The organism is Stenotrophomonas sp., assembly GCF_059505245.1.
In genome coordinates this window covers 28,652-82,839 of the sequence record NZ_JCACKF010000014.1, presented here as the reverse complement: position 1 = coordinate 82,839, position 54,188 = coordinate 28,652, and the positions used below count along the sequence as shown (strand labels likewise).

The 54,188-nt window shown below is 66.8% G+C and carries 58 protein-coding genes and 1 other RNA gene (1 of these 59 cut by a window edge); 19 read left to right on the top strand and 40 right to left on the bottom strand.

The genetic code is table 11. The features are described from left to right. Positions 1-767, bottom strand: the 5' portion of a protein-coding gene (locus tag AC5JLE_RS05615) for a LysR family transcriptional regulator (RefSeq protein ID WP_032959114.1). 151 nt of this gene lie to the left of the window's left edge; the window shows 767 of its 918 coding nt (coding positions 1-767); the start codon lies at positions 765-767; the stop codon falls past the left edge of the window. A gap of 97 nt (positions 768-864) precedes the next feature. On the opposite strand from AC5JLE_RS05615, the gene AC5JLE_RS05610 reads away from it, so the two are divergent. After that, positions 865-2,172, top strand: a complete 1,308-nt coding sequence (locus tag AC5JLE_RS05610; protein WP_496065098.1) for an SGNH/GDSL hydrolase family protein — start codon at positions 865-867, stop codon at positions 2,170-2,172. 63 nt (positions 2,173-2,235) lie between these two features. Here the strand turns inward: AC5JLE_RS05610 and fur are convergent, their stop codons facing one another. Then, positions 2,236-2,652 (bottom strand): ferric iron uptake transcriptional regulator, encoded by a 417-nt coding sequence (gene fur, locus AC5JLE_RS05605; RefSeq protein ID WP_014646807.1) that lies wholly within the window; start codon positions 2,650-2,652, stop codon positions 2,236-2,238. A gap of 103 nt (positions 2,653-2,755) precedes the next feature. On the opposite strand from fur, the gene AC5JLE_RS05600 reads away from it, so the two are divergent. Then, on the top strand, positions 2,756-3,148 hold the full coding sequence (locus AC5JLE_RS05600) for an outer membrane protein assembly factor BamE (protein WP_014036847.1): 393 nt from the start codon (positions 2,756-2,758) through the stop codon (positions 3,146-3,148). Between the two features lie 33 nt (positions 3,149-3,181). On the opposite strand, the gene AC5JLE_RS05595 is transcribed toward AC5JLE_RS05600, so the two are convergent. After that, a complete protein-coding gene (locus AC5JLE_RS05595; RefSeq protein ID WP_014646806.1) occupies positions 3,182-3,439 on the bottom strand; it encodes an RnfH family protein in 258 nt (85 codons plus the stop codon). 3 nt (positions 3,440-3,442) lie between these two features. Beyond that, positions 3,443-3,868 (bottom strand): type II toxin-antitoxin system RatA family toxin, encoded by a 426-nt coding sequence (locus AC5JLE_RS05590; RefSeq protein ID WP_032959119.1) that lies wholly within the window; start codon positions 3,866-3,868, stop codon positions 3,443-3,445. Positions 3,869-3,925: 57 nt separating this feature from the next. Between AC5JLE_RS05590 and smpB the strand changes: the two genes are divergently transcribed. Then, entirely contained in the window at positions 3,926-4,429 is a 504-nt protein-coding gene (gene smpB, locus AC5JLE_RS05585; protein ID WP_005409231.1) for an SsrA-binding protein SmpB, read from the top strand. Then, entirely contained in the window at positions 4,426-4,857 is a 432-nt protein-coding gene (locus tag AC5JLE_RS05580; RefSeq protein ID WP_014646804.1) for a GNAT family N-acetyltransferase, read from the top strand. Before smpB ends, AC5JLE_RS05580 begins: the two co-directional genes overlap by 4 nt. A 26-nt stretch (positions 4,858-4,883) precedes the next feature. Here AC5JLE_RS05580 and AC5JLE_RS05575 read toward each other — a convergent pair whose 3' ends face one another. After that, positions 4,884-5,456 (bottom strand): hypothetical protein, encoded by a 573-nt coding sequence (locus AC5JLE_RS05575; RefSeq protein ID WP_329857595.1) that lies wholly within the window; start codon positions 5,454-5,456, stop codon positions 4,884-4,886. Between the two features lie 220 nt (positions 5,457-5,676). Between AC5JLE_RS05575 and ssrA the strand changes: the two genes are divergently transcribed. Both ssrA and AC5JLE_RS05565 read left to right on the top strand, forming a co-directional pair. Next, positions 5,677-6,030, top strand: a transfer-messenger RNA (tmRNA) gene (gene ssrA / locus AC5JLE_RS05570). Between the two features lie 162 nt (positions 6,031-6,192). Further along, a complete protein-coding gene (locus AC5JLE_RS05565) occupies positions 6,193-6,678 on the top strand; it encodes a hypothetical protein (protein WP_100449813.1) in 486 nt (161 codons plus the stop codon). 14 nt (positions 6,679-6,692) lie between these two features. On the opposite strand, the gene AC5JLE_RS05560 is transcribed toward AC5JLE_RS05565, so the two are convergent. Continuing rightward, entirely contained in the window at positions 6,693-7,154 is a 462-nt protein-coding gene (locus AC5JLE_RS05560; protein ID WP_049420521.1) for a methyltransferase family protein, read from the bottom strand. A gap of 145 nt (positions 7,155-7,299) precedes the next feature. Between AC5JLE_RS05560 and AC5JLE_RS05555 the strand changes: the two genes are divergently transcribed. After that, complete coding sequence (locus AC5JLE_RS05555; RefSeq protein WP_496065097.1) at positions 7,300-9,321, top strand: esterase/lipase family protein; 2,022 nt, start codon at positions 7,300-7,302, stop codon at positions 9,319-9,321. A gap of 18 nt (positions 9,322-9,339) precedes the next feature. On the opposite strand, the gene AC5JLE_RS05550 is transcribed toward AC5JLE_RS05555, so the two are convergent. After that, positions 9,340-10,563, bottom strand: a complete 1,224-nt coding sequence (locus AC5JLE_RS05550; RefSeq protein ID WP_238381426.1) for a cytochrome P450 — start codon at positions 10,561-10,563, stop codon at positions 9,340-9,342. 379 nt (positions 10,564-10,942) lie between these two features. Between AC5JLE_RS05550 and hchA the strand changes: the two genes are divergently transcribed. Beyond that, positions 10,943-11,815 (top strand): glyoxalase III HchA, encoded by an 873-nt coding sequence (gene hchA / locus AC5JLE_RS05545; protein WP_049404683.1) that lies wholly within the window; start codon positions 10,943-10,945, stop codon positions 11,813-11,815. 4 nt (positions 11,816-11,819) lie between these two features. Beyond that, on the top strand, positions 11,820-12,524 hold the full coding sequence (locus AC5JLE_RS05540) for a PA1136 family autoinducer-binding transcriptional regulator (protein ID WP_032959129.1): 705 nt from the start codon (positions 11,820-11,822) through the stop codon (positions 12,522-12,524). A 20-nt stretch (positions 12,525-12,544) separates the two neighbouring features. Here the strand turns inward: AC5JLE_RS05540 and AC5JLE_RS05535 are convergent, their stop codons facing one another. Beyond that, on the bottom strand, positions 12,545-13,771 hold the full coding sequence (locus AC5JLE_RS05535; RefSeq protein WP_049404686.1) for a cytochrome P450: 1,227 nt from the start codon (positions 13,769-13,771) through the stop codon (positions 12,545-12,547). 400 nt (positions 13,772-14,171) lie between these two features. On the opposite strand from AC5JLE_RS05535, the gene AC5JLE_RS05530 reads away from it, so the two are divergent. Continuing rightward, positions 14,172-15,029, top strand: a complete 858-nt coding sequence (locus tag AC5JLE_RS05530) for an endonuclease/exonuclease/phosphatase family protein (RefSeq protein WP_032959133.1) — start codon at positions 14,172-14,174, stop codon at positions 15,027-15,029. A gap of 19 nt (positions 15,030-15,048) precedes the next feature. Here AC5JLE_RS05530 and AC5JLE_RS05525 read toward each other — a convergent pair whose 3' ends face one another. Next, complete coding sequence (locus AC5JLE_RS05525) at positions 15,049-15,312, bottom strand: hypothetical protein (RefSeq protein ID WP_032959134.1); 264 nt, start codon at positions 15,310-15,312, stop codon at positions 15,049-15,051. Between the two features lie 140 nt (positions 15,313-15,452). Between AC5JLE_RS05525 and AC5JLE_RS05520 the strand changes: the two genes are divergently transcribed. Then, positions 15,453-15,830: a VOC family protein gene (locus tag AC5JLE_RS05520; protein ID WP_496065096.1), complete on the top strand. Its 378-nt coding sequence runs from the start codon at positions 15,453-15,455 to the stop codon at positions 15,828-15,830. A 40-nt stretch (positions 15,831-15,870) separates the two neighbouring features. On the opposite strand, the gene AC5JLE_RS05515 is transcribed toward AC5JLE_RS05520, so the two are convergent. The 6 genes from AC5JLE_RS05515 to AC5JLE_RS05490 all read right to left on the bottom strand — a co-directional run bounded on the left by AC5JLE_RS05515 (position 15,871) and on the right by AC5JLE_RS05490 (position 23,683). Continuing rightward, on the bottom strand, positions 15,871-17,292 hold the full coding sequence (locus tag AC5JLE_RS05515; RefSeq protein ID WP_496065095.1) for an efflux transporter outer membrane subunit: 1,422 nt from the start codon (positions 17,290-17,292) through the stop codon (positions 15,871-15,873). Beyond that, positions 17,286-18,023, bottom strand: coding sequence for an SDR family oxidoreductase (locus tag AC5JLE_RS05510; protein WP_014646789.1), 738 nt, complete (start codon positions 18,021-18,023; stop codon positions 17,286-17,288). Before AC5JLE_RS05510 ends, AC5JLE_RS05515 begins: the two co-directional genes overlap by 7 nt. Positions 18,024-18,087: 64 nt before the next feature. Beyond that, the gene (locus tag AC5JLE_RS05505; RefSeq protein ID WP_053495139.1) at positions 18,088-21,258 is read right to left on the bottom strand and encodes an efflux RND transporter permease subunit; all 3,171 of its coding nucleotides are present in this window, start codon (positions 21,256-21,258) and stop codon (positions 18,088-18,090) included. A 112-nt stretch (positions 21,259-21,370) separates the two neighbouring features. Beyond that, positions 21,371-22,597 carry an efflux RND transporter periplasmic adaptor subunit gene (locus AC5JLE_RS05500; RefSeq protein ID WP_069117195.1) on the bottom strand — a complete coding sequence of 409 codons (1,227 nt, stop codon included), beginning with the start codon at positions 22,595-22,597 and terminating at the stop codon, positions 21,371-21,373. A gap of 91 nt (positions 22,598-22,688) precedes the next feature. Continuing rightward, on the bottom strand, positions 22,689-23,459 hold the full coding sequence (locus AC5JLE_RS05495) for an SDR family NAD(P)-dependent oxidoreductase (RefSeq protein WP_014646786.1): 771 nt from the start codon (positions 23,457-23,459) through the stop codon (positions 22,689-22,691). Further along, positions 23,456-23,683 (bottom strand): hypothetical protein, encoded by a 228-nt coding sequence (locus AC5JLE_RS05490; RefSeq protein ID WP_134808747.1) that lies wholly within the window; start codon positions 23,681-23,683, stop codon positions 23,456-23,458. The genes AC5JLE_RS05495 and AC5JLE_RS05490 overlap by 4 nt, the downstream gene beginning before the upstream one ends. 147 nt (positions 23,684-23,830) lie before the next feature. On the opposite strand from AC5JLE_RS05490, the gene AC5JLE_RS05485 reads away from it, so the two are divergent. Next, complete coding sequence (locus AC5JLE_RS05485; RefSeq protein ID WP_032959145.1) at positions 23,831-24,862, top strand: LysR family transcriptional regulator; 1,032 nt, start codon at positions 23,831-23,833, stop codon at positions 24,860-24,862. Positions 24,863-25,260: 398 nt separating this feature from the next. Here the strand turns inward: AC5JLE_RS05485 and AC5JLE_RS05480 are convergent, their stop codons facing one another. The 6 genes from AC5JLE_RS05480 to AC5JLE_RS05455 all read right to left on the bottom strand — a co-directional run bounded on the left by AC5JLE_RS05480 (position 25,261) and on the right by AC5JLE_RS05455 (position 33,215). Further along, positions 25,261-25,956, bottom strand: a complete 696-nt coding sequence (locus AC5JLE_RS05480; RefSeq protein WP_014646784.1) for a YiaD family glycine zipper/OmpA-like lipoprotein — start codon at positions 25,954-25,956, stop codon at positions 25,261-25,263. Positions 25,957-26,096: 140 nt separating this feature from the next. Further along, positions 26,097-27,512: a cryptochrome/photolyase family protein gene (locus tag AC5JLE_RS05475; RefSeq protein ID WP_329857589.1), complete on the bottom strand. Its 1,416-nt coding sequence runs from the start codon at positions 27,510-27,512 to the stop codon at positions 26,097-26,099. Positions 27,513-27,597: 85 nt separating this feature from the next. Beyond that, positions 27,598-28,212, bottom strand: a complete 615-nt coding sequence (locus AC5JLE_RS05470; RefSeq protein WP_100449808.1) for an inorganic diphosphatase — start codon at positions 28,210-28,212, stop codon at positions 27,598-27,600. A 10-nt stretch (positions 28,213-28,222) separates the two neighbouring features. Continuing rightward, positions 28,223-29,572 carry a purple acid phosphatase family protein gene (locus AC5JLE_RS05465; RefSeq protein ID WP_496065110.1) on the bottom strand — a complete coding sequence of 450 codons (1,350 nt, stop codon included), beginning with the start codon at positions 29,570-29,572 and terminating at the stop codon, positions 28,223-28,225. A 14-nt stretch (positions 29,573-29,586) separates the two neighbouring features. Further along, positions 29,587-30,702, bottom strand: a complete 1,116-nt coding sequence (locus AC5JLE_RS05460) for an NHL repeat-containing protein (protein ID WP_262217239.1) — start codon at positions 30,700-30,702, stop codon at positions 29,587-29,589. Next, entirely contained in the window at positions 30,702-33,215 is a 2,514-nt protein-coding gene (locus AC5JLE_RS05455) for a TonB-dependent receptor (protein ID WP_496065109.1), read from the bottom strand. The genes AC5JLE_RS05460 and AC5JLE_RS05455 overlap by 1 nt, the downstream gene beginning before the upstream one ends. A gap of 218 nt (positions 33,216-33,433) precedes the next feature. Between AC5JLE_RS05455 and upp the strand changes: the two genes are divergently transcribed. Then, on the top strand, positions 33,434-34,066 hold the full coding sequence (upp, locus tag AC5JLE_RS05450; protein WP_005409099.1) for a uracil phosphoribosyltransferase: 633 nt from the start codon (positions 33,434-33,436) through the stop codon (positions 34,064-34,066). Positions 34,067-34,180: 114 nt separating this feature from the next. Here upp and AC5JLE_RS05445 read toward each other — a convergent pair whose 3' ends face one another. Together AC5JLE_RS05445 and AC5JLE_RS05440 are read right to left on the bottom strand one after the other, a co-directional pair. Continuing rightward, positions 34,181-34,660, bottom strand: coding sequence for an SRPBCC family protein (locus AC5JLE_RS05445; protein WP_134966989.1), 480 nt, complete (start codon positions 34,658-34,660; stop codon positions 34,181-34,183). After that, entirely contained in the window at positions 34,641-35,066 is a 426-nt protein-coding gene (locus AC5JLE_RS05440; protein ID WP_234413141.1) for an ArsR/SmtB family transcription factor, read from the bottom strand. Before AC5JLE_RS05440 ends, AC5JLE_RS05445 begins: the two co-directional genes overlap by 20 nt. Before the next feature lie 57 nt (positions 35,067-35,123). Between AC5JLE_RS05440 and AC5JLE_RS05435 the strand changes: the two genes are divergently transcribed. Next, positions 35,124-35,417 (top strand): PsiF family protein, encoded by a 294-nt coding sequence (locus AC5JLE_RS05435; RefSeq protein ID WP_046430010.1) that lies wholly within the window; start codon positions 35,124-35,126, stop codon positions 35,415-35,417. An 85-nt stretch (positions 35,418-35,502) separates the two neighbouring features. Here the strand turns inward: AC5JLE_RS05435 and AC5JLE_RS05430 are convergent, their stop codons facing one another. The 6 genes from AC5JLE_RS05430 to rsmD form a co-directional block, all read right to left on the bottom strand. Next, on the bottom strand, positions 35,503-36,390 hold the full coding sequence (locus AC5JLE_RS05430; RefSeq protein ID WP_019338337.1) for an MBL fold metallo-hydrolase: 888 nt from the start codon (positions 36,388-36,390) through the stop codon (positions 35,503-35,505). Positions 36,391-36,510: 120 nt separating this feature from the next. After that, positions 36,511-38,241, bottom strand: a complete 1,731-nt coding sequence (ggt, locus tag AC5JLE_RS05425; RefSeq protein ID WP_496065094.1) for a gamma-glutamyltransferase — start codon at positions 38,239-38,241, stop codon at positions 36,511-36,513. Beyond that, a complete protein-coding gene (locus AC5JLE_RS05420; RefSeq protein WP_004153175.1) occupies positions 38,238-38,519 on the bottom strand; it encodes a YfhL family 4Fe-4S dicluster ferredoxin in 282 nt (93 codons plus the stop codon). The genes ggt and AC5JLE_RS05420 overlap by 4 nt, the downstream gene beginning before the upstream one ends. A gap of 132 nt (positions 38,520-38,651) precedes the next feature. Beyond that, positions 38,652-39,143, bottom strand: coding sequence for a hypothetical protein (locus AC5JLE_RS05415; protein WP_032959157.1), 492 nt, complete (start codon positions 39,141-39,143; stop codon positions 38,652-38,654). A 60-nt stretch (positions 39,144-39,203) separates the two neighbouring features. Further along, on the bottom strand, positions 39,204-39,713 hold the full coding sequence (gene coaD / locus AC5JLE_RS05410; RefSeq protein ID WP_014036814.1) for a pantetheine-phosphate adenylyltransferase: 510 nt from the start codon (positions 39,711-39,713) through the stop codon (positions 39,204-39,206). A 26-nt stretch (positions 39,714-39,739) separates the two neighbouring features. Beyond that, positions 39,740-40,318, bottom strand: coding sequence for a 16S rRNA (guanine(966)-N(2))-methyltransferase RsmD (gene rsmD, locus AC5JLE_RS05405; protein ID WP_014646773.1), 579 nt, complete (start codon positions 40,316-40,318; stop codon positions 39,740-39,742). Positions 40,319-40,844: 526 nt separating this feature from the next. Between rsmD and htpG the strand changes: the two genes are divergently transcribed. Next, on the top strand, positions 40,845-42,734 hold the full coding sequence (gene htpG / locus AC5JLE_RS05400; protein ID WP_496065093.1) for a molecular chaperone HtpG: 1,890 nt from the start codon (positions 40,845-40,847) through the stop codon (positions 42,732-42,734). Between the two features lie 177 nt (positions 42,735-42,911). Here the strand turns inward: htpG and AC5JLE_RS05395 are convergent, their stop codons facing one another. After that, positions 42,912-43,211: a hypothetical protein gene (locus tag AC5JLE_RS05395; protein ID WP_075075795.1), complete on the bottom strand. Its 300-nt coding sequence runs from the start codon at positions 43,209-43,211 to the stop codon at positions 42,912-42,914. A 129-nt stretch (positions 43,212-43,340) separates the two neighbouring features. Between AC5JLE_RS05395 and ftsY the strand changes: the two genes are divergently transcribed. The 3 genes from ftsY to AC5JLE_RS05380 all read left to right on the top strand — a co-directional run bounded on the left by ftsY (position 43,341) and on the right by AC5JLE_RS05380 (position 46,139). Then, positions 43,341-44,657, top strand: a complete 1,317-nt coding sequence (gene ftsY, locus AC5JLE_RS05390) for a signal recognition particle-docking protein FtsY (RefSeq protein WP_262217243.1) — start codon at positions 43,341-43,343, stop codon at positions 44,655-44,657. Between the two features lie 82 nt (positions 44,658-44,739). After that, positions 44,740-45,864, top strand: coding sequence for an A/G-specific adenine glycosylase (mutY, locus tag AC5JLE_RS05385; RefSeq protein ID WP_197562156.1), 1,125 nt, complete (start codon positions 44,740-44,742; stop codon positions 45,862-45,864). Positions 45,865-45,869: 5 nt separating this feature from the next. Beyond that, positions 45,870-46,139: an oxidative damage protection protein gene (locus AC5JLE_RS05380; RefSeq protein WP_049442323.1), complete on the top strand. Its 270-nt coding sequence runs from the start codon at positions 45,870-45,872 to the stop codon at positions 46,137-46,139. A gap of 74 nt (positions 46,140-46,213) precedes the next feature. On the opposite strand, the gene AC5JLE_RS05375 is transcribed toward AC5JLE_RS05380, so the two are convergent. From AC5JLE_RS05375 to AC5JLE_RS05330, 10 genes are all read right to left on the bottom strand, one after another. Then, positions 46,214-46,663, bottom strand: a complete 450-nt coding sequence (locus tag AC5JLE_RS05375) for a DUF6491 family protein (RefSeq protein ID WP_032958624.1) — start codon at positions 46,661-46,663, stop codon at positions 46,214-46,216. Between the two features lie 107 nt (positions 46,664-46,770). Beyond that, complete coding sequence (gene lolD, locus AC5JLE_RS05370; protein WP_049407617.1) at positions 46,771-47,484, bottom strand: lipoprotein-releasing ABC transporter ATP-binding protein LolD; 714 nt, start codon at positions 47,482-47,484, stop codon at positions 46,771-46,773. Next, positions 47,477-48,718, bottom strand: coding sequence for a lipoprotein-releasing ABC transporter permease subunit (locus AC5JLE_RS05365; RefSeq protein ID WP_032958619.1), 1,242 nt, complete (start codon positions 48,716-48,718; stop codon positions 47,477-47,479). Before AC5JLE_RS05365 ends, lolD begins: the two co-directional genes overlap by 8 nt. A gap of 23 nt (positions 48,719-48,741) precedes the next feature. Continuing rightward, the gene (locus AC5JLE_RS05360; RefSeq protein WP_041863309.1) at positions 48,742-49,191 is read right to left on the bottom strand and encodes a hypothetical protein; all 450 of its coding nucleotides are present in this window, start codon (positions 49,189-49,191) and stop codon (positions 48,742-48,744) included. Next, positions 49,142-49,390: an FAD assembly factor SdhE gene (locus AC5JLE_RS05355; protein ID WP_005409080.1), complete on the bottom strand. Its 249-nt coding sequence runs from the start codon at positions 49,388-49,390 to the stop codon at positions 49,142-49,144. The genes AC5JLE_RS05360 and AC5JLE_RS05355 overlap by 50 nt, the downstream gene beginning before the upstream one ends. A 98-nt stretch (positions 49,391-49,488) precedes the next feature. Further along, positions 49,489-50,274: a succinate dehydrogenase iron-sulfur subunit gene (locus AC5JLE_RS05350; protein ID WP_005409079.1), complete on the bottom strand. Its 786-nt coding sequence runs from the start codon at positions 50,272-50,274 to the stop codon at positions 49,489-49,491. A gap of 66 nt (positions 50,275-50,340) precedes the next feature. Beyond that, on the bottom strand, positions 50,341-52,131 hold the full coding sequence (gene sdhA, locus AC5JLE_RS05345) for a succinate dehydrogenase flavoprotein subunit (RefSeq protein WP_014646765.1): 1,791 nt from the start codon (positions 52,129-52,131) through the stop codon (positions 50,341-50,343). A gap of 31 nt (positions 52,132-52,162) precedes the next feature. After that, positions 52,163-52,549, bottom strand: a complete 387-nt coding sequence (sdhD, locus tag AC5JLE_RS05340; protein ID WP_005409077.1) for a succinate dehydrogenase, hydrophobic membrane anchor protein — start codon at positions 52,547-52,549, stop codon at positions 52,163-52,165. After that, positions 52,546-52,938: a succinate dehydrogenase, cytochrome b556 subunit gene (gene sdhC, locus AC5JLE_RS05335; RefSeq protein ID WP_024958620.1), complete on the bottom strand. Its 393-nt coding sequence runs from the start codon at positions 52,936-52,938 to the stop codon at positions 52,546-52,548. Before sdhC ends, sdhD begins: the two co-directional genes overlap by 4 nt. A gap of 56 nt (positions 52,939-52,994) precedes the next feature. Beyond that, positions 52,995-53,165: a DUF1674 domain-containing protein gene (locus tag AC5JLE_RS05330; protein WP_241884381.1), complete on the bottom strand. Its 171-nt coding sequence runs from the start codon at positions 53,163-53,165 to the stop codon at positions 52,995-52,997. 39 nt (positions 53,166-53,204) lie between these two features. On the opposite strand from AC5JLE_RS05330, the gene ygfZ reads away from it, so the two are divergent. Beyond that, positions 53,205-54,080: a CAF17-like 4Fe-4S cluster assembly/insertion protein YgfZ gene (gene ygfZ, locus AC5JLE_RS05325; RefSeq protein ID WP_046429944.1), complete on the top strand. Its 876-nt coding sequence runs from the start codon at positions 53,205-53,207 to the stop codon at positions 54,078-54,080. The last annotated feature ends 108 nt before the right edge of the window (positions 54,081-54,188 follow it).

Genomic DNA, 54,188 nt, shown 5'->3' with positions numbered 1-54,188 from the left:
CGCCCGGCGGCAATGTCCTGCTGCACCTGGAATGCTGCCAGCCGCGCCATGCCCAGCCCACCCAGCACCAGCTGGCGCAGTGCATCGCCGTTGCTGGCGCGCGCGTTGCCACTGGGCAGCAGCATGCGTTCGCGCCCGTCCTGCAACAATGGCCAGCCCTGCATCGCGCGCGCATGGCCGATATCCAGCCGGTTGTGCGACTGCAGCTCCTCGGCAGTGCGTGGCAGCCCGTGCCGCTGCGCATAGGCCGGTGCAGCCACGATCATCATCCGCGTCGCACCCAGCCGCCGCGCCACCAGGCTGGAGCTCTTCAGTGGACCGGCCCGCACCGCCACGTCGGTGCGCTGCTCAAGCAGGTCGATCACCTCATCATTGAGGGTCAGGTCCACGCCTACCTGCGGGTTGCGTTCTAGGAATGCCGGCAGCAGCGGCAGCAGGAAATGCTGGCCGAACGGCACGTTGGAGTTTACCCGCAGCCGTCCGCGCGGCTCGGCATGGGCACTGGCACAGCGCTCGGCCTCCTCCAGGTCGGCCAGCACGCGCAGGCCGCGCTCGTAGAACGCGCAGCCTTCCGGGGTCAGCTGCAGCTGGCGGGTGGAGCGTTGCAGCAGGCGCGTACCCAGCCGCTGCTCCAGCCGGGCCACCAGCTTGCTCACTGCTGACGGCGTCATGTCCAGGGTGCGTGCGGCGGCGGAGAAGCCACCGGTCTCGATCACCCGCACGAACACTTCCAGTTCGCCGGATCGGTTGATGTCGGGTCGCGCCATGGCGATGAATCCAGTTCACAGATGATTGTCCATGCGCAGTCTAGTTCACAGATGACCCCGGAATCACCATGGCGTTCCCTCCCACCTGGATTGCCCGATGAACCGCTTGAGCCAGCTCACCGCCACCGCCCTGCTCGCCCTGTCCGGCGTCGCCAGTGCCGCATCCGCCCCGCACTGGGTCGCCAGCTGGCAGGCCAGCCCGCAACCGGTCTGGGACGCGGATTTCCTGTTCCCGACCCTGGTTCCGGCCACGCTGCAGGACCAGACCTTCCGCCAGACCGCGCGCATCAGCCTGGGCGGGCCCCGGCTGCGGGTGCGGCTGAGCAATGCCTACGGCACCCAGCCGCTGCGGATCGGGGCGGCCAGCGTGGCCGCGGGCGCGGGCGCCACCCCGCAACCGCTCAGCTTCGACGGCCAGCCTGGGGTGTTGATCGGTGCCGGTCAGGAACGGCTGAGCGATCCGCTGGCGGTGGCCACGGAAGACCACCAGGCGCTGCAGGTCAGCGTCTTCGTGCCGGGGCCGACGCCGGTGCAGGCGTTCCATTGGGACGGCCGCCAGACCAGCTGGATCGCCGGCGGCAATCAGGCCCGGGCGCGCGACCTGCAGGGTGCCAGTTCCACTACCGCACGCCTGTTCCTCACCGGGATCGAGGTCGAGGCCGCCGCCAGTGCGCGCAGCGTGGTGGTGATTGGCGACTCGATCACCGACGGCGCCACCGCCAGCCTCGACCAGGACCAGCGCTGGACCGACCATCTGGCCGCGCGTCTGGCACCGCGCGGCGTCGCGGTGGTCAACGCGGGCATTTCCGGCAATCGGCTGCTGAGCGACGGCATGGGCGAGTCGGTTCTGGCCCGCCTGCGGCGTGACGCACTGGATCAGCCCGGCGTCGCCAGCGTCATCGTGCTGATCGGCATCAACGACATCAGCTGGCCCGGTACTGCCTTCGCCCGCGCGCAGCCCCGGCCCAGCCTGCCCGAGCTGCAGGCCGGCTATCGTGCCCTGGCCGAACAGGCCCACCGGCGGGGTCTACGCATATTCGGCGCCACCCTGATGCCGTTCGCGGGCGCCCTGCCCGGCACGCCGCTGGACGACTACTACCACCCGGACAAGGAGGCCCTGCGCCAACAGCTCAATGCATGGCTGCGCAGCAACAGCCCGTTCGACGCGGTGATCGACCTGGACGCGGCGCTGCGCGACCCGGCCGATCCGTCACGGATGGCCGCCGCCTACGACTCCGGCGACCACCTCCACCCGGGGGATGCCGGCAACCGGGCGATGGCCGAGGCGGTGGACCTGGAGATCCTGCTCGGTTGCAAGGGGTCAGAGCCCTTTGCTGGCGCAAAGGGATCCGACCCCGCAGAGCGCCCGGGGCCGGCCCCCTTTCCTGGAGGGAAAGGGCCCTGACCCCGGCAACGAAAAACCCCGGGCAAGCCCGGGGTTACGTCGCTAGCGGCTGGCCGGAACGGCCTACTTGCGCTTCTTGCGCACGTAGAGCACCAGCGAGTGTTCTTCCAGCTCATAGCCGTGATCGGCCGCGATCTTGCGCTGCAGCTCCTCGATCTCATGGCTTTCGAATTCGATGATCTTGCCGCTGTCCACGTCGACCATATGGTCGTGGTGGCCACCACGGTCCAGCTCGTAAACGGCTTGGCCACCTTCGAAATTGTGCTTGAGCACGAGGCCGGCGGCCTCGAACTGGGTCAGCACCCGGTAGACCGTCGCCAGGCCGATCTCGTCGCCATGCTCGAGCAGCTGGCGGTAGATGTCCTCGGCGGTCATGTGGTGCTGGTGGTGCTGGGCATTGCGCTGTTCGAGCAGCGCCAGGATCCGCATCCGCGGATGGGTCACCTTCAGGCCGACTTTACGCAGGTCGTGGGTTTCCATAGGTCTCCGTTCATTGGCGATTTAGCGCCAGCTGCCTCGGATTGGGTCGCGGTGGCACGCCGGGAGTGTATCATCGGTTTGATTTCCCCAACCGCCAGTCCCGATGCGCAATCTCCTGTTGGTCGCCGCCGTCGCCCTGTCCACCACCGGGTGCGGCATCATCTACAAGCAACCCATCTATCAGGGCAACCTGATCCGGGAAGATGCCGTGGCCAAGCTGCAGGTCGGGCAGAGCAAGCAGCAGGTCACCGCGCTGCTGGGCACCCCGTCCATCCCCGACCCGTTCCACGCCCAGCGCTGGGACTACACCTCCAGCCAGCGCGTGAACCGCCTCGGCCGCACCGAAGTGAAGAACTTCGTGGTGTTCTTCGAGAATGACGCCGTTACCCGCTGGGAAGGCGACTACTTCCCGGGCAACGACAAGGCCCTGGCCCAGCAGACGGTGCGCCAGTTCGGCCGCAACCTGCCGAAGGACAAGAAGAAGAAGGGCCGCTGAGGCCTGCCCGTCCGCAGGGACGGGTTGCCGGGATCAACCGCCGAGCGCGCGACGCCGGCGGTTGTCCTTGGGGTCGGCCAGCAGCGGGCGCAGCAGCTCGATGCGGTCCCCGTCCAGCAGCGCCTGCTGTGGACGGGCCAGCACGCCATGCACCGCGGCGGCCGGACAGTCGGCACTACCTTCCAGCGCAGCGGCGGCGATGGCGTCGGCCACGGTCGCTCCCTCTTCCAGCTGCAGGTGGCGCGACAGCACGCGCTCCGGCCAAGCCAGCACCACCTCGACCTCGATCATCGCTCAGCCCTCGTCGGCGACGCGGACGAAATCATTGACCATGCGATCGGCCAGTCCCTGGAAGCCGATCGCCAGGGCCGGACCGAGCAGGCGCGAGCTGGGTTCGAACTCCAGGGTCAGGGTGACCTTGCACGCATCCTCGGCCAGCGCATGGAATTCCCAGCGGCCGTGCAGCTGCTTGAACGGGCCATCGCGCAGCTGCATGTCGATGCTGTGCGGGCGCTGCAGGGTGTTTTCAGTCTGGAACCAGGTACTGAACGAGCCCAGGCCCAGGTCCAGGCGCGCCACCAGGCGGTCCTCGCCCTGCTCCAGGATCTGGGCAGCCGAGCACCAGCGGAAACGGCGCGGATAGGCCTGGACGTCGTTGACCAGGTCGAACATGCGCGCGGCCGAATGTTCGACCAGGGCGCTGCGGCGGATAGTAGGCATGAATACAGGACGTTTCGGCAATCGACCGGGCGGGCCCGAATCGGAGACAATACGGAAATGAGCAAGAACAGCGGCAAGGATAAAGCAAAGAGCGCGACGGCCAACAAAACCATCGCGTTGAACAAGCGTGCCCGCCACGAGTACCACATCGAAGAGCGCTTCGAGGCCGGCCTGGCCCTGCAGGGCTGGGAGGTGAAGTCGATCCGCGCTGGCCGCGGCAACATCATCGACGCCTACGCCTATGTGAAGCACGGCGAGATCTTCCTGATCGGCGCGCAGATCACCCCGTTGATCCAGGCCTCCACCCACGTGGTGGCCAATGACCGGCGCGAGCGCAAGCTGCTGCTGCACCGGAGCGAGATAGACAAGCTGGTCGGCAAGGTCGAGCGCGATGGCTACACGATCGTGCCCACTGCGATGTACTGGAGCAAGAACAAGATCAAGCTCGAAGTCGCGCTGGCCAAGGGCAAGCAGACCCACGACAAGCGCGATGCCGCCAAGGACCGCGACTGGGCGATCGAGAAGCAGCGTGTGATGCGTCGCGGCAACCGCGACGCATGACCGCCCCCATCGGCGCCATGGTGACTGCCAGCGCCGATGAAACGCGCACGTTGTGCGCGCGCCTGCTGGCCTTCAACCAGGCCCACGGCGGCGATTCACTCGATGAGACTCCAGTCCGCCTGGCCTGGCATGACGAGCACGGCGCGCTGCGCGGTGGTGTGCTGGCCGACGTCTGTGCCGGCTGGCTGCAGGTACATGTGCTGTGGGTGGATCCGGAACTGCGCGGGCAAGGCATCGGCCAGCGCCTGCTGGCGGAAGCAGAAGCCGCCGCGCGCCAGCTTGGCGCCCGCAACGTGATGCTGGATACCTTCGACTGGCAGGCCGAAGCTTTCTACCTGCGGCAGGGCTACACCGTCTATGGGCGGCTGCCCGATTGCCCGCCCGGGCACGAGCGGATCTACCTGCGCAAGCCATTGTCAGGTTCCTGACCGCGGCCGCGGAAACCGCCGACCGGTCACCCTGCCAGCACGCCCTGCCCGCGCATTCGCGGTGCCAGCGCTGCGTGCATCACGGCCAGGTGCATCACCACTGCCAGTTCCGGCGCATGCCGGTCATCGCCGGCGCGCCACCGCTGCGCCAACTGGGCCGCGTCGGCCGGCAGCAGGGCCAGCAGCTGGGCGTCATCCAGCGAATCGGCCGCGCCCTGGAGCTGCCGCGCCATCTGTCGGGACTGCCATACATGCACGCCGATGCTGAGGCTGGCCAACGACATCAGGACCACGGCCAACCCGTGCTCGAACCATTGCGACAGCACGTCCGGCCCCCACAGCAGGGCCGCCAACACTGCCAGGCCCGGCAGGCGCCAGCCCAGCCAATGGATGCGACCGCGCTGCGACCAGTGCACAACCACCGCACTGGCCACCAATGCCGCGGCCGCAGTCGCCGGCAGCTCGGTCAGCGCGGTGGCCGCAAGCAACACCGCCAGCACCGCCCAGACCCAGCCGGGCGGCAGGGCGCGCCGCTGGTAGTCGGCACCGACCGGCCCGATCAGCTGCCGCAGGCTGCGTTGTTGGCTTGCATCGGTCACCCACAGTCTCCGTGTCTGTCCTGGCCCGGATGGTCGCCGCCAGTGTGTCGCAAATTCGTGCCAGTGACGTTACCAATCCGCTATGCCGCTGGCTCTACAACATGTTGTGGATTGCCACGGTGACTGTTCAGCTGTTTTGGCGTAGCATTGGCAGCGTTGGGCAGGCACTGGCCGTGGCGACACGAAACAGGCCTCGTACCTTGCAGAACTTGAAGAAACCGGGGGTGCATTGGTTTCGACGGGGGTTGTGAAGTCGCCTGGCGCATGCCGAGGGGGTAGCTTTCCTCGTAAATCCAGCTGCAAAACTCTAGTTGCCAACGACGACAACTACGCTCTGGCCGCTTAAGGCCTAAGCCTCGAAACCGCTTGTGTCCATGCTCGCGGTGTAGAGTCACTATCATGGAATCGCGCTGGATGGCTGCCTGTCAGTCCGGCACTAGAACACAACAGGCTGGTTCCCGGATGCGCTTTGCGCACCGTGCTGTTCGGGGACGAGATCCAACGGTGAGCTAAGCATGTAGTGCTGGGGATGGAGTGCCTTCGGACGGCGGTTCAATTCCGCCCACCTCCACCATCTGTATGGCCTGTCGAGGCCGCAAGAAGCCGGATCTCCCGTCGAAGGGATTCCGGCTTTTTTGTGCCTGCTCGTCGTGCGGGAAGCGTGGGGCATAATCGGGATGGAGCTTTCGCTCCATCGCTGCATTGCCCCGGCCTGCTGCCGCCAGAAGGATCTGCAATGAAAACCGCCACAACCACGCTCGTCCTGCTCCTCACCACCCTCGCCGCAGCCCCAGCCACGCACGCTGCGGCACCGGCCATCGCGCCCCCCGGCACCGCCACGCTGGAAGCGCTGCTGGCCTGCAAGGCCGGCTCGAACTTCAGTGCGGCCGACGCCATCGATGCGCTGCAGGCCGCCGGCCTGGCCAAGAAACCGGGCGGCACCTTCGAGCCGGAGGACAAGCCGGTCGCGCTGTTTGGCGGCACGGTCACCAGTGCCGATGTAAACGTGGCCGAAGGCGAGAAGAGCCTCTTCGTGTACTTGAACGGCGTCGATTCCAAGCGCCTGGCCAAGGCCTGGTCGGTGACCGAGGTCAACGAGCATGCCAACACCGAAGAGCCGTCGTACGTGAAGCGCATCGACAAGCGCCACACCCTGCACGTGATCGCGGGCGACGACTACGAGGGCTATTCGGCTGCGGTGAAGTGCCAGATCAGCCGCTGATGGCGTAGCCGACGCTACAGCCAGCGCGGCACGCGATGACGGTATTGCGCGTACGCCTCGGGAAAGCGGGCCATCAGTGCCCGCTCCTCCGGCAGGATCTGCAGCCGGGTGATGTACACCAGGAACAGCGGCACCACCAGCAGCGCGATCAGGTTCTGCAGGTACACCATGGCGCCAAGCAGGACCAACGCCTGGCCCAGATACATCGGATTGCGCGTGCGGCGGTAGATTCCGCTGGTAACCAGCGCGCTCGACGCCGAAGGTCGCAGAGGATTGACGGTGGTACCGGCGCGCTGGAAAGACAGCTTGGGCAGCAGATTGAGCACGACACCCAGCGTCACCGTCACGCCTGCGAGCAGAACCGGCACCGGCACCCGAAGGTGGAAACCCGGCCACAGCCAGCGTGCTGCAAAGCCCGCAGCGGCGCACAGCAGCATTACCACGGGCGGGGGAATGCGGGTTTCCAGCCAGGCCATCGCGATCACCGTGTCCGTTCCATTCGCCGCAGTGTCACACTGAATGGCTGAATCGCCCACGGCGGCCAGGCCCAAACCGACCGTTCGGTCTATTCCGCTTTGACAGGCCGGCCGCTAGAGTGACGCCACCGCGCAGGAGCATCGTATGGCTACCACGGGCATGGGCTTCATCGGCCGCACGACCCTCATCATCACCGTGCTGCTCACCCTGGGGGGCTGCGCGACGCTGCGCCAGTTCGGACCGTCGGTGCAGGTCGCCTCGGTCACGCCCGGCCAGTACATCGCGCTCAAGCGCGGTGACATCCTCACCTCCGGCAAGCTCAGCGCGGCGACCACCGAGACCCTGCGCGTGGCCGGGCTCGATGAGGGCGTCTGTGCCAAGCCCGGCCTGCCGTGCATCGAGGCCATGGAAAGCAGCATCGTGGTGCGCGAGGAAGACAAGCGCTCCAGCCTGGCCGAGTTGTGGCTGCAGCATGCGATGACCCTGCCGGCACCGAAGCGCGAGTACTCGGCATCCGGCCGCGCCAAGACCGCGATCACCGAACTGGATGCCGACTTCCAGCCGCGCCTCGATGCGTGGATGCAGGTCGCGCGCCAGGCCTATGCCTATCTGTTCTTCACCGAGCGCACCGCCAACCAGCGTGGTTTCGAGGACCGCCAGACCCAGGTGCGCGACTACTACAACCTGGCTGTGCAGGAAGCCTCGGTGCAGCTGTACAACGCGTACGCCACCGGGCGCGTGCACAGCCAGGCCAGCCATTTCCAGCTGGGCCGCTGGACCTTCGTGCTGGCCCCTTCAGGCGAAGCATCGCCGCTGGACACGCGCACCCCCACCGAGCTGGTACCGGCGGCCTCGCTGTCGTTCACCGGCACGCTGCGCAGCGTGCATCGCCGCGATGGCTTCGGTGCCGAGCTGGTGGCGGTGATGGACGATCCGGCTGGCAGCACGGCCACCCCGCCTTCGGCAGCGACGCCCGCCGCGCAGGCAAGCACCCCGGCCGCGCAGAGCTGGAGCGAGATGCCCTCGCCTTCGATGACGGTGCTGCTGCGCTTCTCGGGAAAGAACCTGTGGGAAGTGCTGCACGACGACGAGCCGGAACTGGAGATCCACGATCCCTACCAGGTCTCGGAAGTAACCCTGCACGGCCAGCAGGTGCCGTTGGCGGCCAACTTCACTGCGGGCTACGCACTGTGGCTGGCGCGCTCCAACTTCAGCCAGCAGTCGCTGCGCTCGTTGTTTGGTGGCAAGGGCGGCATCGACGCGCCGCATCTGTACATGATGCAGCCCTACGACCCGAACCGCCGCGTGCTGTTGATGATCCATGGCCTGGCCAGCAGTCCCGAGGCCTGGGTGAACGTGGCCAACGAACTGATGCGCGACGACGAGATCCGCCAGGACTTCCAGGTCTGGCAGTTCTACTACCCGACCAACATGCCCATCGCGATGAGCCACGATGCGATGCGCCACACGCTGGCCGAAGTGCTCAAGCACTTCGACCCCAGCGGCAAGGCGCAGGCCTCGCATGACATGGTGCTGGTCGGGCACAGCATGGGCGGGGTGATCGCGCGGTTGATGGTCTCTTCCTCCGGCGACCACCTGGTCGACACCCTGCTGGCCACCGCGCAGATGACGCCCGCCCAGCGCGAGCTGCTGCGCACCAAGGGCGCGCCAGTACTGACCTTCCTGCCGGAACCGGAAGTATCGCGGGTGGTTTTCATCGCCACACCGCATCGCGGCACCGACGTGGCCGGTACCCGCCTCGGCCGCTGGATCGGCCGCCTGGTACGGCTGCCGCTGACCGTGCTGGAGGACGTGGCGACGCTGGCCAACGACGGCCAGATCGATCGCAACGATGGCAAGCACGGCTACCAGATGAACAGCATCCAGAATCTGGACAAGGACGACCCGTTCGTCCGTGCCGTGGCCGACCTGCCGATGTCACCGAAGGTGCACTACCACTCGATCATCGCCCGCGCCAAGGCCGATGGCCCACTGGAAAAAACCGATGACGGGCTGGTGCCCTACTGGAGCTCACACCTGCCACACGCCGTTTCGGAGAAGGTGATCGTGTCCGGTCACAGCGTGCAGGAAGCCACGCCGGCCATCATCGAGCTGCGGCGGATCCTGCATGAGGACATGCAGGAACGCGGGCGTACGGCAAAGTAAGCCGTCCGCCCCTGCAGATCAGGCACCGGCCGTATGGCGCGAGAACGTGCCGTGCAGCGCCGCGGGAATCGCGAAGCCTTCCATGCGCACCTCGGGCCGGTAGTCGGCGCTGGGGGTGAAACGGAATTCGCGCGCCAGCAGCGCACACAGCAGTACCAGTTGCGCGTTGCCCACCGCCGACCCCACGCAGGAGCGCGTGGGGAAGCCATAAGGCACATAGATGCCGGCGGTGCGCTTGCGCCGCTCGGGCAGCCAACGATCGGGATCGAACTGCAGCGGATCATCCCAGTACTTCGCCGAGCGATGCTGGATGAACGAACTCAGCTCGAACACCGTGCCCTCGGCGATGGCCTGCCCTTCCACCTGCAGATCGCAGGCGGCCACCCGGCGGTTGTTGAAGGGTGTGGAATACAGTCGCATCACTTCCTTCAGGAAGCGCATCGTGCAGGGAATCCTGGCCATCGGCAGCGCATGGATTTCCGCATCCGAGAGCGGCGCGAATTCCTCCTCGATGCGCTGGCGCCAGTGTGGATGCATCTGCATCGCCAGCAGCAGGCAGGCGGCCATCATGCCGGGCACCCCGGAAATGGCGATCAGCTGCACGGTGACCAGGTAGGTGACCTTGTCCAGGCCGATGCGCTCGCGAAGGGTCAACAATGACTGTGCATAGTCCAGCGGCGAACGTCCGCTGCGGACCCGGCGCCTGAGTTCGGCGGCGATCGCCCGCGATTCGCCACGACCGATGAGGAAGTTGCGCAGCAGATGACGCCGATGGATGACCTGCTCGACCTGGGTGGTGTAGCGCAGATGCAGGGCGCGTTCGATGGCCTCGGTACCGCGCGCGTCGAGCCCGTCGATCACCAGTGGCACCAGCGGATGCGCCATCACCTTCCACACGGCTGGCGTGGCATCCAGCTCGCGCCCGCACAGTGCGTCCAACGCCTGCCGCATGCGCGACTGCAGCGCCTCCAGGGTCTGCGCTCCGGTAAGCTCAGCACTGCGGGTCGCGATCAGGCTGCGCACTTCGGTCCAGCGCACGCGTTCGTGCCGGCGGAACAGGTCGGCCAGCGACTCGACCACGAACAGGTGCTCGGAATTCTCCTTGTCGACCTTGCCGGCCAGCTCTGGGCAGAACACCCCGATACCGCCGGTTTCCAGTTTCAGCACCGGTCCTTCGCGCTCCACCCGCGCAGCCAAGCGCTCGGCAGCAATGGCGCTGCCTTCATTCGACATCCCTTGCATGCAGTGCGTCTCCGGCAGGAAGGGACTCGAAAGACGAGTCCCTTCGTCTTGCTACCGCTCAATGGCGGGGTTGCCCCGCGGGATCAGAACTCGACCCAGAGCGGCCAGGTATTCCACACACTGCTCTTCTCGTTCGGATGGATATTCAGAGTGACGCGCAATGCTCGGGCGAATCTTTTCATTTTCATTCCTTTGCTTGCTGTGTGGTTATGCCGGGATTATCCCGGCACCGGCTAGATAACACGACATAATCCCGCTGTCCAACCGGGCCGGTGGCGCGATGCAGCATCCGGGTGGTGGTCCATTGAGGGGAATCCCTCATCGCGCCTGCGCACGCGGCCTCCTATGCTGGGCTCACTTTCCCCCAACGGAGGTCCGCATGAACACGCAAGAGCCCAGCCGCCAGCCCAGCCCCGATCCGGCCGAGCGCGATGCCTTCTTCCCGTCGCCGTACTCGCTGTCGCAGTTCACCTCGCCCCAGAGCGACCTGTCCGGGGCCGACTATCCGGATGCACGCCGCGACGGCCGCTGGAAGGTGCTGATGATCGCCGCCGACGAGCGTTATCTACCGACCGCCAATGGCCATCTGTTCTCCACCGGCAACCATCCGGTGGAAACCCTGCTGCCGATGTACCACCTGGACAAGGCCGGCTTCGACATCGACGTGGCGACGCTGTCCGGCAACGCCGTCAAGTTCGAATGGTGGGCCTTCCCGCGCGAGGACCGCGAGATCGGTGCCCTGTACGAACGCTATGAGGCGCGCTTCCGCCAGCCGTTGCAGCTGGATGAGGTGGTGGCCGGCCTGGGAGCCGATTCGGACTATGCCGCCATCTTCATTCCCGGTGGCCACGGCGCACTGATCGGCCTGCCGGAGAGCGCGGCGGTGAAGGCCACGCTGCAGTGGGCCATGGCCGGGCAGCGCCACATCATCACGCTCTGCCATGGCCCGGCGGCGCTGCTGGCGGCGGGCGTCGACGAAGCCGACGGTGGCTCGCTGTTCCGTGGTTACCGCATCTGCGCCTTCCCCGACGCAATGGACCGGCAGACACCGGAGATCGGCTACATGCCGGGGCAGCTGCGTTGGTTCTTCGGTGAACGACTGGCCCAGCAGGGCGTGCAGATCGTCAATGAGGGCATCGATGGCAGCGTGCTGCAGGATCGCCTGCTGCTGACCGGCGACAGTCCGCTGGCCGGCAACGCGTTGGGCAAGCTGGCCGCGCGTACGCTGCTCGATGCACTGGCGGGGCGCTGAGCACATGCCTGCGCTGGTGCCCGCGCTGCTGGAACTGGAACAGGCGCGGTCACTGCCCGCGGTGGGCGGCGTGCTGCGCGCCGCCGCCTCCCCCCTGGGCTACGATCGACTGCTGGTGTTTGCCACCGGGACCGGGCTGGAACGCGACGCGCAGCGCGTGTACTGGATCGAGGGTGACTGGTTCGGCGACGGCAGCGATACCGGACTTGCCCGCTACCTGCATGCCTGCCCGGTCAACCGCCATGTACTGGACGGCAATGCACCGTTCTTCTGGAGCAAGCGTCAGGGCGTGCGCGGCGAACGCTATCAGGTGGTGAAGCAGCCGCGCGGCGATGGCCTGCATGGGTTGCAGGTGCCGGTGTTCGGCCCGACCGGCCTGGAGGGTGCGGTCAGTTTCGCCGGCACCTCGATTGATGCATCCGCCAGCGCGCGCCTGCTGCTGGAAATGGTCGGAACGTCAGCCTTCCGTGCGGCGCGCCAGTTCGCCGAGGCGCCTGCGGATATCCCCGCAGGCGCGTTGAGCGCACGCGAACGCGAGGTGCTGCGCTGGGTCGCCGCTGGACGGCGCCAGGCGGAGATCGCGGCCACGCTGGGGCTGTCTGCACGCACGGTGGAGAACCACCTGCGGCGAGCGCGACAACGGCTCGGCGTGGCCACCACCGCGCAGGCGGTGCGCGCGGCAGGCCGCCGTGGCGAGATTGAAGACTGAGCCAGGCTGTACAGATGCTGTCAGGCGTGCCGCGGCGTCAGCGTACCGATGAAATCGACCGGAATGGCAAAGCCTTCCAGCTGCATCCACGGCGTGGGCTCATCCTGTACCGTCAACTCGAAATCGCGGGTCACCAATGCGCAGAACAGCAGCAGCTGCGCGTGGCCGACCGCACTGCCGATGCAGGCCCGCGAGGAAAATCCGAAGGGCACGTAGGCGCCCTTGTTGGCCTGGCGTCGCTCCGGCAACCAGCGATCAGGATCGAAGCTGTCCGGGTTCTGCCAGTACTCCGGCGAATGATGCTGGAAGTAGGACGACAACTCGTATGCCCCGCCCTTGCGGATGCACACGCCCTCGATGTCGATATCGTGCGAGGCCGGACGATGCAGGGCGAACAGTCCCGGCCACAGCCGCAGGGTTTCCTTGACGAAACGCGACGTGCACGGCAGCGACTTGATCGGCAGCGCATACAACTGCTCCAAGCTCAGCGCCGAGGTTTCCTCGCGGATGCGCGCCTGCCAGTGCGGAAATCGATGCATCGCGTACAGCAGGCTGGCCGCCGTGATGCCCGGCAGGCCCGACATGCCGGCCAGCACCATCGACACCAGATAGGCCACGCGGTCCACCCCGACCCGCTGCACCAGCGGCAGCAGGGATTGCAGGAAGTCCTCGCGCGGCACGGTCTGGCGCGCACGACGCCGGATGTGCCGCGACACCGTGCGCGCCGCGCGGCGGGAAAGATGGAAGTCGATGATCCGCCGCCAGAACGAGAAGTTCTGCAGCACGATGGCGTTGTATCGGGTCTTCTGCTCACCGATGAGCGCATCGACGTCGGATCGACTGAGGCCGTCGATCAGCATCGGCAACAGCGACTGCGAGATCGTCCACCAGCTCAGTTCGCTGAGGTCATGCGGCCTGTCCGCGCGCTGGGCAAGGAAGCCGTGCATGCGCGTGTAGAGGTCGCGCATGTGGCCGGGACTGGCCAGCCGCCCGGCCTGCTCGCTCAGCAACGCCCGCACCTCGCGCCACGCAACGGGGTCCCTGCCACTGCGCAGCCCGAGAAAATCAATCAGTGAATCCGGTACGGTGTGCTGGTCGGTGTTGGCCTTGTCGATCCTGACCGCCAGGGCCGGATCAAAGATGCCGACGACATCATTGTTGAAGCGCAGTACCGGCCCTTCGCGACGCACGCGTTCGAGCAGGTCGTCGATGGAAACCACTTCCGCATCCGCTGCACGCTCATCCATGCCCTGCCTCCAATGCCAGGGAAGATCATCGACCCTCCCTGGCGATGTCATCGAATACGTGGAGTCCTTCCGGTCAGAAGATATTCCAGTAGCGATACTTGGAACGGATGCACTGCGTGGAATTGTCCGAACGCAGGTTCAGCGACACCTGCAGGGCGCGAATCAATCGTGTCATGGCACAGCTCCTTGTGGTTCCGTTGATGGTTGCTGCGGTGCCGGGTTCAGTGGCCGGCAGCGCCGTTCTAGCACGCAGGCCCGCGCTGGCGGGTCAATGCGCTGTCAAGGCCCTGCTGAATACGCCGCGGCGACCGGCGGATACCGCCAGCGCGCGCACAGCCATGAACAGGCAATCCGTGCGATGCTCCATGAAACCGTTTTCATGGAATGGAGGGATTCCACGATGTTGTCGCGTTTCCGTCGCCCTGTACTGTCTGCGCTGCTGGCGCTTGCCCTGCCTGCGACCAGCGCCTGGGCCGCAGCTCCCGCGCCGTTGAAGGTGATGTCGTTCAATGTGCGCACCCCGGCCGATACCGAGCCGGGCAAGCGCTGGCCCGACCGTCGCGACGCGATGGTGAAGGTCATCCTCGATGCGCACCCGGCGGTGATCGGCACCCAGGAACTGGTGCAGGAGCAGGCCGAGTACCTGGCAGGACACCTCCCCGGCTACCGTTGGTTCGGCGAGGGCCGCCGCGGCGGCAGCGGCGACGAGCACATGGGCGTGTTCTACGACAGCAAGGTGCTGGCGATCGAGGAATCAGGCAACTTCTGGTTGTCCGATACGCCCGATGTGCCCGGCAGCATCACCTGGGGCAACCTGTATCCACGCATGGTCACCTGGGCGCTGTTCCGCCGCATCGACGACGGCCGCCGCTTCTACTTCATGAACACCCACCTGCCCTACCGCGACGAAGACGAGCCGCGGCGGGTCAAGGGTGCCGAACTGATCGGCAAGCGCGTGGCCAACCTGCCGGCCGATCTGCCCGTCGTGCTGACCGGCGACTTCAACAGCGAACCCGGCGGCGACACCTACAAGGCATTCACCCGCGTGCTGCAGGACACCCGTACCCAGGTGAAGGCTCCGCAGGGCCCGCGGCTGACCTTCCACGATTTCACCGGCAAGGCCACCGTGCAGCTGGACTGGGTCCTGGTGCGCGGCTTCCATGCGCGCAGCTTCCTGACCGATGACCGCCGCATCGGTGGCGTGCTGCCATCGGATCATTTCCCGCTGGTGGTCGAACTGGACTGGCCCAGGCACTGAGCAGCCACGGCAGCCGCCGCTACGGCGGTGGCTGCCGCGACAGCAGGCGATACAGCGCCTGATGCTGGTCGCGCGCCTGGCAGATGCGGGCCCCGATCGCCAGGAACACGGCCACGCCAATCAGGCCCAGCCCCAACATCGAATCCTGCAGGCGCAGGAAACCGACCGCCGCCGCCATCGTCGCCAGCACCAGCAGCACCACGACCGCCACTGACAGACCCGCACCGGGTGGACCCGGATCGCCGAACAACATCCGTTGGGTATCCCGCCTTCCATCCGCCATCGCCTGTCCTCCCGAGTGCCTGACCCACTTGTTACACGTCGGGCCGGCATTCCGGCAGAGTCAGAAACGTCACGAAGGTGAAGATGTACGCGGAACGCATCGCGTTACCCTGCCTCCTCCCCCGAACTGCGGAGCAGGACATGGCCCACCAGAGCCGGCTGGCTGGATTCATCATCGACTGCCAGGACCTTCCCGCCGACGCAGGTGCCGGCTTCTGGGCCGCCGCGCTCGGCCTGCAGGCACAGGCGGCGCGTGTCGAAGGGGGCGCCGAGTATGCCGACCTGCTGGGTGCACCGGCGGGCTTGAACGTGGAAGTCCAGCGGGTCGGTCACCCGTCACGGGTGCACCTGGACATCGAGAGCGACGACATCGATGCCGAGGCCGACCGCCTGGAGAAGCTCGGCGCGCGCCGGATAGGCTTCGTCAAACGCTGGTGGGTGATGGAAGCACCGACCGGCCATCGCTTCTGCATCGTGCGCATGCGCGAGCGCGAGGTGCCGGCCAATCAGTGGCCCTGAAAGCAGGAGGGGACGGAAGCACTGCCTCCGTCCCCTGCGGTTACTGCACGTGCGCCACGCTCGGTTGCTGCGGTGATTGCCCCCAGCCGCCCAGCGCCTTGTACACGCCCACCACGCTGACATTGACTTCGGACTCGGCCGCCGCCAGGGCGTCATCGGCCGCCAGCTGCGTGCGCTGCGCATCCAGCAGGGTCAGGAAGTCTTCCGAGCCTTCGCGATAGCGGATCTGTGCCAGTGATTCGGCACGCCGTGCGGCCTGTGCCTGCTCGACCACGATCGCCAGCCGTGCCTGCTGCTTGGAATAGCGGGTCAGCGCGTTCTCGGTATCTTCCAGCGCCAGCAGCACGGCCTGCTCGTACTGCGCGGCCACGCCTTCGGCTTCAGCCTTGCTGGCACGCAGGCGTGCACGCACGGTACCGAAGTCGAATGCCGCCCAGCTCAGCGACGGGGTCAGCGACCAGGCCTTGTTGTTGCCATTGACCAGGCCACTGGCATCGCCGCCGAGGAACCCGACGAAGCCGGACAGCGACAAACGCGGGAACAGGTCCGCGGTGGCCACGCCCACGCGTGCGGTCGCAGCGGCCAGGCGACGCTCGGCCACGCGCACGTCGGCGCGCTGGCGCAGCAGTTCGCGGGTATCGCCCAGCGGCAGCGCCTTGGCGAAGGCCGGCACGTCGTGCGGCGCGAGCATGTCGGTCAGCACTTCCGGGCGCTGGCCGAGCAGCACGGCCAGCCGGTTGCGCGACTGCGCCTCGGCCACTTCCAGCAACGGGATGTCGGCCTCGATCGCCTTCAGGCGGGCGCGGCTGCTCTGCACATCCAGCTCGCTTCCCGCGCCCAGTTCCCAGCGCGCCTCGGTCAGTTTCTGCGTATCGCGCAGGTTTTCCAGCGTGTGCTGGGCCACCGCGATGCGCTTCTGCGTTCCGCGCAGCTCGAAGTAATTGCGTGCCACTTCGGCGGCGACCAGTACCTGCGCATCGGCCAGGTTGGCCTGCTCGGCACCGAGGTCGGCGCGTGCGGCCTCAGCGGCACGGCGCTTGCGGCCGAACAGATCCAGCTCCCAGCCGGCGTCGAAGCCGAGCTGGTAGCTTTCACTGAACACCCGCTGCCCACCCAGCTGCGGATCGGGTTGCTTGCGGCGGTCGTAGCTGCCGCCAGCGGTGATGTGCGGCGCCTGGTCGAAACGGCTTTCGACGAACACCGCGCGGGCCTGGCTGACGCGGGCCACGGCCACGCGCAGGTCCAGGTTGTCCGACAGGGCGCCATGCACCAGCTGTTCCAGCACCGGATCATCGAACTGCGCCCACCAGCTGGCCACCGGCGAAACGCTGCTGAAGACCGGCTGCTGTGCGCTCTGCAGGACCACCGGTTCCTGCACCGGGGCCTTGTAGTTCGGGCCGACGCTGACACAGCCTGCCAGCACCAGGCTGGAGACGGCCATCGCCAACGTGCGGATCACCATGGCAGCACCTCGCCCAGGTAGGTGAAGCTGCCGCTGGCACCGGATTCGCCGATCAGCGCCATCTGCACGCTGGAGCGCGCGCCTTCGGCGATTTCGATTTCGCCGTTGCCGCCGTTCATGTCGGTCTTCACGTAACCCGGATGCACGGTATTGACCTTGATCGGGGTGTTGCGCAGCTCGTAGGCCAGGCTCAGGGTCCAACTGTTCACCGCGGCCTTGGACGCGTTGTAGGCGGGAATCTTGAAGTCGTAGATGCCCGATGAGGGATCCGCGTGCAGGGTCTGCGAGCCGAGCATGCTCGACACGTTGACGATGCGCCCGGACTTGGCCTGCTTGACAAGCGGCAGGAATGCCTGGGTTACTGCGACCAGCGCATACACGTTGGTGTCGAAGGTACGCTTCCAGGTGTCGAGCGACTGCTCCGACGGCGCCTGCGCCGGGTTCTCGATCATGATGCCGGCATTGTTGACCAGGATGTCGAGGCGGCCGTGACGCTGGCGCACCTGCTCGACCGCTTCGGCGATGCTGGCCGCGTCGGTCACGTCCAGTTGCAGGGCTTCGACCGGCAGGCCTTCAGCCTGCAGCTTCAGTGCCAGCTCCACCGCCGTATCGCGCTTGCGACCGGCCAGCAGCGTATGCACACCTGCCTGGGCCAGCTGGCGCACGGTTTCCAGGCCGATGCCACGGGTGGCGCCGGTGACCAGCGCGATCTTGTTCTGATGGGTATTCATGGATGCATGCCTTGTGAGGGGAAAGCCGCCGCCGGCCAGTGACCGGCGGCGACGGGGTTCCATGTCAGTGGTGGATGGTCGGCTCGCCGTGCTGCACCAGCTGGCCACCGCCGTTGCGGGTGACGAACTTGCGCAGGGCCACGTAGAACACCGGGGTGAGGAACAGGCCGAACAGGGTCACGCCCAGCATGCCGGCGAACACGGTGATACCGGTCACCGAGCGCACCTCGGCACCCGCACCATGCGACAGCACCAGCGGCACGGTACCGGCGATGAAGGCGATGGAGGTCATCACGATCGGGCGCAGACGCAGGCGGCAGGCTTCCAGCGCGGCTTCAACGATGCCCTTGCCGCCCATCTCCAGCTCTCTGGCGAATTCGACGATCAGGATCGCGTTCTTGCACGCCAGGCCCATCAGTACCACCAGGCCGACCTGCACGAACACGTTGTTGTCGCCACCGGTCAGCCACACGCCGAACAGCGCGGACAGCAGGGTCATCGGCACGATCAGGATCACCGCCAGCGGCAGCGACCAGCTCTCGTACAGCGCGGCCAGCACCAGGAAGGCCAGCATGATCGCCACCGGGAACACGATGAAGGCCGCCTTGCCCTGGGTCGCCTGCTGGTAGCTCAGGTCGGTCCATTCGGTGGTCATGCCCACCGGCAGCACCTTGCCGGCGATCTCGGTCAGCTTGTTCATCGCCTCGGCCGAGGACAGCAGGCGCGGGTCGGCCTCACCGGCCAGGTCTGCTGCCGGATAGCCATTGAAGCGCAGCACCGGGTCCGGGCCGAAGGTCTGCTTGATGGTGACCATCGAACCGATCGGCACCATTTCGCCGCGGTCGTTGCGGGTACGCAGCTTGCCGATGTCCTCGACCGTCTCGCGGAACGGACCGTCGGCCTGGGCGATCACCTGCCAGGTACGGCCGAACTGGTTGAAGTCGTTGACGTAGGCCGAACCGAGGTAGGTCTGCAGGGTGTCGAACAGCTCGGTGAGCTGCACGCCCTGCGCCTTGGCCTTGACGCGGTCCACTTCGGCATCCAGCTGCGGCACGTTGGCCTGGTAGCTGCTGATCGGGAAGGCCATGCCCGGCGTCTGCGCAACGGTGCCCTGCATTGCCTGCACCGCATTCTGCAGCGCGCCGTAACCCAGGTTGCCCCGGTCCTCGATGAACATCTGGTAGCCGTTGCCGTTGCCCAGGCCGAGGATCGGCGGCGGCATCATCGCGAACGCGAAGCCTTCCTGCAGGCCGGCGATCTTCTGGTTGATCTCGGCATTGATCTGTGCGGCGGTGCGGCCATGGCGCTCGGCGAACGGCTTGAGCGGGATGAACGCCACACCGGTGTTCGGCGTGTTGGTGAACTGCAGCGCGTTCAGACCCGGGAACGAGATGGTGTGGGCCACGCCATCGGTTTCCTGGGCGATCTTGGCGACCTTGCGCAGCATTTCATCGGTGCGCGCGATCGACGAACCTTCCGGCAGCTTTACACCGGCGATCAGGTACAGCTTGTCCTGGGTCGGGATGAAGCCCGGCGGCACCAGCTTGAAGATCACGCCGGTACCGACCAGCAGGATCGCGTAGACCACGAATACCGCGCCACGACGGCCGAGGATGCGGGCTACGCCACGCTCGTACTTCTCCGAGCTGGACTTGAAGAAGCGGTTGAACGGACGGAACACCCAGCCGAACAGGCGGTCGATCAGGCGGCTCGGCGCATCCTTCGGAGCACCATGGGCTTTCAGCAGACGCGCGGCCAGGGCCGGCGACAGGGTCAGCGAGTTGATCGCCGAGATCACCGTGGAGATGGCGATGGTGACTGCGAACTGCTTGTAGAACTGGCCGGTGACGCCGGACAGGAAGGCCATCGGCACAAACACGGCACACAGCACCAGCGCGATCGCCACGATCGGGCCGGACACTTCACGCATGGCCTGGTGGGCCGCAGCGGTGGGTGACAGGCCTTCCTCGATGTTGCGCTCGACGTTCTCCACCACCACGATCGCGTCGTCGACCACGATGCCGATCGCCAGCACCAGGCCGAACAGGCTCAGCGTGTTGATCGAGAAGCCCAGCAGGTACAGCGCGGCGAAGGTACCCACCACCGACACCGGCACCGCGATCAACGGGATGATCGAGGCACGCCAGGTCTGCAGGAACAGGATCACCACCAGCACCACCAGGGCGATGGCTTCCAGCAGCGTGGAGACCACGGCCTTGATCGAGTCGCGCACGAAGATGGTGGTGTCATACACCGCTTCGTACTTCACGTCGGCCGGCATGGTCTTCTGCATCTCGTCCATCGTCGAGATGACCTGGTCACGAATCTCCAGCGCATTCGCACCGGGCGACTGGAAGATACCGATACCGACCGCGTTCTTGCCATCCAGCTGCGAGCGCAGGGTGTAGTCACCGGCACCCAGTTCAAGGCGGGCCACGTCGGCCAGGCGCACGATCTCGCCATCGGTGCCGCTCTTGAGCACGATGTCGCCAAATTCCTTTTCGGTCTTCAGTCGGCCCTGGGCATTGATCAGGGTCAGGAACTGGCTGTTCGGCAACGGTTCGGCACCGAGCTGGCCGGCCGACACCTGCACGTTCTGCTCGCGCATGGCACGCACCACATCGCTGGCGGTCAGGCCACGCGAAGCCACCTTGTCCGGGTCCAGCCAGGCACGCATGGCGTAGTCGCCGCCGCCGAAGATCTGCGCGTCACCCACGCCCGGAATACGCGCCAGCGCATCCTTGACGTGCAGGCGGGCGTAGTTGCGCAGGTACAGGGTGTCGTACTTGCCTTGCGGCGAGGTCAGGTGCACCACCATCAGGAAGGTTGGCGACTGCTTCTGCGTAGTCACGCCCTGCCGGCGCACGTCCTCGGGCAGGCGCGCCTGCGCCTGCGCCACGCGGTTCTGCACCTTCACCGCCGCCGCGTCCGGATCGGTACCCGGGCGGAAGGTGACGGTCATCTGCAGCACGCCGTCCGAGCCGGCAACCGACTTCAGGTACATCATGCCTTCGACGCCGTTGATCGCTTCTTCAAGCGGCGTGGCGACGGTCTCGGCAATGACCTTGGGGTTGGCGCCCGGATACACCGTGCGCACGACCACCGACGGCGGCACCACTTCGGGGTACTCGCTGATCGGCAGGATTGGAATCGTGATCAGGCCTGCGGCGAAGATCACGATCGACAGCACCGCCGCGAAGATCGGCCTGTCGATGAAGAAACGGGAAAAGTCCATGGAGGAATTCCTGGGAAAGGCGTTCGGCGGGCAACAGCCACCCTGCCCCTCGCCGGGATGACGAAGGCAGGGAAGGCTGCCGCTGGCGCCGGCAGCTAAGCGGGGACGCGGATCAGTGGTTCAGTGCGGCAGTCGCATCACGGCCCGGTGCCGGCGGCGCAGCCTGCGGCTGCATCGCCACGGCCTTGGCCTGCACCGGCATGCCCGGCATGAAGACCTTCTGCACGCCGTCGATGATCACCTTGTCGCCGGCGGCAAGGCCGTGCTCGACAATGCGCAGGCCGTCGGCGGTGCGGCCGAGCTGGATGTCGCGGCGCTGGGCCTTGCCATCCTTGTCGACCACGTAGACGTACTTGCGGTCCTGGTCGGTCAGCACGGCCTTGTCATCGATCAGCATGGCCTGGAACTGGCCGCTGCCGAGCAGCTGCACGCGGGCGAACAGGCCCGGCGTGAACTGGCGGTCGGCGTTGTCCAGCAGCGCACGGACGCGGATGGTGCCGGTGCTGCGGGCCACCTGGTTGTCGAGGAAGTCGACCTTGCCCGCATGCGGGTAGCCCTCTTCCCCGGACAGGCCGACCTTCACCGGCAGCGCGCTGTCACGCTCGCTGGGGCGCTCGCCCTTGCGTGCCATCTGTGCATAGCGCAGGAAGGTGCTTTCGTCGGCATCGAAGTAGACGAACACGGTATCCAGCGAGACCAGCGTGGTCAGCACGCTGGCGCTGTCGCCGGCGGTGACCAGGTTGCCGGCGGTGACCATCGCGCGGCCGGCACGGCCATCGATCGGTGCACGCACCTTGGTGAACTCCAGGTTGAGGCGGGCTGCATCCAGAGCCGCCTGCGCGGCCTGCACGGCGGCGCCGGACTGGTCGGCAGCCGCGCGGCGCTGCTCGGCGGTCTCGGTGGAGATCGCCTGCTGCTCGGACAGCCGCTTGGCACGCTCGGACTCGCTGCGGGCCAGCGTGGCCTGGGTGCGGGCGCGGGCCAGCTCGGCGGCCGCGCGATCGTACTCGGCCTGGTAGCTGCGCGCGTCGATGGTGAAGAGCACTTCGCCCTTCTTCACTTCCTGGCCTTCGACGTAGTTGACCTTGTCGATGTAGCCGGACACGCGCGGGCGCAGTTCAACGCTCTGCACCGCTTCGACGCGGCCGCTGAACTCGTCCCACTGGCTGACCTGCTTGACCAGCACCGGCGCGGCGCTGACCTGCGGCGGCGGCGGAGCACCGGCCTCTTCGGCATGGCCGCCGCTGCAGGCCGCAAGCACGGCCGCGGCGAGAATCGACACGCCGACCATCGCGATGCGATGGCCGAAACGATGTGGGGTGGTATTGGGGGAAGTCATGGCATGCATCCGTACGGAGGGGTGGTACAGCTATATGAGAACGTGTTGCAAAAATCGGCGGCGCATACTGCGACCTCAACCATGGTCGAGGTCAAGCGATGCCCGCGGTATCGCGCCACAGTGGAGGGACATCCAGGTGCAGCAGGCCGCGCGGCAGTTCGGCATCGCTGCTGTCGCAGCGGACGATGGCGCGGTTGTCGCGGCAGCCGTCCAGCAGGGAGACCACACGACGACCGACCAGCAACGAGCTTGGCCACTCGATGCACGCATTGGCCGCGTTGGCCGGGGTGCACACCGGGCTGCAGACTTCCAGCATCTGCGCGCGCACACCCAGTGCCTGCGCTTCCTGGTGCACCACCTGCGCGTACATGCGCAGCGCGGCGGTGGTGATCGAGGTCTCGCCGTAGCCCGCCCAGGGCTTGGCGTTGGCGGGGCTGCCGATCATCACGTAGCGGCGTGCATGCACGTTGTCCTGCAGCAGTGGCAGCAGGTGACGCACCGCGTGCACGTGCGGCATCAGGTCGGCCTGCATCGCCCCCAACAGCTCATCGCCATTGCGGTCGGTCACCCGGCCGCGACGGTAGGGGCCACCCATTGCGGCGATGACCGCCGCCAGCGGACGCGGGCGCTGCGCGATGCGTTCGGCCAAGGCACGTGCCGAGCCGTCATCGCTGAGCGAGCCCAGCAGCGTCTCCAGGCCAGGCTCGTCGGCGAACTGCTCATGCAGCGCCGCCAGCCGACCCGGGTCGCGGCCAACCACCAGCACCGGGCTGCCGGCTTCCAGCAATGCGCCGACCACGCCCTGGCCGACGGCACCTGTGCCGCCGAGGACCAGGACTTCGGGCGTCAGTATCCCATTCACGGGACATTTCCTCCCAAATCCGGGATAGTCCCGATCCGGCGCAGCCGGTCACCCTTGTGCGGGGCCAGGCGGATGGCACCGCCACGCTGCTGACGCATGGGCGCGGTAAACTCACGAAAGTCCTTGTGTACCAAGGAACTCGGACGGGCTTCGACGGTCATCGCCAGGTCCAGGGCGTTCTGGCCGACATGCCGGAAGCGGGCAAGAATGTTGCGCAGGCTCATGGCGAGGGGGCTCCATTTCACGAATGGCGCCACGATAGACCTCAAACCTTTACTTGATTAGTCCTGATTAAGGGGAATAATCATCCCGCTCCCGGTCCAATCGTTCTGTCACGATTGTCCCATCCCCGACGTCCAGGATCCCCGACCATGTCCCACGATCTCAACGAGACGCTGATCTTCGTCAAGGTGGTCGAGCAAGGCAGTTTCATTGCCGCTGCCAAATCGCTCGGCCTGCCCAAGACCACGGTCAGCCGCAAAGTGCAGGAGCTGGAAACGCGCCTGGGCGCGCGGCTGCTGCACCGGACCACCCGCCGCCTCGGCCTGACCGAAGCCGGCTCGATCTACCACGAGCATTGCCAGCGCATCGCGCGCGAGCTGGAAGAAGCCGAAAGCGCGGTGAGCCAGTTGCAGTCCGGCCCGCGCGGTTGGCTGCGCTTCACCGTGCCCTATTCGATCGGCATCACCTGGATCGCCCCGCTGCTGGGCCAGTTCCATGCGCAGTATCCGGAAATCCGCCTGGACATGCACATGGGCAACGAGAAGCTGGACCTGATTGCCGGCGAAGCGGATCTGGCGCTGCGTGTGGGCGCCCTGCCCGATTCCAACCTGGTCGCGCGCAAGCTGGGCAGCCTGCGCACGCAGGTGTTCGCCAGCCCGGCCTACATCGAGCGCTATGGTGAGCCGCTGCATCCGGAAGAACTGCAGTTCCATCGCATCCTGGCGATGCGCAAGCCGTATCACACTGGCAATTCACCGCGCTTCACCTGGCAGCTGGGCGAGAACGGCGGCGAGCTGCGTGACTTCCCGGTCACCCCGCTGATGACCGCCAACGACATGTCTGCGCTTAATGGTGCACTGGTGTGTGGCGAAGGCCTGCTGCTGACCGGTGATGTGATGGCCAAGCCGTTCGTCGAGTCCGGCATGGTACGGCGCGTGCTGGCCGGCTGGACCGGCCCGGAAGTGGACTTCAACGCCGTGTTCGCCGGTGGCCGCCTGGTCTCGCCGAAGGTGCGGGCGTTCGTCGATTTCCTGGTGGAAAAGCTCAACTTCGACGCCAACTACATGCTGGCGCAGTGCCCGGGTGCGAAGCTGGCACAGCAGCAGAAGGCCCAGGAAGACGCGGCGTTGGAGAGCAGCGGCAAGCGCATCCTGGAGAAGGTCGCCGCCTCGGCGGTGTAACCGGCTTCGGTAAAGTCGAGCCATGCTCGACTGCGGTTGGAACGGCGCCGACCAAGGTCGGCATCTACCAGGAGATGAGTTGCGGCATTTCCTTCCGACTGCGCCGGGCGTCCGGTAGATGCCGACCTTGGTCGGCGCCGTTCGGAGAAGCCGCGAACGGGAATGCTGTCGGCGTGCCGAGCAAGCTCGGCACCCACAAAAATGCCGCCTGCAAGGGCGGCATTTTCGTTCCGGCTGCGTGGCTTTCGGTAGATGCCGACCTTGGTCGGCGCCGTTCGGAGAAGCCGCAACCGGAAGCGCTATCGGCGTGCCGAGCAAGCTCGGCACCTACAGAAAATGCCGCCTGCAAGGGCGGCATTTTCGTTCCGGCCAGGCCGGAACAGCAACAACGCTACGCGTTATTGCTTGAGCGGAATCACGCGGATTTCAACGCGACGGTTTTTGGCACGGCCGGCATCGGTGCTGTTGTCGGCAATCGGATACGACTTGCCGGCCCCCAGCGTTTCGATGCGCACGCTCTGCACGCCTTGGCCGATCAGGTACTGCGCCACCGAATCTGCGCGTTCCTTCGACAGGCGGTTGTTGACCGCGTCGCTGCCGATGCTGTCGGTGTGGCCCACCACTTCGATCATGGTCTGGTTGTACTCGCGCAGCGTACCGGCCACACCGTTGAGCGAGCCGTAGAACTGCGGCTTCAGGGTGGCCTTGCCGAAGTCGAAGGTGATGCCGTCCGGCAGGTTCAGCATGATGTTGTCGCCCTGGCGCTGCACATCGATGCCGGTGTTGGCGGTGCGCTCGCGCAGCGCGCGTTCCTGGCGATCCTGGTACTGGCCGACGGCGGCGCCGCTGAGCGCACCGATACCGGCACCGATCAGTGCGTGCTGACGACGCTCGGTGGCGCTGTCACCGGTCAGAAGGCCGGCAGCCACACCGATGGCGGTACCGATCAGCGCGTTGCGGCCGGTACGGTTCTGCTGTTCGGTCGGGTTGCCGTACTGGTCGCTCTGCACATAGGAGCCGCCGGTGGCGCAGGCCGACAGGACGGCCGCACTCATCAGGGCCAGTGCGACGTTGCGGGTGGTGTTGCGGATCATGTGGTTCTCCTTGTTTTCCGGTCGGGTCGGCGGCTTACGGGCGCAGAGAGAATAAACAGCCCGATGCGATGTCGGGATGATGATCGGTCGCGGCAACAGGGCCGCGTTCAGCTAACTGACTGGAACGCTCAGCCCGCGCTTTACCCAGCCCCCGTCTGCCGGTAGGCGGCCAGCGCAGCATCGCGGCCGGCGGCCAGATCCACCAGCGGCGTACGCGGATAGCCCGGGGCATGCGCCGCCAGCAGCAGCGGATGCTGCCACGGCGCGAAGCGCGCCTTCACCGGCAGCGCCGCCAGTTCGGGCACCCAGCGGCTGATGTAGCGCGCCTGCGGGTCGAACTTCTCCGCCTGGGTGACCGGGTTGAACACCCGGAAGTACGGGGCCGCGTCGGCGCCGGTGCCTGCCACCCACTGCCAGCCCATCGTGTTGTTGGCCAGGTCGGCATCGACCAGGGTGTCCCAGAACCAGCGCGCGCCCTGCAGCCAGTGCGCACGCAGGTGCTTGCACAGGTAGCTGGCAACAATCATCCGTACCCGGTTGTGCATGTAACCGGTGTGCCACAGCTCGCGCAGGCCCGCATCGACGATCGGCACGCCGGTGTTGCCGCGCTGCCAGTCATGCAGTTGCGCTGCAGTGGGCGTGGCCCAAGGGAAGCGGTCGAAACGCGGATTGAGGTTGTCGGTCGGCGTCTTCGGGAAGTGATGCAACAGGTGGTAGGCGAAATCGCGCCAGCCCAGTTGCCGCAGATAGCCGTCGATGTCGGCGTCAGTGCCGGCACTGCGCAATCTCTCCAGCGCATGCGCGATGCGCCACGGTGCAATCTCGCCGAAATGCAGATGCGGCGACAGCCGCGAGGTGCCGACCCGGTCCGGCAGGTCACGCTGCTCGCGGTAACCGCGCAACGCGCCGTCCTCGAACACGGACAACGCCTCCAGCGCGCCGGCCTCGCCCGGCTGCCAGTGCTCCCAGAAGCCGGAATCCCAGTCCAGCGTGGGCGCCAGCCGCAGCTCGTCCAATGCGAGGCCGTCGACCGAGTGCGCGGTCAGTGCCTTCGGCGCGGCACTCAGCGTCGGCAGGCGCCAATGACTGAGTACGTTGCGCCAGTACGGAGTGAACACCTTGTACGGCTGACCCTGCTGTGTCGCGATGTCCCAGGGCTCGAACAACAGACTGCCATTGCAGCTCTGCGCGTCGATGCCCTGCTCACGCAGCGTGCGCTTGATGGTGGCGTCGCGTGGCTGGGTGGCCGGCTCGTACTTGCGGTTCCAGTACACCGCCTCGGCGCCGGTCTGCTCGACCAGCAACTGCAGGGCCGGCAGGCTGTCACCGCTACGCAGCACCAGCGAGGAACCGCGCGTGCGCAGGTCGGCGTCCAAGGCACCCAGTGAACGGTGGCGCCACGCATCGGAGGCCGCGCCAGGCACCCACTCGCCTTCCTCGTGCGGCGCGTGGAGATAGACCGGCACCACGTCGTGACCCGCATCCAGCGCGGCCTGCAGGGCCGGATTGTCCTGCAGCCGCAGATCACGGCGGAACCATACCAACGCTACCGACACATGCACCGCCTTCGATGTGGAAGGCGGACATGATAGCCAGGGGCGGTGAAGGTGATGCGCGCGTCCGGCCACCCACGGCGGGGTGCTAGTGCTTGAACCGCTGCATGGCCTCGCGGATCACTGACCGTGCCTCGGCGGCGTTGCCCCAGCCATTTAGCTGCACCGGGTTGCGCCCGGCCGGCAGGTCCTTGTAGACGCGGAAGAACGCTTCGATCCGCTGCCGCTCGGCCTCCGGCAGGTCCGCCAGGTCGCGGATACTGGCGTAGGTCGGGTCGACCTTGTCGGTCGGCACCCCGATGATCTTCTCGTCGTGCTCGCCGCCATCGATCATCTTCAGGTAACCGATCGGCCGGAAACGCACGATCACGCCCGGATGCAGCGGTTCGCGGGTCAACACCAACGCATCCAGCGGATCGTTGTCGCCGGCCAGGGTGCGCGGCATCGAGCCGTAGTTGGCCGGATAGGCGACCGGCATCGACTGGAAGCGGTCCACGTGCACCAGGCCGTCTTCCTTGATCTCGTACTTGGTGAAGCTGCCGGCCGGGATCTCCACCGCCAGGTTCACTTCCTGCGGGGCCTGCGCCGGCTGGGCGACCAGGAAGGGATGCAGCACGGTATCGGCGGCGGTTACCGCACTGGCCAGCAACAGCAGGGACGCGCCGATGGCAGCCAATGGAATGATGCGGCGGGGTGTGGTCATCGGCGTCTCCTCATTCCCAGCAGCGGTCGGCGCGACCCTTGGCGGTCTGCGCACGCGGGCAGTCGCGTGGCGTGATGCGGCCTTCGGTCAACTCCGTGCGCTGCTTTCCACCCTTGGCATCACGACGCAATTCGAAGGCATCGTAAAGACGGCCGGTCACGGTGCGTGCTTCATAGCGCAGGTGCTGCGGGTCGATGTTCAGCACCTGGAACAGCGGGGTGTCCTCGGCCACCGGGTCCATCGTCCTGCGCGCTTCGTCGGAAAGGCGGTACTGCTTCGGTCCGGCCACGGTCACCACATACTGCGGCGTCGCGGCCTGCCCTTCGCCACGGCGGCCATAGGTGTGGTCATGGCCCTGCAGCACCAGATCGACGTTGTGGCGGCGTACCACCGGCAGCAGCACGTCACGCAACGCGGCGTTCTCGCGCCCTTCGCGCGGCGAGTAGAACGGCTGGTGCAGCAGCACGATGGTCCACGCCTGCCGATTGCCGGTCAGCACCTTGTCCAGCCACTGTGCCTGCGCCTTGGCGGTGCCGAGGTCGAGTGCCGATGTGCCATCGACCACGGCCACGCGCACGCCCTGCGCATCGAACCAGTAGCTGGTCTGCTGCGCGGCGGTGGCGCCATTGCCCGGCAGCGCGAACGTCACCGGCCAGTGGCGGCCCAGCACGCGGCGCTCCTGCGGGGTGTCCTCGAATTCCTCGAAGTACTCGTGGTTGCCGATGGCCGGCGCCACCAGCGTTTCCTGCGCCAGCCAACTGGTCGCAGCGAACCACTCACCCCACTCGCTGTCATCCATGTTGTCGCCACCGCTGACCAGGTCGCCGGCAAACAGACTCATGCGCGCCTGCGGCGCGGCCTTCTGCGCGGCGCGCACCACGCGGCTGACATGGCTGACGTTCTTGTTCTGGGTATCGCCGAAGTACAGCAGGGTCAGCGGCTGATCGGCGCTGGCCAGCGTGCGCAGCTGGTTCCAGGCGCTCCAGCTGCCATTGCCCTGCACACGGTAGACGTACTGGGTATCCGGCTGCAGGCCATCGATATCTGCCCGATGGTGGTGCGACAGACCGTTCTCGGTCTGCAGCGCGCGGGTCGTCGCACGCACCTGGCGGATGCCTTCAATGGCCGGCGAATCTGCGGCCAGCGCGATTTCCAGCAGCGGCGCCTGCACGCTGTCGTCGGTACGCCAGGCCACGGCGAACCCATGACTGGAATCAACCGCCGGCGAGGCGACGATGCGGTCCGGCACCGTCGTCGCCGCGTAGTGGCGGCTACCTGCCGGCACCTGGGTATTCGGTTCGGCCGCCGCGAACGACAGCGACGGCAGCGACAGCAGCAGGCCCAGCGCCAGCGCGCGCATTACGCACTGCCCGCTCATGCGCCACACTCCAGCGGCAACGCCAGCTGCTTGGCGATGCTCTCCCAGTCGAAGGCCACCACGCCCTGGTCGTCATGTACTGCATACAGCGCACCGTGTGGGAAGCGCGCGCTGGGCTGCTGCATCATCCAGATGCCATCGGTGTTGGCCACGGTATTGCCCTGGAACGCGCCGACCGGCTTCAGCGTGTGCCGGTCGAACAGGTGGAACACGCTGCGCTGCTTGCCCTGTTCGGTGGTGATCCACCAGCCGTCCTTGCCGCAGGTGCGCAGGGTCACGCCTTCGGCCTGGGCCTTGAACACGTCGCGGCCAAAGGTGGTGCCAGTGAAGCGGCCCGCCAGGGTGTAGACCTTGAACTCGCTGGCGTAGCGCTCGTCCTCTTCGGCAATCAGCAGCCGGTCGTTCTCGGGGTCGCCCCAGATCGACTCGACCACGCGCAGTGCACCGGCCTCGGTGGTATCGCCGATGCTGGCCACCAGCTTCGCCTCGACCTTCGCGCCGTCGCGGGTCACATGGTACTGGCGCACGCGCTTGTCCAGCTCGGCCAGCGGCGGCAGGATGTCACGCCCCTGCGCATCCTCGCCGTTGTCCCAGGAATCGGTGACGTAGACGCTGTAGCCATCGGCACGGCGGTCGACCCACAGACCGTACGGCTTGCGCAGGTCGTCCGCAGCGAAGGTCGCCAGCGGCGCGAAGTCCGGCAGGCTCAGCACCTGCACGCGGTGATTGTCGCGCTCGACGATCCACAGCAGGTCGTCGGTCACCGCGATGCCGTTTGGGCGGTCGAACTGCCCCGGTGCGGTGCCGCTGCTGCCGACGTCACGCAGGTGCTGGCCGGTGCTGCCGTCGTAGACCACCAGCTTGTCGGTGGCCTTGGCGGTGGCGATTAGCCACAGCGCGCCGTCCGGCGCGCGCCAGGCCGCCGGCGAGTCGATGTTGTCGGCCGGGGTCATCGGTGACAGGAACGCTTCGGCGATGGTGCTCACCACGCGCTCGCCATTGGCGGCCGGCGCGGCCGCTCCCGCAACCGGATCGTTGCCGGTGGCCGGCGTGCAGCCGGCGACCAGCGTAGCCGCCAGCGCGGCGGCCAGGACAGTGACGGCACGCCCCATCACAGCGCCACCTTCAGGCCCAGCGCATAGGTGCGGCCGTACTCTTCCATCTGCAGGGTGCGCGAGCGGGTGCCCTGGTACAGCTCCAGCGGCTTGTCCAGCAGGTTCTGTGCTTCGAAGTACATGCTCACGCGCGGGGTGAACTTGTAGTCCAGCGAGAAATCGAGTTGGGTGTTGGGTGCCACGTAGATGTCGAATGCACGCTCCTTGCCGATGCTGTCCAGATACTCGCTGCGGTACACGGCCGCCAGACGCGTGCTTACACCGTACTTTTCATAGCCGATGTGTGCGCTGTAGACATGCTTGGAAGCGCGCGGCAGGGTGAAGTCCTCGCCCTCACGTCCCTTGATGCCGGCATCGAACGTGGTGTCCAGCCAGGTGCCACTGGCACCGACCAGCAGGCCATCCAGGCCCTCCGGCAGGAAGGCCAGCTGCTGCTGCCAGTTGAACTCCGCGCCACGCACGGTGGCCTTGCGACCATTGATCGGCTGGGTCACGTCGAATCCACCGTAGGCCGGATCATTGGTCCGCACGGTCTCCACGATGTAGCCATCGATCGACTTGTGGAACAGTCCCAGCGAAACGATGCCGCTGCTGCCGATGTACTTCTCCACCGACAGGTCGATGTTCTTCGACTCGTACGGATCCAGTTCCGGGTTGCCCAGGCGCACTTCCTCGTCACCGCGGCTGTAACCCACGCGCGGCGAGACGTCGCCGAAGGACGGGCGCGATACGGTCTTGTTGGCCGAGGCGCGCAGCACCCAGTCATCGGCCGCGTCATAGCGCAGATGCAGGCCCGGCAGCACGTTGGTGTAGCTGCTGTTGGCCACGCGCGGGGTGACGGTGAAGCTGCGGCCGTTGGCGGCCACGTCCACCTGGTTGCCGACTGCCTTGAAGCGGGTGTTCTCCACGCGCACGCCGCCGATGATGCGCAGCGCGCCCACATCCCAGGTACCCATGGCATAGCTGGCGAAGATGTCCTCGCTGGCCACGTAATCCTCTTCCAGCGACGTCATCGCATTGCCGCCGACATCCTGCGGGCGGGCGCTGTACTGGCCACCATTGGCGGCCCAGAACGCGCGCATCGCAGCCGAGTCCATGCCATCCCCCATGTTGCCGTGGCGGTGCTCCGGCGAAGAGGTGGTCCAGCTCGACAGCACCACCTTCGGGCCGACGCGCAGTTCGCGCTCATCGACATTCACGTCGCGGTCGCGCCAGCGGCCGAGCAGGCCGAACTTGATGCTGCTGCTGTCGCCGTCGAAGCGCACGTTGACCTGCGCGCTGTGTTCCTTGTCGTTCACCTGCTTGGGCGAAAGCACGACGCGGTCGAACGCGTAGTTGCCGTTGTCCAGCCACTGCGGGTTATCGAAGCTGTAGCTGGGCAGGCGGCTGCTCTGGTCCAGGGTGCCATTGAAGGCCTTGCCGTTGAGCTTGAAGCGCGCCTCCATCTCGTCGTTCACGCGCTCTTCGGTACGGGTGTAGCCGATCCGGTAATCGACCACGGCGTTGGTCAGCTTGTTCTCGCCACCAAGACTGGCCGCAAAGGTGTTCTCCTTCTTGGTGCGGTAGCGCATGCGCTTGTCGATCGAGTCCTTCGGCATGCCATCGAGCCGGTACTGGTCGGTGCCGGTCTTGACCATCTTCGCGTCGTCGAAGTTGAAGATCACGCGCTGGCGGGTCTCCGCATCGTCGAACTGGCTGTACAGCGTGCGCAGGTAGTACTTGCTGTCTTCGTTGGGGCGCCAGTCGAGGTTGAGGTTGGCACCGATGCGCTTGCGCTCGATCTCGTACTTGCGGTGCTGCAGGTTGATCGCGGTCACGTCACCGGGGGCGGCATCGTCCTCGCCGTCATATTCCACTTCGGTGTTGTCCGACTTGAACTTCCGCTTCTGGTAGTTCACGCCCAGCGCCACGCCGAACGTGTCGTTGAACACTTCGCTGTAGTTGAAGGCGGCCTTGGGGCTGGTCTCGCCGGACAGCTGCTGGTGGCTGCCCTCGATCTTGCCGCGCAGGCTGCGGCCGTCGCGGTCGAAGGCCGACGCCGATTCGACCAGCACGGCGCCGCCGATGGCATCACCGGGCATGTCCGGGGTCGGCGACTTGACCACGCGCAGGCGCTCGGTGGAGTCCGATGGGATCACGTCCAGCGGCGCGGCGCGGCTGGAATCTTCCGGCGTACCGATGGCGATGCCATCCACGCTGACGCTGTTGAGATTGGCATCCAGGCCGCGAATGACCACGAAGCGGCCTTCGCCCTGGTCGCGGGTCACGCTGACGCCCGGCAGGCGCTGCAGTGATTCGGCCACGTTCTTGTCCGGATACTGGCCCAGGGCATCGGAGGACACCGCGTCCTCGATGGCGTCGCTGCTGCGCTTGAGGTCGACCGCGCGGATCTGCGATTCGAGCTGGGCGCGCACTTCGATACGGTCCAGGTCGACCGCGTCGGCCGCCACGGCGCCGGTAGCGGCTACCGCCTGTTGCCCGGCAGCCTGCAGCGGTGCCGCGGCCCCCATCGCCAGGGTCAGGGTGATGGCAACGGCCAACGGAGTCTTGATATGCACTGGGAATCCCCATTCCTGTTAAGAATGGGTCTGCACGGTATGTCCGCAAGGTTGCATGGCCGTGACATGCGCCTGCACATTTCATGTACATCAGATCCAGGCCCGGTTTGGGGTTCGACACGCCAATCCGGCAAAATGGCCTCCTCTCTCCTTTCCCCCCCTTCCCGACCATGAAGATCGTCGAAGTGCGCCACCCGCTGGTGCAGCACAAGATCGGCCTGATGCGCAACGCTGCGCTCAGCACCAAGGATTTCCGCGAACTGGCCAACGAGCTGGGTACGCTGCTGGCCTACGAGGCCACCGCCGACCTGGACACCGAGCCGCACACCCTGCCCGGCTGGGCCGGTCCGGTCACCGTGCAGCGCATCGCCGGTGCCAAGATCACCGTGGTGCCGATCCTGCGTGCCGGCCTGGGCATGCTCAGCGGCGTGCTGTCGCTGATCCCGGCGGCACGCGTCAGCGTGGTCGGCCTGCAGCGCGATGAGGAAACCCTGCAGCCGGTGCCCTACTTCGAGCGCCTGACCGGCCGCCTGGAAGAGCGCGACGCGCTGATCCTGGACCCGATGCTGGCCACCGGCGGCACCCTGATCGCCACCATCGACATGCTCAAGCGTGCCGGTGCCCGCCGCATCAAGGGCATCTTCCTGGTGGCCGCGCCGGAAGGCATCGAAGCGGTCAAGGCCGTGCACCCGGACGTGGAGATCTACACCGCAGCCATCGATGCCCAGCTCAACGACAAGGGCTACATCCTGCCGGGCCTGGGCGACGCCGGCGACCGCATCTTCGGTACCCGCGTCGGTTGATCCGGTGAACCGGGGTCAGAGCCCTTTCACAGCGAAAGGGATCTGACCCCAACATCGCGGGGGTCGGACCCCTTTCGCAGAAAGGGCTCTGACCCCACCACCCCGCATTCCGGCCTACAGCCCGGCGGCGAAGGCTTCCAGCTGGTCGATGGCGGTGTTCCAGCCGTCGAAGAAGCCCAGCTGCTCATGCTGGTCACGCAGGGCCTTGTCCGGGTGCATCACCCGCGCGGTGTAGCGGCAGCCCTGCTCCTCGTCCTCCATCGTGATCACGGCGGTAAAGCCCAGCCAGGGTGACTGCGGTCGCCAGCCCGCACCCAGCATCGAGGTGAACACCAGGCGCTGCTGCGGCACGATCTCCAGGAAACTGCCCGGATTGTCACTGCTGCCGCCATCGGGGCCCTGCATGAAGGTGTGGAAGGCCCCGCCGGGGCGCAGATCGAATGCGCGTACCTCGGTGGTCCACGGCTTCGGGCACCACCACTGGCGCAGCAGTTCCGGGTCGGTCCACGCCCGCCACAAGGCGGCGCGCGGTGCGTTCAGCACACGGCTGATCACCAGATCGGTGTCGGGGTTGTTACCTGCGGCTACGGCCATGGGCCTGCTCCTGTCGGTGAAGGGTTTCGACGAAATCGACCATGCGGTCGGAACGCGCTTCCCAAGCGGCACGCTGTTCTGCGAGCCATTGTTCGGCCTGGCCCAGCCGCGCCGGCACCAGTTCGCAGGTGCGTGTGCGCCCCTGCTTGTGGCTGCGCACCACGCCGCTGCGCTCCAGCACGGCCAGGTGTTTCATCAGCGAGGGCAAGGCCATCTCGAAGGGTTCGGCCAGCATCGACACCGTGCGCGGCCCCTGCCCAAGCGCCGCTACGATCGCGCAACGGGTCGGGTCGGCCAGTGCCTGGAAGACGTCTTCAATGGCAGGATAATACTTACCCATATGGCTAAGTAATACGCCGGTCTGAACGTTGCCGCAAGCAGGCGCGGCACTGGCGTGATTCTTCACGTGGCCTTGCCGGCCTGAAGCGAATGCTCCGCGCACCCGCCACCCTTGGAGCTCCCGATGAAAGCCTCTTTCCTGCTGGCCGCCGTCCTGCTGGTCGGCCTGCCCCTGGCTGCCAACGCCACCACCCCGCAGCAGCAGCGCATGGCCGAATGCTCGGCCAAGAACAAGGGCTTGAAGGGTGATGCCTACAAGACCGCGCAGAGCTCCTGCCTCAGCGGCCACGCCGCCGAGACCAAGGCGGTCAATCCGCAGCAGGAACGGATGCGCAAGTGCAACGCTGACGCGGGCGCGAAGAAGCTGGCCGGTGATGCGCGCAAGACCTTCATGAGCAGCTGCCTGAAGTCGTCGTAATCGTCGCGTCCGGATCGAACGCCATCCACGCATGGCGTGGATCTGCCACCATCAGTGAAAGGCCGGGCATTGCCCGGCCTTTTCATTACCCCAGGGCGCGCGCCTTCAGCTCGCCCTGTTCGTGCAGGGTCACGAAACGTCCCTTGTCATCACGGCCCAGCTGCGCCAGCGCCACCTGCGGGTCGTGGGTGAAGAACAGCCGCACGTTGCGCGCCAGCTTGTCTTCAAGGAACTGCCGCTTCTCGTCGATCAGCAGCTCGGCGTTGCGGTCGTAGCCCATGGTGATCGGCACGTGTACCCATGAGCGCCCCGGGATCAGGTCGGCACAGAACACCACGCCACCATGCGCACTTTCGCCGGCATGCGCGTGACCGACGATCTCGGCCAGCATCAGTCCCGGCGTATGCCCGTCGCTGTAGCTGAAGCGCACGCTGCGGCCAAGTGCCTTCGAGTACTCCCCGTCCACCACTTCCAGCCGGCCACTGGCCTGCAGCAGGCCCGGCAGTTCCGGAATGAAGCTGGCACGGTCGCGCGGATGCGGCTGCACGGCGCGCTGCCAATGCTGCGCACCGACCACGTAGGTCGCGTTGGGGAACAGCAACTCGGGTTCACGCCCTTCGCTCCATGCCGCCAGCAGGCCGCCAGCATGATCGAAATGCAGGTGGCTGAGCACCACCACATCGATATCCTCGTGCTCGAAGCCGGCTTCGCGCAACGAATCGATCAGTACGTGCTGGCTTTCCTGCACGCCGTAGCGCTCGCGCATGCGCGGATCGAAGAACGCCCCGATACCGGTTTCAAACAGCACGGTCTTGCCTTCCAGCGGACTGGCAAGCAGTGCGCGGCAGGCCAGCTCGATGCGATTGAGCTCGTCGGGTGCCGCCCATTTTTCCCACAACGCACGCGGTGCGTTGCCGAACATCGCACCGCCATCGAGGCGCTGCGAGTTTCCACGAATAGACCAGAGTTTCATGCGTCGATTATCGGCGCCAGCCCGTTAAATAATCGCTAGAAAGGAAACAGAAAACCCCGCCGGCAAAGGCGGGGTTTCGCTAATCTGCCGGATTGCCGGCCAGCAGCCGGCGCTACCGGATCAGCGTGCCGGCACGACCTGGGCGCTGCCCACCGGGTTGCGGGGGTCGCTGCCGCCGAACAGCTTGTTCGCCTTGCGGTCCCATTCCACGGTCTGCAGGTTGCCCCACACGTGACTGGAACCGCGGCCGCCTGCGGCGACGTCACCCGGCAGGTCGATCTTGTGGCCCATCGCCTGCAACTGCTTCACCGTCGCCGCGTCGAACGCATCGTCCTCGGCTTCGATCAGGTCCGGCAGCCACTGGTGGTGGTAGCGCGGCAGCGCGGCAACCTGCTGTGCATCCAGGCCGTCGTCGTAGCCGAGGATGCCCAGCAGCACCATGGTGATGATGCGGCTGCCACCCGGGGTGCCCAGCACCACGACCTTGTCGGCGTTCTCCATGAAGGTCGGCGTCATCGAGCTGAGCATGCGCTTGCCGGCCTTCGGCGCATTGGCCTCATAGCCCATCACGCCGAACGCATTGGGCGTGCCCGGCTTCAGCGCGAAGTCGTCCATCTCGTTGTTCAGCAGCACGCCGGTGCCCTTGGGAATCAGCCCCGAGCCATACAGCAGGTTGACGGTCTGGGTGGCGCCGACGCGGTTGCCGTCGCGGTCGATGATCGAGAAGTGCGTGGTCTCGTCGTCTTCCAGCGGCGTCGGATTGCCCGACAGCAGGTCGCTGGGCGTGGCCTTCTCCGGATGGATGGTCGCCCGCAGGCCCTGCGCATAATCCTTGCTGGTCAGCACTTTCTGCGGGATCTGCACGAAGTCCGGATCGCCGAGGAAGAAGGTGCGGTCGCGGTAGGCGCGGCGCATCGACTCCACCACCAGGTGGGTGCGGTGGGCCGGGTCCATCTTCCTGATGTCCCAGCCTTCCAGGATCTGCAGCATGCTCGCCAGCGCGATGCCACCGGACGACGGCGGCGGCGCGGTGGTGATCTTCCAGCCGTTGTAGTTGAACACGATCGGCTCGCGCTGCTTGACGCGGTAACCGGCCAGTTCTTCAGCGGTCCACTTGCCGCCAGCCTGCTTCACGCCCGCCAGCAACAGCTTTCCGGTCTGGCCCTTGTAGAAGCCATCAAAGCCCCCCGCGGCCAGGCGCTCCAGCGTCTGCGCCAGTTCCGGCTGCTTGAACAGGTCGCCGCTGGCGATCGGCTTGCCATTGCGCAGGTAGACCTCGCGCGTGCCGGGATAGCGCTCCATCACTTCACGCCGCGACGCGTAGCCCTTGGCCATGCGGTCGTACACCGGGAAACCTTCGCGCGCGATGCGGATCGCCGGCTGCAGCGAGGCCGACAACGGCAGCTTGCCGTGCTTGGCCGACAGCTCGACCAGCGCTGCGGGCAGGCCGGGAATACCCGCCGACCAGGCACCGTTGACCGAACGATCACGGTCCAGGTCGCCCTGCTTGTCGAGGAAGGCCTGCGGGGTCGCCGCAGCCGGGGCGGTCTCGCGCGCATCCAGCATCACATCCTTGCCGGTGGCCGCGTCGTGCAGCAGGAAGAAGCCGCCGCCGCCCAACCCGGAACTGATCGGCTCGACCACCGCCAGCGTGGACGACACCGCCACTGCAGCGTCGAAGGCGTTGCCGCCCTGCGCCAGCATATCGATGCCGGCCTGGGTGGCCAGTGCGTGGCCGCTGGCAATGGCCGCGCCATCAGGGCGATCGGCACGGGCCGGGCTGTCGGCCCAGGCCATGGGGCTCAGCAGCAGGCCGAGCAGCAACAGGGGGCGGACGATCAGCGTCTTCATTCGGATGGGGGCTCCGCGTAGAGTTCGGGGTGATCGTGCTGCAGCTGGCGCAGCTTGGCCAGCAGCTGGTCTTCCGTTTCCACGATCTCCGGGTCCGGGTCGATGCACTCGACCGGGCAGACGACCACGCACTGTGGCTCGTCGAAATGACCCACGCATTCGGTGCAGCGCGCAGGGTCGATCACGTAGATGGTTTCACCCATCGCAATGGCCTGGTTGGGGCAGGCCGGCTCGCACACGTCGCAGTTGACGCAGAGCTCGTTGATTTTCAGCGACACGGCGATACTCCTCGCCCGCGCCCTGGGACAAAGGACCGGCCAGCGCGGGCGCGCGGGCCGGTCAGGTCATCAGCGGCGCCCTTGCAGGATGCCGCCCGGGCCATGCCGGAGCATGGCCGCCATGGCTCGGTATTACTTGGCTTCGACGAAAATGTACTCGGCACCGGTCGGCTGGATCGCAGCCTGCACGCGGGCGTTGTCGGCCGACTGGCCGATGAAGACGACGCGCACGCCCTTCATCGAATCCGGCGACACGTCCTTGAACACGGCCTGGATCATGTCAGCCATCTTGCCCGAGGCCGACGAACCGAAGGCCAGCATGTTGCCCGGCTGCACGCCACGGGCCACGGCCTGGGTCGCGCTTTCGGTCTGGCGCTCGTACTTGGCCTGGAAGTCCGGGTCCGATTCCGGCGAGAGGTAGTACAGGAACGGGCTGTTGGTGATGTTGCCCATGTTCTGGATCGCCACTTCCTGCAGGTACTTCTTCCAGCCTGCATCGTCGTCCTTGGCCGGGGCGACCAGGGCCGGCTTGGCCTCGTCGACCGGAGCGGCCTCTTCCTTCTTGCAGGCGGTGAAGGCCAGGGCCAACGAAGCGATCAGCATCGCGCGCATGGTGGTGTTCATGGGTTTCCTCCCGGAATGGTGCGTGGTGGTGTACGTAATGGGGTGCGGGTACAGCGGGGCTTACGACTGTGCCGACTTCGCTTCGCGGACCTTGCGCAGGGCTTCGAGCACCGCGGCCGGCACGAAACCGGACACGTCGCCGCCCAGGCGCGCGATCTCGCGGACCAGCGAGGACGAAATGAAGCTGTGCTGCTCGGCCGGGGTCAGGAACAGGGTCTCGACCTCGGGGATCAGGTGGCGGTTCATGCTGGCCATCTGGAATTCGTACTCGAAGTCGGACACCGCGCGCAGGCCGCGCAGCAGCACCCCGCCCTGCACCGAACGTACGAAATGGGCCAGCAGGGTATCGAAGCCGATGACCTCGACGTTGCCGTGGTGGGCCAGCGCGCCACGCGCCAGCTGCACGCGCTGCTCCAGCGGCAGCGCCGGGCCCTTGGACGGGCTCTGCGCCACGCCGACCACGACCTTTTCGAACAGCGGCGCGGCCCGGCTCACAAGGTCGATATGACCGTTGGTGATGGGGTCGAACGTGCCGGGGTAGACGGCAATGCGGCGATTGGCCACGGTCATGGGCGGATGCAGATGTTCAGATGAGGTCAAAGTGTAGCAGTGGCACGGCGGTACAGGGCAAAGCGCACCTCGCGGGTGCCACCCTCGCGGTGCAGCAGCCAGTCCGGCGGCAGCACCGGCACGTGGCCGGCTGGCGATTCCAGGTACAGCCAGGCGTCGGCGGCCAGGTGCCGCGGCAGCTGGGCCAGCACGTCCTGCCACAGGCCATCGGCAAACGGCGGGTCGATGAAGACCAGGTCGGCCTGCTGCGCCTGCGCCCCTTGCAGCCAGCGCAGGGCATCGGCCTGCACGACGGTGATCTGGTCGCTGGCCTGCAGCCTGGCGACGGCGGCGGTCAGGTTGCGTCCCAGCTGCGCATCGCGCTCGACCAGGGTGGCGTGGGCAGCGCCACGCGAGACCGCCTCCAGGCCCAGCGCGCCACTGCCAGCGAACAGGTCCAGCACGCGGGCGCCGCCGAGCTTGGGCATCAGCCAGTTGAACAGGGTCTCGCGCACGCGGTCGCTGCTGGGGCGAAGGCCCGGCAGGGTCGGCACCGGCAGCCGGGTATTGCGCCAGCGCCCGCCGATGATGCGGACCTGGCCGTCATTGCCACCGCGGCCGCTCATCGGCGCCCCCGGCGGGAGGAATTCGAGAAATTCAGCATGAGCGGGATTGTAGTTCGGCCGGGCGGCGCCCGGCACCCGCAGAAGCCGAAGCAACAGCAACAGCGGGCATCCCCGTGGGATGGCGGGGTGGGTCCGGTTGAGGGGGACGCTGCAAGTACGTCCATGTAAGCTCGGTCGCCGCATCCATGCGGCTCACGCCCCCTCAACCGGACCCACCCCGCCTTCGACAGTTTCCTGCGATCTGTCGGAACGGCTCTTGGGGTCAGATCCGTTTTCCTGCGGAAAACGGATCTGACCCCAGATTTATTTCGATGTCTGACAGATGTGTCGACCATGGTCGACACCTACCAACAGCCGCGGGAAATCTGTCAGAGGCGGGGCGGTGTGGGTTGGCGTTGCTGTTGCTTCGGCCTCTGCAGGTGCCGGGCGCCGCCCGGCCGACCAACCCCTTGATTTCGGGACAATCAGCCATACCCCTTGGCGAGGCCGCACGCGCTGGCGCGGCATTGCACATGGAGCCCTATCGATGACCGAGACCACCCAGACCGAAACCCTTGGCTTCCAGACCGAAGTCAAGCAGCTGCTGCAGCTGATGATCCACTCGCTGTACTCCAACAAGGAGATCTTCCTGCGCGAGCTGGTCTCCAACGCCGCCGACGCCGCCGACAAGCTGCGCTTCGAGGCCCTGACCCAGCCGGCGCTGCTGGAAGGCGACAGCGAGCTGCGCGTGCGCGTCAGCTTCGACCCCACCGGGCACACCATCACCATCGAAGACAACGGCATCGGCATGAGCCGCGCCGAAGCCATCGCCCACCTTGGCACGATCGCAAAGTCCGGCACCGGCGACTTCCTGCGCCAGCTGTCCGGCGACCAGAAGAAGGATTCGCAGCTGATCGGCCAGTTCGGCGTCGGTTTCTACAGCGCCTTCATCGTTGCCGACGAAGTGGAAGTGACCTCGCGCCGCGCCGGCCTGGCTGCAGGCGAAGGCGTGCGCTGGACCTCGCGCGGCGAAGGCGATTTCAACGTCGCCACTGTCGACAAGGCCGAGCGCGGCACCCGCATCGTCCTGCATCTGAAGGACGGCGAGCACGACTTCGCCGACGGCTGGCGCCTGCGCAGCATCCTCAAGAAGTACTCGGACCACATCGGCCTGCCGATCCAGATGCCGAAGGAAGGCGAAGAAGGCGCCACCGTCGAGTGGGAGACCGTCAACCGCGCCAGCGCGCTGTGGACCCGCCCGCGCACCGAGATCAGCGACGCCGAGTACACCGAGTTCTACAAGCACGTCGCGCACGACCACAGCGACCCGCTGGCGTGGAGCCACAACAAGGTCGAGGGCAAGCTGGAGTACACCTCGCTGCTGTACGTGCCCGGCCGCGCGCCGTTCGACCTGTACCACCGCGATGCGCCCAAGGGCCTGAAGCTCTATGTGCAGCGCGTGTTCGTGATGGACCAGGCCGAACAGTTCCTGCCGCTGTACCTGCGCTTCATCAAGGGCGTGGTCGACTCCAACGACCTGTCGCTGAACGTCTCGCGCGAGATCCTGCAGTCCGGCCCGGTCATCGATTCGATGAAGGCGGCGCTGACCAAACGCTCGCTGGACATGCTGGACAAGCTGGCCGCCGACAAGCCGGAGCAATACGCCACGTTCTGGAAGGAATTCGGCCAGGTGCTGAAGGAAGGCCCGGCCGAGGACTACAACAACCGCGAGAAGGTGGCCGGGCTGCTGCGCTTCGCCTCCACCCGCGGCGACGGCGATGCACAGACGGTGTCGCTGGCCGATTACCTCGGCCGCATGACCGAAGGCCAGGACAAGATCTACTACCTGACCGGCGAGAGCTACAGCCAGGTGCGCAACAGCCCCCACCTGGAAGTGTTCCGCAAGAAGGGCGTGGAAGTGCTGCTGCTGACCGACCGCATCGACGAGTGGCTGATGGGCTACCTGACCGATTTCGACGGCAAGGGCTTCGTCGACATCGCTCGTGGCGATCTCGACCTGGGCGCGCTGGAAACCGAAGCGGACAAGCAGGAACAGGAAGCCGCGGCGAAGGACAAGCAGGGCCTGGTCGAGCGCCTGAAGACCGTGCTGGGCGATGACGTGGCCGAAGTGCGCGTGTCACACCGCCTGACCGATTCGCCGGCGGTGCTGGCCATCGGCGAACAGGACCTGGGCCTGCAGATGCGCCAGATCCTGGAAGCCAGCGGGCAGAAGGTGCCGGACAGCAAGCCGGTGCTGGAAATCAACCCGGGCCACCCACTGATTGCCAAGCTGGATGCCGAAGCCGATGGCGCGCGTTTCGACGACCTCGGCCGGGTGCTGTTCGACCAGGCCGCGCTGGCCGCCGGTGACAGCCTGAAGGACCCGGGTGCCTACGTGGCGCGGCTGAACAAGCTGCTGCTGGAGCTGTCGGCCTGATCGACAGGGTGGTCGCCGGGCATGGCCCGGCTTACCCGGCGGTGCTCTGGTAGAGGCCGACCTTGGTTGGCGCCCCAAAAGCGTGCCAACCAAGGTTGGCACCTACCGGGGCGGATCGAGCGTGCCAACCAAGGTTGGCACCCACCAGGGGCGGCGGTTGGCGCCTGCCGAAGGGGTTCAGGCGTCGCGATCCAGCAGCGAACCCAGCATCTGGTCCTGGCGGCGGATCACCGCGGCATTGGCGGCGAAGGCCACCACCTCGGCTTTCGCGGCCAGCAGGTCACCCAGCGGCGCGCCGGCATCGGCGCCGACGGGAATCACCGCGGCCTGCACCCCACCCTGCCCGGCAGCACTGCGCTGCAGCTGCAGGCGCTGGGCATCCGGGGTCGCCAGGTTGGCCACGTTGTGCGCAGCCACCTGCACGCCCTGCTGGGCCGCACGCATCCCGCCGAGGGCAATTCCCATCACGTTGTCCATGGCGGTCTCCGGGCCGCACGACGTGGCCCTCCGGACCGGTTAACGGCCGGCGGACCGCGACCTTGAGTCCACATCGGCCCGACAGGCCCGAGTGGTAGCATATCCCCCTGATTTCAGCGCCTTTTGCCAATGCTCAGTTTTTTCCGCCGCAAGAAGCCCCAGGATGCCCCCGCAGCGGAGGCACCCAAGACCCAGCACTACTCGGCTGAAGAGCTGGCGGCGGCGTTCCCGTCGGCCGCGCCGATCGAGGACAAAGAGCCAGCACCGGTAGCCGTACCGGCCGCGCCTGCGCCGGTCGAGCCGCCGCCGGCAGCCGTCGCTCCGGTCGCTGTCGAGCCCACCCCGGTGGTTCCGGCTCCGGTCGTTCCCGCTCCGAGCGCTCCGCAACCGGCCGCCCGGATCGACGTCGCCCCGGTGGCGGCCCCGGCCATCGAACCGGCACCCGCGCCACTGCCTCAGCCCACCCCGGCACCGGTCACCGACGACCTGCCTGCCGCCGCCTCGATCGATGCCGTTCCGGCGCCTGCCGGCAAGCCCGGCTGGCGCGAACGCCTGCGCAACAGCGTCATCGCGCGCAGCTTCGGTGGACTGTTCTCGCGCAACCCCAAGCTCGACGACGATCTACTGGACGAGCTGGAAACCGCACTGATCACCGCCGACGTCGGCGTGGGCGCCACCACCGATCTGGTCGAGGGCCTGCGCAAGCGCATGAAGTCGCGCGAGTTCGCCGACGCCAATGCGCTGCTGGCCGCGTTGCGCGCCGAGCTGATCGCGATCCTGCAGCCGGTGGCCAAGCCGCTGGTGATCGATCGCAACGCCAAGCCCTTCGTGGTGCTCACCGTCGGCGTCAACGGCGTCGGCAAGACCACCACCATCGGCAAGCTGGCCAAGCGCTTCAAGGACGACGGCCACAGCCTGATGCTGGCTGCCGGCGATACCTTCCGCGCCGCCGCCGTGGCCCAGCTGCAGGCCTGGGGCGAGCGCAACGGCGTAGCCGTGGTCGCGCAGGGGCAGAACGCCGATGCCGCTTCGGTGGCATTCGACGCGCTGCAGGCCGGCAAGGCCCGCGGCACCTCGGTGCTGATCGCCGATACCGCCGGCCGCCTGCACACCCAGTCCGGCCTGATGAACGAGCTGGGCAAGATCCGCCGCGTGCTCGGCAAGATCGACCCCACCGCCCCGCACGAAGTGCTGATGGTGATCGACGGCACCACCGGCCAGAACGCGCTGTCGCAGTTGCGCCAGTTCAATGCCGCAGTGAACGTGACCGGCCTGGTGGTGACCAAGCTGGACGGCACTGCCAAGGGCGGCGTGGTGTTCGCGCTGGCCCGCGAGTTCGGCATCCCGATCCGCTTTGCCGGTATCGGTGAGCGCCCGGAAGACCTGCGCGTGTTCGACCCGGAAGCCTTCGTCGACGCCCTGCTGCCCGAAGCGCTGGGCGCCTGATACACCGCGCAGCCACGCATGGCGTGGCTCTACCGCAGCCTGGTAGAGCCACCCCACGGGTGGCTGCCTCTCTGGAACTCCAATGCCCCGCCAGCCGCACGCCAGCGCCGAAACTGCAGAACGGGACGATTTCGTCGCCCGCCTGCTGCACTGGTTCGACGGCCATGGTCGCCACGACCTGCCCTGGCAGCACCCACGCAGCCCCTATCGGGTCTGGCTGTCGGAAATCATGCTGCAGCAGACCCAGGTAGCCACGGTCATCCCGTACTTCCAGCGGTTCCTGCAGCATTTCCCGACGCTGCCCGACCTCGCCGCCGCCAGCAATGACGCGGTGATGGCGCAGTGGGCCGGGCTCGGCTACTACGCCCGCGCACGCAACCTGCATGCCGCCGCGAAGCGCTGCGTGGAACTGCACGACGGCGACCTGCCGCGCGATTTCGATGCCTTGCATGCCCTGCCCGGCATCGGCCGCAGCACCGCAGGTGCGATCCTCAGCCAGGCCTGGAACGATCCGTTCGCGATCCTCGATGGCAACGTCAAGCGCGTGCTCAGCCGTTACCACGGCATCGACGGCTTTCCCGGCCTGCCGGCCATCGAGAAACAGTTGTGGTCGATTGCCGAGGCGCACGTGGCGCAGGTGCCGGCCGGGCGAATGGCTGATTACACCCAGGCCCAGATGGACCTGGGTGCGACGGTGTGCAGCCGCGCCAAGCCAGCCTGCGTGATCTGCCCGCTGCAGGACGCGTGCGCGGCGCGCCACGAAGGCCGCACCGCCGAACTGCCCACGCCCAAGCCCAGCAAGGCCCTGCCCGAGCGCGAAGCGATGGCCCTGCTGCTGCGCGACGCCCAGCAGCGCGTGCTGCTGCAGAAGCGGCCGGACACCGGCATCTGGGCACAGTTGTGGACGCTGCCGCAGGCCGAGGCCGGCAGCGAACTGCAGGACTGGTTCGACGCGCACGTTGACGGCACGCTGGAAGACGCCGAGGAGCTGCCCGTGCTGCAGCACACCTTCAGCCACTACAAGCTGCACCTGCAGGTGCTGTCGCGGCAGGTGCACGGCCTGCGCGTGGAAGAACCCACGCTGCGCTGGGTCGCCACCGACGAACTGCCCGCGCTGGGCCTGCCGGCCCCCATCCGCAAGCTGCTCGATGGCGCCACGATCAAGGCGCCGAAACGAACGCCCAAGAAACCCCGCAACCACGAGTGAGTACCATGTCCCGAACCGTCTTCTGCCAGTACGAACAACGCGATGCCGAGGGCCTGGACTTCGTGCCCTACCCCGGCGAACTGGGCCAGCGCATCTTCAGCAACATCGGCAAGCAGGCCTGGGCCGCGTGGCTCGCGCACCAGACCATGCTGATCAACGAAAACCGCCTGTCGCCGCGCACCCCGGAGCATCGCGCATTCCTTGAGGGCGAACTGGTCAAGTTCCTGTTCGAGAAGGACGCGGAAAAGCCCGCCGGCTTCACCCCGGAAGCCTGACGCACGGGTAGTGCCGGCCGCTGGCCGGCATCGCGCAGATGCCAGGTTGCCGGCCAGCGGCCGGCACTACCGCGCTATTTCGTATTTTCCTCGCGCTCCTGCACCTGCGCCTGGCGCAGCTCCTGCTCGGAGGCACGCAGTGCCTTCACGTCCAGCTTGCGGATGCTGTTGATGAAGCACGGCATGCGCGGGCCACCGGTCGGGTCGCGCACCAGCACCTTGTCGAAACGCGATGACACGCGGCCCATGCTGCTGGTCAACCCGATGGCGGTGGCGTACGACAGGTCCGGGCACGGACCACTCAGTTCCAGCAGGTAAGCCTCGCTCGGCCGGGTCCACACCGCCAGCGCGCTGTCACCCAGTTCGGTCCAGCCATTGAGGCTGCCGAAGAACTGCATGTCGTTCTGCGGCGCGCCGGCGTGGGCGCGGTACAGATCCAGTTTCTCGGTACTGCTGAGCCGGCCGGTGGTCGCGCAGGCGGCCAGCGCCAGGCAGAGTCCGGCGATCAGGATCGGGGTCTTCATGGCGATCTCCTCGGGGAACCTGCTGCGATCATGCGCCGGCCGATGTGCGACCGGCGCGAGGGCAGGTAAACCCGTTCAGGCGCCGGGAGGCGGCCGTTGCCGGCCGCTCAGACGTCGGCGTGGGCCAGTGCGTGCAGGCGCCCTTCGCGCAGCTCCAGCACCCGGTCCAGGCGCCGCGCCAGGCTGCGGTCGTGGGTAACCAGCACCAGGCTGGTATGACGCGCGCGGTTGAGTTCCAGCATCAGCTCGAACACGGTGCCCGCGGTGCGGTCATCCAGGTTGCCGGTCGGCTCGTCACCGAGCACGCAGGCCGGATGATTGACCAGCGCACGTGCCACCGCGGCACGTTGGCGTTCGCCGCCGGACAGCTCGCCCGGCTTGTGGTCCAGGCGATGGCCGAGGCCGACCGCTTCCAGCAGCGTGGTGGCCCGGCTGCTCGCTTCGGCCACGGCAGTGCCGGCCAGCAGCACCGGCATCATCACGTTTTCCAGCGCGGTGAATTCCGGCAACAGGTGGTGGAACTGGTAGACGAAGCCCAGCGCCTGGTTGCGCAGCAGGCCGCGCGCGGTATCCGACAGCGCCGACATGCGCTGGCCCGTGACGTACACCTCGCCTGCAGTCGGAACATCCAGCCCGCCCAGCAGGTGCAGCAGCGTGCTCTTGCCGGCACCGGAGGCACCGATGATCGCCACCGTCTCGCCGGCGGTCACGGTCAGGTCCAGTCCATCGAACACCGGGGTCTGCATGCGCCCTTCGGCGTAGGTCTTGCCCAGTGCTTCGGCGCGGATCACTTCATCGCCGCGGTTGAAGACCTTATTCATAACGCAGGGCCTCCGCCGGCTGGGTGCGTGCTGCCCGCCAGGCGGGATACAGGGTGGCCAGGAAGCTCATCAGCAGCGCGACCACGGTGATCGCCACCACGTCGCCGGTCTGCATGTCGGTCGGCAGCCCGGTGATGTAGTAGACATCCTCCGGCAGCAGCTTGACGTTGAACACGCTCTCGATTGCACCGAGGATGCGTTCCAGGTTGAGGGTCAGGGTGATGCCGCCGATCAGGCCGGCCAGCGTGCCGAAGATGCCGATCAGCGAACCCTGCACCATGAACACCTGCATCACCCCGCCCGGGGTCAGGCCGAGGGTGCGCAGGATGGCGATGTCGGCCTGCTTGTCGGTCACCAGCATCACCTGCGAGGACACCAGGTTGAAGGCACCCATGGCGATGATCAGCGACAGCAGGATGCCCATCACCACCTTCTCCATGCGCAGCGAGTGGTAGAGGTTGGCGTTCTGCTGGGTCCAGTCACTCACGCGGTAGGCACCACCGAGGCTCTGCGCGAGGTCCACGCCCACTTCCAGCGAGCGGTCCATGTCGTGCAGCTTCAGCCGCACGCCGGTGGCGCCGTCGCTGCGCAGCACGCGCTCCAGGTCCTGCATGTTGGCGAAGCCGACGCCCCGGTCGACCTCGTTGTAGCCGGCCTCGAAGATGCCGCTGACGGTGAAGCGTTTCATCCGCGGCACGGCACCGGCAGGCGTGCCCTGCACTTCGGCGAAGGTCACCAGCACCTGGTCACCGACGTCGACGCCGAGCCAGATCGCCAGTTCCTTGCCCAGCAGCAGGTTGAAGCTGCCCGGCGTCAGGCTGGCATAGCTGCCCTTGGTGACCTTCTTGTCGATCACCGATACCTTCGGCTCCAGCGCCGGATCGATGCCCTGGATGATCGCACCCTGCACGCGCGGGCCGCTGATCATCGACTGGATCTCGATGTACGGCGCGGCACCGGCCACGCGCGGATCCTTGCGGGCCACGTCGACCACGCGCATCCAGTCCGGCATCGGCTCGCCGTCGCGGCTGATGGTGGTGTGCGCGGTCATCTGCAGCAGGCGGCTGCGGATTTCCTTCTGGAATCCGCTCATCACCGCCAACGTGGTGATCAGCACCGTAACGCCGAGCGCGATGCCCAGGATCGATGCCATCGAGATGAAGGAGATGAAGCCGTTGCGGCGCTTGGCGCGCAGGTAGCGCAGGCCGATGGCCACGGGAATGGGTTTGAACATGCAGGCACGCCGGTCAATTCAGCTTATGGTGCCATCGTACGGGGCTGACGGGAAACGGCGCGTGCGGCCACGGCCAGTCGCAGTTCACGTCGCTGCCCGGAATCGAGCACATCCGGCCAGAACAGCAGGCGCTGGCGGCGCCGATCCTCACGCCACAGCAACAACAGCCATGGGCCACGCACCACCAGCCGTGGCGTATCAACGTCCTGCCCGGCCACCTGCAGTGGCTCGGGAAGCGGCGGCAGAAGCACCTGCACGCGCGGCCTGCGCTGGCGCCAGGCCAGTTCGGCCAGGCCCGTGCACCAGGCCAGCACCACTGCGGGCATCAGCAGCCGTGAAGGCAGATCCGATGCGCGCAGCAGCCACGGCGCAGCCAGCAGCACCGCCAACTGGGCGGCGGCCTGCAGCCGCGAGGGGCGCCACTCAAGGCTTGAGGGCGAGGATCTTCTGCATGAGGGGGATCGCGTGCGCATGCGGGCAGGCCTCGTAGCCCATGAACCAGCGCCACAACTTATCGTCCTCGCAGTCGAGCAGGAACAGGAAAACCTCGCGCTCTTCGGTCGGCGCAGTGCTCCACTCGTGGTCCAGGTAGCGGCCGAACAGCTGGTCCAGCTCACGCATGCCGCGGCGGCAGCGCCAGCGCAGCTTCTTCAGCAGAACATCTTCTTCCATCGAGCTTCTCCAGATACAGCAAAGCCACGCATGGCGTGGCTCTACTGGGGTGGCACAGCCACGCGTGGCGTGGCTCTACCCGGTACAGCCAGGCCTGATCAGGCGCGGCGTTCCATCATCAGCTTCTTGATCTCGGCAATCGCCAGCGCCGGGTTCAGGCCCTTCGGGCAGGTCCGGGCACAGTTCATGATGGTGTGGCAGCGGTACAGCTTGAACGGATCTTCCAGATCGTCCAGGCGCGCACCGGTGTCCTCATCGCGCGAGTCGATGATCCAGCGGTAGGCCTGCAGCAGGATCGCCGGGCCCAGGTAACGCTCGCCGTTCCACCAGTAGCTCGGGCAGCTGGTCGAGCAGCAGGCGCACAGGATGCACTCGTACAGGCCGTCCAGCTTCTTGCGGTCTTCCGGCGACTGCAGGCGCTCGCGGTCCGGCGGTGCCGGGGTCTGGGTGCGGATCCACGGCTTGATCGACGCGTACTGCGCGTAGAAGTGGGTCAGGTCCGGAACCAGGTCCTTGACCACGTTCATGTGCGGCAGCGGGTAGATCGGCACTTCCTTCTTGCCGCAGTCCGAGATGGCTCGGGTGCAGGCCAGGGTGTTGGTGCCGTCGATGTTCATGGCGCACGAACCACAGATACCTTCGCGGCACGAGCGGCGGAAGGTCAGGGTCGGGTCGATCTCGTTCTTGATCTTGATCAGGGCGTCCAGGACCATCGGGCCACAGGCGTCCAGATCGACTTCATAGGTATCGGTGCGCGGGTTGCTGTCGTCGTCCGGACTCCAGCGGTAGATCTTGAAGGTGCGCACATTCTTGCCGCCGTTCTTGACGGGGAAATGCTTGCCCTTCGTGATCTTGGAATTCTTGGGGAGTGAAAACTCGGCCATGGCTGCTCTCGTTGGCTCAGGCGGCCCGCGCCCGTGGGCGCGGATTGCATGGTAGGCGGGGTCGGATCAGTACACGCGCGGCTTCGGCGGCACCACGGACACGTCGTCGGTCAACGTGTACATGTGCACCGGACGGTAGTCGAAGCTGCACTTGCCCTTCTCGTCGACGCTGACCAGGGTGTGCTTCTGCCAGTTGACGTCGTCGCGGTCCGGGAAGTCCTCGTGCGCATGCGCGCCGCGGCTTTCCTTGCGCTGTTCGGCCGAGTTGATCGTCGCCACCGCATTGAGCAGCAGGTTGTTCAGCTCGTAGGTCTCGATCAGGTCCGAGTTCCACACCAGCGAACGGTCGGAGACCTTCACGTCCTGGAACGAGTCGAAGATCTTGTCCATCTTCTCGCAGCCTTCCTTCAGCGTCTGGCTGGTGCGGAAGACCGCCGCGTCGGCCTGCATGGTGCGCTGCATGCGATCGCGGATGACCGAAGTCGGGGTATCGCCGTTGGCGTGGCGCAGCTTGTCCAGCAGCCCCAGCGCCTTGTCGCAGGCATCGGCCGGCAGCGGCTTGTGCGCGGCGCCCGGCTTGATGGTCTCGGCGCAGCGGTTGGCCACGGCACGGCCGAACACCACCAGGTCCAGCAGCGAGTTCGAGCCCAGGCGGTTGGCGCCGTGCACGGACACGCAGGCCGCTTCGCCGATGGCGTACAGGCCCGGCACTACCGCGTTGTCGTTGTCGCCGACCTTCTGCACCACTTCGCCGTGGTAATTGGTCGGGATGCCGCCCATGTTGTAGTGCACGGTCGGGATGACCGGAATCGGCTGCTTGTGCACGTCGACGCCGGCGAAGATGCGGGCGCTCTCGGCGATGCCCGGCAGCTTCTCGTCGATCACGCCCGGGCCGAGGTGGGTCAGGTCGAGCAGGATGTGGTCCTTGTGCTCGCCGACGCCGCGGCCTTCGCGGATCTCGATGGTCATCGAACGGCTGACCACGTCGCGCGAGGCCAGGTCCTTGTAGTGCGGCGCGTAACGCTCCATGAAGCGCTCGCCGCTGCTGTTGCGCAGGATGCCACCTTCACCGCGGACACCCTCGGTGATCAGGCAGCCGGCGCCGTAGATGCCAGTCGGGTGGAACTGCACGAACTCCATGTCCTGCATGGCGATGCCGGCACGCATGGCCAGGCCGCCACCGTCGCCGGTGCAGGTGTGCGCCGAGGTGGCGCTGAAGTAGGCACGGCCGTAGCCGCCGGTGGCCAGCACCACGCCCTGGGCGCGGAACAGGTGCAGGGTGCCGTCGGACATGTCCAGGGCCAGCACGCCGCGGCAGGCGCCTTCCTCGTCGAAGATCAGGTCAAGCGCGAAGTACTCGATCATGAAGCGCGCATCGTGCTTCAGCGACTGCTGGTACAGCGTGTGCAGCATCGCGTGGCCGGTACGGTCGGCCGCCGCGCAGGTACGCTGCGCCGCCGGGCCTTCGCCATACTTGGTGGTCATGCCACCGAACGGCCGCTGGTAGATCTTGCCTTCGGCGGTGCGTGAGAACGGCACGCCGTAATGTTCGAGCTCGATGATGGCCGGGATGGCCTCACGGCACATGTACTCGATGGCGTCCTGGTCGCCCAGCCAGTCCGACCCCTTGATGGTGTCGAAGAAGTGGTAGCGCCAGTCGTCCTCGCCCATGTTGCCGAGCGCGGCCGAGATACCGCCCTGGGCGGCAACGGTGTGAGAACGGGTCGGGAAGACCTTGGTCAGGCACACGGTCTGCAGGCCCTTGGCGGCCAGGCCGAACGTGGCGCGCAGGCCGGCACCGCCGGCGCCGACCACGACCATGTCGTACTTGTGTTCGGTGATCTTGTAAGCGGACATCTAATCTGGATTCCTGTGTAGGTGCCTGGGCTCAGGCAACGCCGAGGGCGATGCGGCCCACCGCAAACACACTGACGATCATGCCGAGCACGGCGACGAACTTCACCGCGGTCTGCAGCACCAGGGCCAGCAGCGATTCGTGGATGTAGTCTTCCAGCACGACCTGCATGCCGAGCTGCGCGTGCCAGAACATGGCGATCAGCAGGCCGATCAACGGCACCGCGTTCCACGGCTTGGCCACGGCGGCGGCGGCGGTGGCGTAGTCCGAGCCCAGCAGGCCCAGCACGAAGACCAGGAACCAGATGCCCAGCACCACCAGTGCGGCGGCGGTCAGGCGCTGGTGCACGAAGTGCTCGGTGCCGGTCTTGGCCGAGCCAAGGCCGCGCACGTTCTTCAACGGGGTACGGAACTTGCTCACGCGGCACCTCCGAACATCACATAGGCCCACACCAGCAGGGTGATCACCAGGCTGCCGATGACCGACAGCCAGCTGCTGCGGATGAAGGCGGGGATGCTGAAGCCGATGGCGAAGTCCTGCACGACGTGGCGGATGCCATTGCACAGGTGATAGGCGAACGACCATGTCCACGCGAACAGGAACACGCGGCCATACCAGGCCCCGGCATGGCCGGTGAAGCAGTTCCAGGACTCGGGCCCCATCATCAGGGCCAGCAGGCCGGCGGCGATGATGAGGGCACCAACAGACAGAAAGACGCCAGTGGCTCGATGCAGGATCGAGGTGGCCATCTGAATCTGCCAGCGATACACCTGAAGGTGCGGGGAAAGTGGGCGTTGTCTGGTCGCCATTCGCTGGGCTCGTTGTCTCGGCTGGGCGGCACACGGCCGCGTTGGCTCAATGCTGATCAGAAATCGATGCAGCGTCCGTTTTTCTCCCAATCGCCATACCGCACCGGATCAAGTCCGCCGCGGCCGCCGAATTCTTCCGCTTTTTCCTGTTCCACGGGCACGGGTGCCGCGGGGACCAGCGGGGCTTCAGATTCGCCGTCGGGAGTGGGGGTTGTTTGGCCTATCATGTTCGGTCTCGCAACGCACAAATTTTAGACCTCGTTCACGTGCCTGACAACCTGCCCCCTGCTTTCGTCGGATATCCGCGCCTGCCCGGCCACCAGCTGCTGAGCCTGCAGGGCCCGGATGCGGCTGTCTTTGCCCACGCCCAGTTCAGCAGCGATGTCACCGCCCTGCCCCTGCAGCATTGGCAGTGGAGTGCCTGGCTGAGCGCCAAGGGCCGCACCCTGGCGGTGTTCCAGCTGCTTCGGCTGGCCGACGACCACGTGATGCTGGTGCTGGCTGACGGCGATGCCGATGCGATTGCGTCGCAACTGCAGCGCTTCGTGTTCCGCCGCAAGGTGAAGGTGCAGGTGCGCAGCGATCTGGCGGCGGCTGGCGCGTTCACCGCGCCCGAGGCCGCCAGCGGCGCGGCGATTGCGCAGACCGCAGGCGACGGCTGGGAGCTGGACCTGGGCAGCGATGCCCTGCCGCGCACCCTGCGCATTGGCAGCGCCGACGCGTTCGCGGCCGGCAATGAAGCCGATGAGGCCGCTTTCGCCCTGGCCTGGCGCCAGGCCGACCTGCGCTACGGCCTGCCGCGGCTGGAAGAAGGCCAGCGCGAAGTGTGGACCCCCCAACAGCTGGGCCTGGACCGCCTGAACGGCTACAGCGTGAAGAAGGGCTGCTATCCCGGCCAGGAAATCGTCGCCCGCACCCACTTCCTCGGCAAGGCCAAGCGTGCGGTGCAGTTGCTGCATACCGCAGCACCGGCACAGGCCGGCGATGGCGTGCAGCAGGATGGCGCGGGGCTGGGCACGATTGCCAGCGTGGCCGGCGACCTGGCACTGGCGGTACTGCCACTGGAGGCCAGCGACGCTGACCTGCAGGTGGGCGATGCCATTGCGCAGCGCGTGCCGTTGCTGGATGGCCTGGCCCGCTGAAGCAGGCGGGGACCTGCACGGGTGGGTGCAGGAATGGTAGTGCCGGCCGCCGGGCGGCCCCCCAGCCGGGGTGTGGGTTGCCGCCCGCCGGCGGCCCCAACCCCTAAA

Excerpts from the sequence above, each read along its gene's own strand:
- AC5JLE_RS05395 (WP_075075795.1), bottom strand. The coding sequence starts at position 43,211 with ATGGACAACGTGATGGGAATTGCCCTCGGCGGGATGCGTGCGGCCCAG.
- fur (WP_014646807.1), bottom strand. The coding sequence starts at position 2,652 with ATGGAAACCCACGACCTGCGTAAAGTCGGCCTGAAGGTGACCCATCCG.
- AC5JLE_RS05590 (WP_032959119.1), bottom strand. The coding sequence starts at position 3,868 with ATGCCTACTATCCGCCGCAGCGCCCTGGTCGAACATTCGGCCGCGCGC.
- coaD (WP_014036814.1), bottom strand. The coding sequence starts at position 39,713 with ATGACCGTGGCCAATCGCCGCATTGCCGTCTACCCCGGCACGTTCGAC.
- smpB (WP_005409231.1), top strand. The coding sequence starts at position 3,926 with ATGAGCAAGAACAGCGGCAAGGATAAAGCAAAGAGCGCGACGGCCAAC.
- AC5JLE_RS05525 (WP_032959134.1), bottom strand. The coding sequence starts at position 15,312 with ATGGCGGATGGAAGGCGGGATACCCAACGGATGTTGTTCGGCGATCCG.
- sdhA (WP_014646765.1), bottom strand. The coding sequence starts at position 52,131 with ATGTCCGCTTACAAGATCACCGAACACAAGTACGACATGGTCGTGGTC.
- hchA (WP_049404683.1), top strand. The coding sequence starts at position 10,943 with ATGAACACGCAAGAGCCCAGCCGCCAGCCCAGCCCCGATCCGGCCGAG.
- AC5JLE_RS05595 (WP_014646806.1), bottom strand. The coding sequence starts at position 3,439 with ATGATCGAGGTCGAGGTGGTGCTGGCTTGGCCGGAGCGCGTGCTGTCG.
- AC5JLE_RS05520 (WP_496065096.1), top strand. The coding sequence starts at position 15,453 with ATGGCCCACCAGAGCCGGCTGGCTGGATTCATCATCGACTGCCAGGAC.
- htpG (WP_496065093.1), top strand. The coding sequence starts at position 40,845 with ATGACCGAGACCACCCAGACCGAAACCCTTGGCTTCCAGACCGAAGTC.
- upp (WP_005409099.1), top strand. The coding sequence starts at position 33,434 with ATGAAGATCGTCGAAGTGCGCCACCCGCTGGTGCAGCACAAGATCGGC.
- lolD (WP_049407617.1), bottom strand. The coding sequence starts at position 47,484 with ATGAATAAGGTCTTCAACCGCGGCGATGAAGTGATCCGCGCCGAAGCA.
- AC5JLE_RS05540 (WP_032959129.1), top strand. The coding sequence starts at position 11,820 with ATGCCTGCGCTGGTGCCCGCGCTGCTGGAACTGGAACAGGCGCGGTCA.
- AC5JLE_RS05445 (WP_134966989.1), bottom strand. The coding sequence starts at position 34,660 with ATGGCCGTAGCCGCAGGTAACAACCCCGACACCGATCTGGTGATCAGC.
- ftsY (WP_262217243.1), top strand. The coding sequence starts at position 43,341 with ATGCTCAGTTTTTTCCGCCGCAAGAAGCCCCAGGATGCCCCCGCAGCG.
- AC5JLE_RS05560 (WP_049420521.1), bottom strand. The coding sequence starts at position 7,154 with ATGGCCTGGCTGGAAACCCGCATTCCCCCGCCCGTGGTAATGCTGCTG.
- AC5JLE_RS05555 (WP_496065097.1), top strand. The coding sequence starts at position 7,300 with ATGGCTACCACGGGCATGGGCTTCATCGGCCGCACGACCCTCATCATC.
- ggt (WP_496065094.1), bottom strand. The coding sequence starts at position 38,241 with ATGAAGACGCTGATCGTCCGCCCCCTGTTGCTGCTCGGCCTGCTGCTG.
- AC5JLE_RS05515 (WP_496065095.1), bottom strand. The coding sequence starts at position 17,292 with ATGGTGATCCGCACGTTGGCGATGGCCGTCTCCAGCCTGGTGCTGGCA.
- AC5JLE_RS05355 (WP_005409080.1), bottom strand. The coding sequence starts at position 49,390 with ATGGAAGAAGATGTTCTGCTGAAGAAGCTGCGCTGGCGCTGCCGCCGC.
- AC5JLE_RS05565 (WP_100449813.1), top strand. The coding sequence starts at position 6,193 with ATGAAAACCGCCACAACCACGCTCGTCCTGCTCCTCACCACCCTCGCC.
- AC5JLE_RS05580 (WP_014646804.1), top strand. The coding sequence starts at position 4,426 with ATGACCGCCCCCATCGGCGCCATGGTGACTGCCAGCGCCGATGAAACG.
- AC5JLE_RS05350 (WP_005409079.1), bottom strand. The coding sequence starts at position 50,274 with ATGGCCGAGTTTTCACTCCCCAAGAATTCCAAGATCACGAAGGGCAAG.
- rsmD (WP_014646773.1), bottom strand. The coding sequence starts at position 40,318 with ATGAGCGGCCGCGGTGGCAATGACGGCCAGGTCCGCATCATCGGCGGG.
- sdhC (WP_024958620.1), bottom strand. The coding sequence starts at position 52,938 with ATGGCGACCAGACAACGCCCACTTTCCCCGCACCTTCAGGTGTATCGC.
- AC5JLE_RS05360 (WP_041863309.1), bottom strand. The coding sequence starts at position 49,191 with ATGCGCACGCGATCCCCCTCATGCAGAAGATCCTCGCCCTCAAGCCTT.
- AC5JLE_RS05330 (WP_241884381.1), bottom strand. The coding sequence starts at position 53,165 with ATGATAGGCCAAACAACCCCCACTCCCGACGGCGAATCTGAAGCCCCG.
- AC5JLE_RS05550 (WP_238381426.1), bottom strand. The coding sequence starts at position 10,563 with ATGCAAGGGATGTCGAATGAAGGCAGCGCCATTGCTGCCGAGCGCTTG.
- AC5JLE_RS05365 (WP_032958619.1), bottom strand. The coding sequence starts at position 48,718 with ATGTTCAAACCCATTCCCGTGGCCATCGGCCTGCGCTACCTGCGCGCC.
- AC5JLE_RS05470 (WP_100449808.1), bottom strand. The coding sequence starts at position 28,212 with ATGACCACACCCCGCCGCATCATTCCATTGGCTGCCATCGGCGCGTCC.
- AC5JLE_RS05500 (WP_069117195.1), bottom strand. The coding sequence starts at position 22,597 with ATGACTTCCCCCAATACCACCCCACATCGTTTCGGCCATCGCATCGCG.
- AC5JLE_RS05375 (WP_032958624.1), bottom strand. The coding sequence starts at position 46,663 with ATGAAGACCCCGATCCTGATCGCCGGACTCTGCCTGGCGCTGGCCGCC.
- mutY (WP_197562156.1), top strand. The coding sequence starts at position 44,740 with ATGCCCCGCCAGCCGCACGCCAGCGCCGAAACTGCAGAACGGGACGAT.
- AC5JLE_RS05480 (WP_014646784.1), bottom strand. The coding sequence starts at position 25,956 with ATGATCCGCAACACCACCCGCAACGTCGCACTGGCCCTGATGAGTGCG.
- AC5JLE_RS05510 (WP_014646789.1), bottom strand. The coding sequence starts at position 18,023 with ATGAATACCCATCAGAACAAGATCGCGCTGGTCACCGGCGCCACCCGT.
- AC5JLE_RS05490 (WP_134808747.1), bottom strand. The coding sequence starts at position 23,683 with ATGAGCCTGCGCAACATTCTTGCCCGCTTCCGGCATGTCGGCCAGAAC.
- AC5JLE_RS05600 (WP_014036847.1), top strand. The coding sequence starts at position 2,756 with ATGCGCAATCTCCTGTTGGTCGCCGCCGTCGCCCTGTCCACCACCGGG.
- AC5JLE_RS05530 (WP_032959133.1), top strand. The coding sequence starts at position 14,172 with ATGTTGTCGCGTTTCCGTCGCCCTGTACTGTCTGCGCTGCTGGCGCTT.
- AC5JLE_RS05535 (WP_049404686.1), bottom strand. The coding sequence starts at position 13,771 with ATGGATGAGCGTGCAGCGGATGCGGAAGTGGTTTCCATCGACGACCTG.
- AC5JLE_RS05430 (WP_019338337.1), bottom strand. The coding sequence starts at position 36,390 with ATGAAACTCTGGTCTATTCGTGGAAACTCGCAGCGCCTCGATGGCGGT.
- AC5JLE_RS05460 (WP_262217239.1), bottom strand. The coding sequence starts at position 30,702 with ATGGGGCGTGCCGTCACTGTCCTGGCCGCCGCGCTGGCGGCTACGCTG.
- AC5JLE_RS05415 (WP_032959157.1), bottom strand. The coding sequence starts at position 39,143 with ATGAACACCACCATGCGCGCGATGCTGATCGCTTCGTTGGCCCTGGCC.
- AC5JLE_RS05610 (WP_496065098.1), top strand. The coding sequence starts at position 865 with ATGAACCGCTTGAGCCAGCTCACCGCCACCGCCCTGCTCGCCCTGTCC.
- AC5JLE_RS05435 (WP_046430010.1), top strand. The coding sequence starts at position 35,124 with ATGAAAGCCTCTTTCCTGCTGGCCGCCGTCCTGCTGGTCGGCCTGCCC.
- AC5JLE_RS05505 (WP_053495139.1), bottom strand. The coding sequence starts at position 21,258 with ATGGACTTTTCCCGTTTCTTCATCGACAGGCCGATCTTCGCGGCGGTG.
- AC5JLE_RS05455 (WP_496065109.1), bottom strand. The coding sequence starts at position 33,215 with ATGGGGGCCGCGGCACCGCTGCAGGCTGCCGGGCAACAGGCGGTAGCC.
- AC5JLE_RS05380 (WP_049442323.1), top strand. The coding sequence starts at position 45,870 with ATGTCCCGAACCGTCTTCTGCCAGTACGAACAACGCGATGCCGAGGGC.
- AC5JLE_RS05465 (WP_496065110.1), bottom strand. The coding sequence starts at position 29,572 with ATGCGCGCGCTGGCGCTGGGCCTGCTGCTGTCGCTGCCGTCGCTGTCG.
- AC5JLE_RS05485 (WP_032959145.1), top strand. The coding sequence starts at position 23,831 with ATGTCCCACGATCTCAACGAGACGCTGATCTTCGTCAAGGTGGTCGAG.